At 70.4% G+C, this 45,968-nt stretch carries 43 protein-coding genes and 1 pseudogene; 24 read left to right on the top strand and 20 right to left on the bottom strand.

The window, feature by feature from the left end; all coding sequences use genetic code 11:
- From ACRDTB_RS16660 to ACRDTB_RS16645, 4 genes and pseudogenes are all read left to right on the top strand, one after another.
- Positions 1–188 (top strand): annotated as a pseudogene (locus tag ACRDTB_RS16660) (type VII secretion protein EccE); the annotation flags it as partial.
- Positions 185–853 carry a LuxR C-terminal-related transcriptional regulator gene (locus ACRDTB_RS16655; RefSeq protein ID WP_431431230.1) on the top strand — a complete coding sequence of 223 codons (669 nt, stop codon included), beginning with the start codon at positions 185–187 and terminating at the stop codon, positions 851–853. The pseudogene ACRDTB_RS16660 and the gene ACRDTB_RS16655, both read left to right, overlap by 4 nt.
- The gene (locus tag ACRDTB_RS16650; RefSeq protein ID WP_431431229.1) at positions 850–2,517 is read left to right on the top strand and encodes a right-handed parallel beta-helix repeat-containing protein; all 1,668 of its coding nucleotides are present in this window, start codon (positions 850–852) and stop codon (positions 2,515–2,517) included. Before ACRDTB_RS16655 ends, ACRDTB_RS16650 begins: the two co-directional genes overlap by 4 nt.
- Positions 2,518–2,573: 56 nt before the next feature.
- Entirely contained in the window at positions 2,574–3,230 is a 657-nt protein-coding gene (locus ACRDTB_RS16645; RefSeq protein ID WP_431431228.1) for a response regulator transcription factor, read from the top strand.
- Between the two features lie 39 nt (positions 3,231–3,269).
- Here ACRDTB_RS16645 and ACRDTB_RS16640 read toward each other — a convergent pair whose 3' ends face one another.
- Complete coding sequence (locus tag ACRDTB_RS16640; protein ID WP_431431231.1) at positions 3,270–5,279, bottom strand: PhoX family protein; 2,010 nt, start codon at positions 5,277–5,279, stop codon at positions 3,270–3,272.
- 302 nt (positions 5,280–5,581) lie between these two features.
- On the opposite strand from ACRDTB_RS16640, the gene ACRDTB_RS16635 reads away from it, so the two are divergent.
- Entirely contained in the window at positions 5,582–6,547 is a 966-nt protein-coding gene (locus ACRDTB_RS16635; protein ID WP_431431227.1) for a hypothetical protein, read from the top strand.
- A gap of 11 nt (positions 6,548–6,558) precedes the next feature.
- Here the strand turns inward: ACRDTB_RS16635 and ACRDTB_RS16630 are convergent, their stop codons facing one another.
- Complete coding sequence (locus ACRDTB_RS16630) at positions 6,559–7,023, bottom strand: RrF2 family transcriptional regulator (protein WP_431431225.1); 465 nt, start codon at positions 7,021–7,023, stop codon at positions 6,559–6,561.
- Between the two features lie 139 nt (positions 7,024–7,162).
- On the opposite strand from ACRDTB_RS16630, the gene ACRDTB_RS16625 reads away from it, so the two are divergent.
- The 3 genes from ACRDTB_RS16625 (at position 7,163) to ACRDTB_RS16615 (ending at position 11,674) form a co-directional block, all read left to right on the top strand.
- A complete protein-coding gene (locus ACRDTB_RS16625) occupies positions 7,163–9,811 on the top strand; it encodes an FAD/NAD(P)-binding protein (RefSeq protein WP_431431224.1) in 2,649 nt (882 codons plus the stop codon).
- A gap of 82 nt (positions 9,812–9,893) precedes the next feature.
- Entirely contained in the window at positions 9,894–10,877 is a 984-nt protein-coding gene (locus ACRDTB_RS16620; RefSeq protein ID WP_431431223.1) for a class 1 isoprenoid biosynthesis enzyme, read from the top strand.
- 50 nt (positions 10,878–10,927) lie between these two features.
- A complete protein-coding gene (locus tag ACRDTB_RS16615) occupies positions 10,928–11,674 on the top strand; it encodes a hypothetical protein (protein WP_431431222.1) in 747 nt (248 codons plus the stop codon).
- Here the strand turns inward: ACRDTB_RS16615 and ACRDTB_RS16610 are convergent.
- On the bottom strand, positions 11,559–13,448 hold the full coding sequence (locus tag ACRDTB_RS16610) for an NACHT domain-containing protein (RefSeq protein WP_431431221.1): 1,890 nt from the start codon (positions 13,446–13,448) through the stop codon (positions 11,559–11,561). The two genes, ACRDTB_RS16615 and ACRDTB_RS16610, sit on opposite strands and share 116 nt — an antisense overlap.
- A 542-nt stretch (positions 13,449–13,990) precedes the next feature.
- Complete coding sequence (locus tag ACRDTB_RS16605) at positions 13,991–14,860, bottom strand: alpha/beta fold hydrolase (RefSeq protein ID WP_431431219.1); 870 nt, start codon at positions 14,858–14,860, stop codon at positions 13,991–13,993.
- Between the two features lie 72 nt (positions 14,861–14,932).
- Here ACRDTB_RS16605 and ACRDTB_RS16600 point away from each other — a divergent pair, with 72 nt between their 5' ends.
- From ACRDTB_RS16600 to ACRDTB_RS16590, 3 genes are all read left to right on the top strand, one after another.
- Complete coding sequence (locus ACRDTB_RS16600) at positions 14,933–16,150, top strand: alkyl sulfatase dimerization domain-containing protein (RefSeq protein WP_431431218.1); 1,218 nt, start codon at positions 14,933–14,935, stop codon at positions 16,148–16,150.
- A gap of 150 nt (positions 16,151–16,300) precedes the next feature.
- Positions 16,301–17,311 carry a S1 family peptidase gene (locus ACRDTB_RS16595; protein WP_431431217.1) on the top strand — a complete coding sequence of 337 codons (1,011 nt, stop codon included), beginning with the start codon at positions 16,301–16,303 and terminating at the stop codon, positions 17,309–17,311.
- Between the two features lie 20 nt (positions 17,312–17,331).
- Complete coding sequence (locus ACRDTB_RS16590; RefSeq protein ID WP_431431216.1) at positions 17,332–18,282, top strand: hypothetical protein; 951 nt, start codon at positions 17,332–17,334, stop codon at positions 18,280–18,282.
- Positions 18,283–18,436: 154 nt separating this feature from the next.
- Here the strand turns inward: ACRDTB_RS16590 and ACRDTB_RS16585 are convergent, their stop codons facing one another.
- Positions 18,437–19,123, bottom strand: coding sequence for a class I SAM-dependent methyltransferase (locus tag ACRDTB_RS16585; RefSeq protein ID WP_431431215.1), 687 nt, complete (start codon positions 19,121–19,123; stop codon positions 18,437–18,439).
- Between the two features lie 79 nt (positions 19,124–19,202).
- Between ACRDTB_RS16585 and ACRDTB_RS16580 the strand changes: the two genes are divergently transcribed.
- From ACRDTB_RS16580 to ACRDTB_RS16565, 4 genes are all read left to right on the top strand, one after another.
- Positions 19,203–20,114, top strand: coding sequence for an AraC family transcriptional regulator (locus ACRDTB_RS16580; RefSeq protein WP_431431214.1), 912 nt, complete (start codon positions 19,203–19,205; stop codon positions 20,112–20,114).
- A 101-nt stretch (positions 20,115–20,215) separates the two neighbouring features.
- Entirely contained in the window at positions 20,216–21,400 is a 1,185-nt protein-coding gene (locus ACRDTB_RS16575) for a PQQ-dependent sugar dehydrogenase (protein ID WP_431431213.1), read from the top strand.
- Positions 21,401–21,435: 35 nt separating this feature from the next.
- The gene (locus ACRDTB_RS16570; protein ID WP_431431212.1) at positions 21,436–23,034 is read left to right on the top strand and encodes a radical SAM protein; all 1,599 of its coding nucleotides are present in this window, start codon (positions 21,436–21,438) and stop codon (positions 23,032–23,034) included.
- Positions 23,031–23,819 carry a class I SAM-dependent methyltransferase gene (locus ACRDTB_RS16565; RefSeq protein ID WP_431431211.1) on the top strand — a complete coding sequence of 263 codons (789 nt, stop codon included), beginning with the start codon at positions 23,031–23,033 and terminating at the stop codon, positions 23,817–23,819. The genes ACRDTB_RS16570 and ACRDTB_RS16565 overlap by 4 nt, the downstream gene beginning before the upstream one ends.
- Before the next feature lie 36 nt (positions 23,820–23,855).
- Here ACRDTB_RS16565 and ACRDTB_RS16560 read toward each other — a convergent pair whose 3' ends face one another.
- On the bottom strand, positions 23,856–24,437 hold the full coding sequence (locus tag ACRDTB_RS16560) for a hypothetical protein (RefSeq protein WP_431431209.1): 582 nt from the start codon (positions 24,435–24,437) through the stop codon (positions 23,856–23,858).
- A 29-nt stretch (positions 24,438–24,466) separates the two neighbouring features.
- Positions 24,467–24,874, bottom strand: coding sequence for a hypothetical protein (locus tag ACRDTB_RS16555; RefSeq protein ID WP_431431207.1), 408 nt, complete (start codon positions 24,872–24,874; stop codon positions 24,467–24,469).
- Positions 24,875–24,990: 116 nt separating this feature from the next.
- On the opposite strand from ACRDTB_RS16555, the gene ACRDTB_RS16550 reads away from it, so the two are divergent.
- Together ACRDTB_RS16550 and ACRDTB_RS16545 are read left to right on the top strand one after the other, a co-directional pair.
- On the top strand, positions 24,991–25,689 hold the full coding sequence (locus ACRDTB_RS16550; RefSeq protein WP_431431206.1) for a TetR/AcrR family transcriptional regulator C-terminal domain-containing protein: 699 nt from the start codon (positions 24,991–24,993) through the stop codon (positions 25,687–25,689).
- Positions 25,690–25,781: 92 nt separating this feature from the next.
- Complete coding sequence (locus ACRDTB_RS16545) at positions 25,782–26,237, top strand: hypothetical protein (RefSeq protein WP_431431205.1); 456 nt, start codon at positions 25,782–25,784, stop codon at positions 26,235–26,237.
- Here ACRDTB_RS16545 and ACRDTB_RS16540 read toward each other — a convergent pair.
- The 3 genes from ACRDTB_RS16540 to ACRDTB_RS16530 all read right to left on the bottom strand — a co-directional run bounded on the left by ACRDTB_RS16540 (position 26,156) and on the right by ACRDTB_RS16530 (position 28,598).
- The gene (locus tag ACRDTB_RS16540; protein WP_431431204.1) at positions 26,156–27,592 is read right to left on the bottom strand and encodes a serine/threonine-protein kinase; all 1,437 of its coding nucleotides are present in this window, start codon (positions 27,590–27,592) and stop codon (positions 26,156–26,158) included. The genes ACRDTB_RS16545 and ACRDTB_RS16540 overlap by 82 nt on opposite strands.
- Positions 27,593–27,694: 102 nt before the next feature.
- Positions 27,695–28,105 (bottom strand): hypothetical protein, encoded by a 411-nt coding sequence (locus ACRDTB_RS16535; RefSeq protein ID WP_431431203.1) that lies wholly within the window; start codon positions 28,103–28,105, stop codon positions 27,695–27,697.
- On the bottom strand, positions 28,086–28,598 hold the full coding sequence (locus ACRDTB_RS16530) for a hypothetical protein (protein WP_431431201.1): 513 nt from the start codon (positions 28,596–28,598) through the stop codon (positions 28,086–28,088). Before ACRDTB_RS16530 ends, ACRDTB_RS16535 begins: the two co-directional genes overlap by 20 nt.
- 140 nt (positions 28,599–28,738) lie before the next feature.
- Here ACRDTB_RS16530 and ACRDTB_RS16525 point away from each other — a divergent pair, with 140 nt between their 5' ends.
- Together ACRDTB_RS16525 and ACRDTB_RS16520 are read left to right on the top strand one after the other, a co-directional pair.
- Positions 28,739–29,122, top strand: coding sequence for a DoxX family protein (locus tag ACRDTB_RS16525; RefSeq protein ID WP_431431200.1), 384 nt, complete (start codon positions 28,739–28,741; stop codon positions 29,120–29,122).
- Positions 29,123–29,188: 66 nt separating this feature from the next.
- Positions 29,189–29,917 (top strand): lysophospholipid acyltransferase family protein, encoded by a 729-nt coding sequence (locus ACRDTB_RS16520; protein ID WP_431431199.1) that lies wholly within the window; start codon positions 29,189–29,191, stop codon positions 29,915–29,917.
- A 69-nt stretch (positions 29,918–29,986) separates the two neighbouring features.
- On the opposite strand, the gene ACRDTB_RS16515 is transcribed toward ACRDTB_RS16520, so the two are convergent.
- From ACRDTB_RS16515 to ACRDTB_RS16495, 5 genes are all read right to left on the bottom strand, one after another.
- Complete coding sequence (locus ACRDTB_RS16515) at positions 29,987–31,789, bottom strand: serine/threonine-protein kinase (RefSeq protein ID WP_431431197.1); 1,803 nt, start codon at positions 31,787–31,789, stop codon at positions 29,987–29,989.
- A gap of 90 nt (positions 31,790–31,879) precedes the next feature.
- On the bottom strand, positions 31,880–32,077 hold the full coding sequence (locus ACRDTB_RS16510; protein ID WP_431431196.1) for a hypothetical protein: 198 nt from the start codon (positions 32,075–32,077) through the stop codon (positions 31,880–31,882).
- Positions 32,078–32,186: 109 nt separating this feature from the next.
- Positions 32,187–32,702 (bottom strand): hypothetical protein, encoded by a 516-nt coding sequence (locus tag ACRDTB_RS16505; RefSeq protein WP_431431195.1) that lies wholly within the window; start codon positions 32,700–32,702, stop codon positions 32,187–32,189.
- Between the two features lie 93 nt (positions 32,703–32,795).
- Positions 32,796–33,767 (bottom strand): NAD(P)-dependent alcohol dehydrogenase, encoded by a 972-nt coding sequence (locus ACRDTB_RS16500; RefSeq protein WP_431431193.1) that lies wholly within the window; start codon positions 33,765–33,767, stop codon positions 32,796–32,798.
- A 42-nt stretch (positions 33,768–33,809) separates the two neighbouring features.
- Positions 33,810–35,090 carry a condensation domain-containing protein gene (locus ACRDTB_RS16495; RefSeq protein WP_431431192.1) on the bottom strand — a complete coding sequence of 427 codons (1,281 nt, stop codon included), beginning with the start codon at positions 35,088–35,090 and terminating at the stop codon, positions 33,810–33,812.
- A 234-nt stretch (positions 35,091–35,324) separates the two neighbouring features.
- Here ACRDTB_RS16495 and ACRDTB_RS16490 point away from each other — a divergent pair, with 234 nt between their 5' ends.
- Positions 35,325–35,597: a phosphopantetheine-binding protein gene (locus ACRDTB_RS16490; protein WP_431431191.1), complete on the top strand. Its 273-nt coding sequence runs from the start codon at positions 35,325–35,327 to the stop codon at positions 35,595–35,597.
- Here the strand turns inward: ACRDTB_RS16490 and ACRDTB_RS16485 are convergent, their stop codons facing one another.
- Genes ACRDTB_RS16485 through ACRDTB_RS16475 form a run of 3 tightly spaced genes read right to left on the bottom strand, consistent with a single transcriptional unit; the run spans position 35,598 to position 37,838 of the window.
- Positions 35,598–36,485 (bottom strand): hypothetical protein, encoded by an 888-nt coding sequence (locus tag ACRDTB_RS16485; RefSeq protein WP_431431190.1) that lies wholly within the window; start codon positions 36,483–36,485, stop codon positions 35,598–35,600.
- Between the two features lie 6 nt (positions 36,486–36,491).
- Positions 36,492–37,196 carry a sulfotransferase domain-containing protein gene (locus tag ACRDTB_RS16480; protein ID WP_431431189.1) on the bottom strand — a complete coding sequence of 235 codons (705 nt, stop codon included), beginning with the start codon at positions 37,194–37,196 and terminating at the stop codon, positions 36,492–36,494.
- Positions 37,197–37,244: 48 nt separating this feature from the next.
- A complete protein-coding gene (locus ACRDTB_RS16475) occupies positions 37,245–37,838 on the bottom strand; it encodes a TIGR03086 family metal-binding protein (protein WP_431431188.1) in 594 nt (197 codons plus the stop codon).
- Between the two features lie 219 nt (positions 37,839–38,057).
- On the opposite strand from ACRDTB_RS16475, the gene ACRDTB_RS16470 reads away from it, so the two are divergent.
- From ACRDTB_RS16470 to ACRDTB_RS16460, 3 genes are all read left to right on the top strand, one after another.
- Positions 38,058–39,665, top strand: coding sequence for a class I adenylate-forming enzyme family protein (locus ACRDTB_RS16470; protein ID WP_431431187.1), 1,608 nt, complete (start codon positions 38,058–38,060; stop codon positions 39,663–39,665).
- A gap of 190 nt (positions 39,666–39,855) precedes the next feature.
- Positions 39,856–41,442: a class I adenylate-forming enzyme family protein gene (locus ACRDTB_RS16465; protein WP_431431186.1), complete on the top strand. Its 1,587-nt coding sequence runs from the start codon at positions 39,856–39,858 to the stop codon at positions 41,440–41,442.
- A gap of 26 nt (positions 41,443–41,468) precedes the next feature.
- Positions 41,469–42,716: an MFS transporter gene (locus tag ACRDTB_RS16460; protein WP_431431185.1), complete on the top strand. Its 1,248-nt coding sequence runs from the start codon at positions 41,469–41,471 to the stop codon at positions 42,714–42,716.
- Here the strand turns inward: ACRDTB_RS16460 and ACRDTB_RS16455 are convergent.
- Complete coding sequence (locus tag ACRDTB_RS16455) at positions 42,688–43,119, bottom strand: PaaI family thioesterase (protein WP_431431184.1); 432 nt, start codon at positions 43,117–43,119, stop codon at positions 42,688–42,690. The two genes, ACRDTB_RS16460 and ACRDTB_RS16455, sit on opposite strands and share 29 nt — an antisense overlap.
- Before the next feature lie 379 nt (positions 43,120–43,498).
- Here ACRDTB_RS16455 and ACRDTB_RS16450 point away from each other — a divergent pair, with 379 nt between their 5' ends.
- Positions 43,499–44,206, top strand: a complete 708-nt coding sequence (locus tag ACRDTB_RS16450) for a 3-oxoacyl-[acyl-carrier-protein] synthase III C-terminal domain-containing protein (RefSeq protein WP_431431183.1) — start codon at positions 43,499–43,501, stop codon at positions 44,204–44,206.
- Positions 44,207–44,522: 316 nt separating this feature from the next.
- Here the strand turns inward: ACRDTB_RS16450 and ACRDTB_RS16445 are convergent, their stop codons facing one another.
- On the bottom strand, positions 44,523–45,848 hold the full coding sequence (locus ACRDTB_RS16445) for an MFS transporter (protein WP_431431181.1): 1,326 nt from the start codon (positions 45,846–45,848) through the stop codon (positions 44,523–44,525).
- Positions 45,849–45,968 lie beyond the last annotated feature (120 nt).

Genomic DNA, 45,968 nt, shown 5'->3' with positions numbered 1-45,968 from the left:
GGTCCGGCCGGACCGGGACCCGGGTGGCCGCGGTGCTGCGCCTGGCCGCCACCACCGAGGCCGCGGTCGAGGCCGCCCGCGCCGCGGTGATCGCCCGCGCCGTCCCGCCCGGCGTCCGGCTCGCCCGACTCGACGGCACGCACTCCTCCGGCGTCGCCGCGTCGCTTCCGATCGGAGTCTTCCTATGAGTGTCACGACAATGCACACGTTGCGGCACGCCGTCCCGGCCAGCGCCGGCGTCGAGGAGCTGCTCGCCTCCGCCACCGCTGAGGTGCGGGTGATGAGCGGTCTGGCGGGCCCGCGGCCGATCGGCGCGCCCCGCCGGATCGACCGCGAGAACGTGCGGCGCGGGGTCCGCTACCGGATCGTCGTGCCCGACTCCGCCCGTACCGAGCCGGCGTTCGCGCCGCGGCTCGGCGAGCTCTCGCTGGCCGGCGCCGACGTGCGCACGGTCGCCGAGGTGCCCACCGACGCGCTGGTGATCGACGGCTCGGTGGTGGTGCTCCCGGTGGTCCGCACCGCGAGCGGCCCGTCCACCGGCACCGCCGTGTTCCGCCTGCCCAGCGTGGTGACCACGACGACCGAGCTGTTCGACCGCGTGTGGCTGGGCGGCGTCCCGCTGGTGCCCGGCGACCTGCCCGAGTCCGCCGAGCGTCAGGCACGGGAGCGGGCGCTGATGGCGCTGCTCCTGGCCGGCTACACGGACGAGTCGGCGGCGGCCCAGCTCAAGATCTCGGTACGGACGGTGCGCCGCACCGTCGCCGACATGATGAACCGGCTCGGTGCCCGCAGCAGGTTCCAGCTCGGGGCCAAGGCCGCGGACAGCGGCATGCTCATGGAGCTGGCGGGATGACGAGGACGACCCCACCGACCACGCCACCGGTGGCCCGCACGCTCCTGGTGGCGCCCGGCCAGCATGGCGCGTACGAGACGGTCGGCGAGGCGCTGCGGAACGCGCCGGACGGCGGCGTCGTCACGGTCGCCGAAGGCACGTACGCGGAGACCTTCGAGCTGGCCGACCGCACGCTCACGATCCGCGCGGCGGACGGCGCGGCGGTCGTGCTGGACGGCACCGGCGGCGACCGTCCGGCGCTCGCCGTGCGCGGCGGATCGCTGACCCTGCACGGCATCGAGGTCCGCGCGACCGCGGCCGCCCTGCACGCGGCGAACGTGGACCTCACGGTCGAGCGCTGCACGTTCGGCGCCACGCTCGGCCCGGCCGTCGGGGTGCGCGACTGCCACCGGTTCACGATCACCCGGTGCACGATCGCGGGCGCCGCGCAGGGCATCGTCGTGGAGAGCTCGTCCGGGCGGGTGGCCGACACGACGGTCACCGACATCGCCGGCGACGGCGTCGTGGTCGGCCTCGGCGCCGACCCGGAGCTGCGCAACCTCACGGTCGCCGGCTGCGGCCAGCGGGGCGTGTACGTCTACCGGTACGCCCGCCCGGCCATCGAGTCCTGCGACGTCTCCCGCACGTCCGGCGCGGGCGTCGAGGTCGCGCAGCAGAGCCGGCCGGCGGTGCGGCGCACGCGGGTGCACGACACGCAGGGCGTCGGCATCGTGTTCGGTCCCGGCTGCGCGGGCGAGGTCGAGGAGTGCCACCTGACCAACACCGCCGAGCCGGCCGTCTCACTCGCCGAGGGCGCGACGCCGACCGTCGTCGAGCCGACCCGGCGGGCCGCCCCCACCGGCGAGGCGGGTCTGGACGACCTGCTCGCCGACCTCGACGCGATGGTCGGGCTGCCCGCGGTGAAGGCTGAGGTGCACGCTCTGGTCGACGAGATCCAGGTCGACGAGTGGCGGCGCAGGGCCGGGCTCTCGGTCGGCACGGTCAGCCACCACCTGATCTTCGCCGGCGCCCCCGGCACGGGGAAGACGACCGTCGCGCGCACCTACGGCAAGCTCCTCGAGGCGCTCGGCGTGCTCGCCCGGGGCCAGTTCCGCGAGGTGGCCCGGCGCGACCTCGTCGGCCAGTACATCGGCCACACCGCGGAGAAGACCTCGCTCGTGTTCGAGGAGGCGAAGGGCGGCGTGCTGTTCATCGACGAGGCCTACACGCTGTCCCGCCAGGCGGGCTCTGGCGGCGACTTCGGCCAGGAGGCGATCGACACCCTCGTGAAGCTGATGGAGGACCACCGGGACGAGGTCGCGGTGATCGTCGCCGGGTACACCGCCGAGATGACCGACTTCCTCGCGGCCAACCCCGGCCTCGCGTCCCGGTTCTCCAAGACCATCGAGTTCGAGAACTACACGCCGGCCGACCTGCTCGCGATCATCGGCCGGATGGTGGAGAGCAGCGACTACGTGGTGGCCGACGAGGCCGGCCAGGTGCTGCTCGAGCACTTCGACCGGATCGTCGCCGACCCCAACTTCGGCAACGCCCGCGACGCCAGAAGGCTCTTCGAAGGCGCGCGCAGGGCGCAGTCCCAGCGGCTGCGCACGCTCGGCCGGATGCCCGACGTCACCGAGCTGCGGACGCTGACCGCCGAGGACGTGCTCGCCGCGAGCCGGTGAGCCGGTGGCCCGGTGGCCCGGGAGGGGTCCCCGGCATCGCTCGCTACGGTGTTTTCGTGCGAGTACTGGTGATCGAGGACGACGACAACCTCCGGGTGGCGATCACCACCTCGCTGCGTTCGGCGGGGTTCGCCGTGGACGCGGCGGCCGACCTGCCGGCCGCGGACGAGGCACTCTCGGTCAACGCCTACGACTGCGCGGTGTTCGACCGCATGCTGCCCAGCGGCGACGCCCTGCACTACGTGCGGCACCGGCGGGCGGCGCTGTCGGTGCCGGTGTTGTTCCTCACCGCGCGGGACGCCGTGGCCGACCGGATCGCGGGCCTGGAGTACGGCGACGACTACCTCGTCAAGCCCTTCGCGGTGGACGAGCTCGTGGCGCGGACACGGAGCCTGTGCCGGCGGGTGAACGCCGGCCGGCCGCCGGTGCTGCGCTGCGGCGACCTGGAGATCGACAGCGGCCGGCACGAGGTGCGCCGGGCGGGCGTGCTGATCACGTTGACCGCCAAGGAGTTCACCGTCCTGGAGCACCTCGTCGCGCGGCAGGGCGCGCCGGCCACCCGCACCGAGCTGATCGGACAGGCGTGGGACCGCATGGCCGACCCGGCCTCGAACGTCCTCGACGTCCTGATCGCGCAGCTGCGCCGAAAGCTCCGGCAGCCGCCGATGATCCACACCGTGCGCGGGGTGGGTTACCGGATCCTGCCGGCCTGACCCGGCCCACTGGAAGGTGTGCCGGCGCGACTCCCAGCGCTACATGCCGATCCGACCACCGCCGATCTTGCGCACGCTCACCACGGACGGACGAACGATCCGCCCCGGACCGTCGGGCCACGTGGACGCCGGGTCCTCCACCGTCGCCCCGTCGACCTCGCCCGGATGCTGCACGGCCACCAGCGCGAAGCGTTCCTCGACGATCGGACCGCAGGTCTCCGCGCCGATCGGCACCGTGAGGAACTGCTTGACCGACCCGCGGTACGGCCCGTCGACGGCGACGCCGAAGAGGCCGTCGTGGGTGCCCAGCGCGTTGCCGTCGGTCGCGATCCACAGGTTGCCGTGCGGGTCGAAGGCGACGTTGTCCGGGCACGAGATCGGGCTGACCTGGTCCTTCGGGAATCCGGCGAAGTAGGTGCTCGGATCGGCGGGGTCGCCGCACACCAGGAACAGCCGCCACCGGAAGGTCCGTGCGGCCGCGTCGTCGCGGGTCTCGGTCACCTCCACGATCTGACCGTGCCGGTTGCCGTTGCGCGGGTTGGCCTCGTCCGGTCCGGCCTTGCCGGCCGCTCCCCGGTCGTTGTTGTTCGTCAGCGCGAGATACACCGTGCCGTTGCGCGGGTGGGGCTGAACGTCCTCGGGGCGGTCCAGCTTGGTCGCCCCGACCTTGTCCGCGGCGAGTCGCGTGTAGACGTACACCTCGTCGGCGGACATTTCGTCCACAAAGGATCGGTTGGCACTGGCCAGCGGAACCCATTCGCCACGGCCGTCGAACTGGCCATCCGAGGGCAGCGTCCCCGAGCCGTCGATCTCGGCGGCCGGACTGTCGCCGGTGAACCTGGCGACGTACAGCGTTCCCTCGTCGAGCAGCGAACGGTTGTGCCGCCGCGCCGCCCGGCTGTCACCACGCTTGAACCTGTTCTTCGAGACGTACTTGTAGAAGTAGTCGAACCGTTCGTCGTCGCCCATGTAGACGACCACCCGACCGTCGCGGGCCAGCCTGGGTTCGGCCGCCTCGTGCTTGAACCGGCCCAGAGCGGTGCGCTTGCGTGGGGTGGAGTCGGGATCGAAGGGATCGAGCTCGACGATCCAGCCGTGCCGGTTGACCTCGTTGGGCTCCTTGCTCACGTCGAACCGATCGTCGAACCGCTCCCACTTGCGCTGGCTGGCGAGACCGGACAGGCCGTAGCGGGCCAGCCGGGCCTTGGCCACGGGGTCGGTCACGGTGTCGGCGTTGGCGAAGTACTGGTTGAAGTTCTCCTCGGCGGTCAGCACCGTGCCCCACGGCGTCGTCCCGCCGCCACAGTTGTTCAGCGTGCCCAGCGCGGTGGTGCCCGCCGGGTCGGCCGAGGTCCGGAGCGCGGCGCTGCCGGCGGCGGGGCCGCACAGCGCGATGGGCGTCGTCGCGGTGATCCGCCGGTTCAACCGATGACGAGTCGGCGTGAGCCGGCCCCCGCCTTCCTCGACCACCACGACCGACAGCCCGTGCGCCGCCCATGCGATCTCCACCTGCTCGCGCGTCGGGTTCTCCTCGTCGTAGCCGGCGAACATGAGCACTTCGTCGGTGTACTCGTGGTTCGCCACCAGCACCCGGCTCCGGTGCTCGCGCGGCAGGTCGAGCAGGGCGAGGTAGTCGCAGTTGTAGCCGAACTGGCCGGCCTGCCGCGCCGCGGTCTGCCGGTCGGCGTCGAACGCCGGCGCGCCCCGCAGGATCGGGTCACCCCATCGGATCACGACATCCGGCTCGTACCCGTCGGCCACGGTCACCGCGTCGTGTCTGTTCGGAGCGACCGGCTCGAACCGCAGGCCGTGCGGCTCCCGTCCGTGACGGTTGCCGCTGCCGTGACCCTTCCGGCCCGCCGCCGCGGCGGCGGGCCCCGCGACGGCACCCGTCGCGGTCGCCGCACCCGCCACGGAAACCACCGCACCCGCCCGCAGCAGCGACCGGCGCGAGACGGCACGGGCGATGACATCACCGAGATAGGGATTGTCCGACGTGTTCGGCGCCGGGTGAGCACACGCATCACCACAGCGGTAACGGCAGGTCATCGCCGATCGCCCGGCACGGTGGGCGGGCAGCAGAGGTAACTCGACGATCGGCCGATCGTCGGCGGAGCGGTGGCGCACGGCACCTCCGAGACAGTCCATTCGGGAACGAGACGACCGGCCGCAGTCGGCACGTCTCGATCCAGGACGCTATGTGGAGATCCGGCCCACCCCGCCAACCTCAGGTGAACAGCCGAAGAACGCTACCGCTCCAAGAGCCCCCTGCGGCTGGCCTTCGAGGAGAGTTGCTCACATACTCTAGAGAGAGTTCGTAAGTTCATGACAAGGTCGAGGCGGGAGGCGGCATGCGAAGGACCAGGGCCGGCATGGCCGGCATCGTCAGCGCGGTCCTCCTGCTGCTCGGGGTGCTCACGATCCCGGCCACGGGTGCGGTCCCGGCCGCGCCGGGCGGGATGTCCCGGTTCACGGTCGCGATCGGCGGCCTGTCGGTGAGCTCGCATGCGAACTGGGTCCGCCTGGCCGACTACTCGTTCACCGCGAGCGGCGAGGTCACCGAGTCGCACTTCCACTGGTCCCAACGTGATCGCGTGTCCCGGACGTCCACCGGCGTGGGCGCGGCCGACTGCGTCGCGCGGGACTGCGTGGTGTGGACCGCCAACGGGTTCCAGGCGACCAGCCGGCCCGAGCACCTCTCGGGCACCTACACGGTGACCGGTTCGACGCTGCGGATCGAGTGGGCCGGCAACGGGTGGGAGCAGTGGCGAATCAGCGAGCCGATCGCCGGGAAGCTGGCCAAGCTCACCTACCAGGGCAGCTCGTTCGGCGCCACCCACGGGTACGGCTACGGCAGCAACGCGGCATGGTCCACCCGCGCCTCGATGACCCAGGTCGCCGACCTCGACCACACGAAACTCAAGCACAACTACCACCTGTGGAAGACCGACAACGGCACCCCGTACCTGGACGAGGGATCGGGCAACCCGTTCTGGGTCGCGGACTGGGATCCGTGCACGAGCGGCCGCTGCCTCGGCGCCACGACCGCCGGCACCCAGTACTACCTCGCCACCGCCAACACCACCGCCACCGACCGGCGGGACACCATCTGGCACTGGCGCACCTCGCTCGCCGACGACCGCGGCGAGTACTGCTACACCGGCAACTCACACGTCAAGCCGATGCTGCAGATCATCGACAACGACGGCGGGTTCCACGGCTGGGTGGCCGTCGAGGCATCGCTCAACCAGACGGTTCCCGACCAGGGCACCAGCGCCGACGACATCGGCGTGTTCGAGATCTCCGAGTTCGGCTGAGCGCCCGCCGGTCAGGGGTGGTGGCGCCAGTCGGCGTGGTACTGGTCGGCCGGCGCGGTCGCGTCCGGTGGTAGCTCGCCGGTGACGAGGTCGGCGATGCTGATCTTCTCGAGGACCTGACGCAGGCTCGCGCGCGCGGCGAGCCACACCTCGCGCAGTGTCTCGGCCGGCCCGGCGTACTCGAGTTCGGACAACGCCATGTTCCGCACGGTCACCAGTGGGCCGTCGACCGCGCGGAAGACGTCCGCGACGGAGATCTCGGTGGCCGGGCGCCACAGCTCGTAGCCGCCCTCCGGGCCGCGGGTGCTGCGCACCAGCCGCGCGCGTTTGAGATCGGCGAGGACGCCGTGCAGGAACTTCAGCGGGATATTCTGCTGTACGGCCAGCCGGTTGGCCGACACCGGCTGACCCGGCGACTCGGCGGCCAACTGCGCCATGGCCCGCAGCGCGTAGTCGACCTTGGCCGTAACTCTCATCCGCCGCTCCCCCTTCTGGAAGGAACCCTATCGCCTGCGCTACAAACTCCTTCTCGTGACTGACGAGACACAACCGTGTTAGTGTCATATTCACTAAATTCTACGAACTTAGTAGAGATAGTCACCAGGGAGGCACAGGATGGGGACTGGGGAGTCTGTCGTGGTGGTCGGGGCCGGTGCGGCGGGGGTGCTCACCGCGATTCGCCTCCTCGACCTCGCCGAGCGCCGGGCCCGGCGCCTCGAGGTCGTGCTCGTCGACACCGCGGACGAGAGCGGCCGCGGTGTCGCTTATGCGACGCGCGAACCCGAGCACCTGCTGAACGTTCCCGCCGGCTGGCTCAGTGCCGACGCCGACGATCCCGACGATTTCGCGAGCTGGGCCGGTGACCGGCTCGGCCGCGTGGTCGAGCCGGACGAGTTCCTGGCACGGCACCTGTTCGGCGGCTACCTCGGCGACCGGCTCGGGGCGGCCGCTGGACGATGTCGTCGCGCGCGGCTGCGCCGGGTGCACGACCGCGTGACCGGCGTACGGCCGGCCGGCGACGGCGTCACGCTGGGGCTCGCGTCCGGCGGGTCCCTCTCCGCGTCCGCCGCGGTGCTCGCCGTCGGGCTCGCCCCGCCGGCGTGCGGCTGGGCGCCCGACGCCCTGCGCGACTCGTCCGCGTTCGTGGCGGATCCGTGGGCTCCCGGGGTCGAGCTCGCCGAGGAGGGCGACGTGCTGTTCGTCGGCTCGGGGCTGACCATGGTCGACTTCGCCATCCAGCTCGACCGTCCACATCGGAGGATGCACGCGGTGTCCCGCACCGGCCTGCTGCCGCGCCGGCATGTCCCGGGCCGGACGCCGCCCCGGCTCGACGTCGACGTGCTGCGCGGTTCGGACGGGCTGGACGCGGTGTGGCGCGCGGTGTCGGCGGGCCGCGACTGGCGGGACGCCGTCGACGGGCTCCGGCCGGCCACGTCCCGAATCTGGGCCGAGCTCACCGACGCCGAGCAGGCGCGGTTCATCGCCGAGAAGTCCCGCTACTGGAACTGCTACCGCCACCGGATGGCGCCCGCGGCCGCCGACCGGCTACGGGCGACCCGCGAGGCCGGCCGGCTGCGGTTGCACACCGGCGAGGTCGTCGCGGCTCGCCCGGACGGCGACGGGCTGGCGGTCGAGCTGTCCGGTGGAGAGGTGCTTCGCGTGGGCTCGGTCGTCAACTGCACCGGACCCGACCTCGACCCGCGTGCTTCGGCGAACCCTCTGGTGGTCGCCCTGCTCGAAGGTGGGCTCGCCGAGCCGGGGCCGCACGGGCTGGGCCTCGACACCGCCGCCGACGGCCGGCTGCGTTCCGGCGGGAACGCTGAGGCTCCCTTGTGGACGCTCGGCGCGACCAGGGTCGGCACGCTGTGGGAGTCCATGGCGATACCGGAGATCCACGAGCAGGCGACGACCGTCGCCACCTCGGTGCTGTCCTTCGTGGACGGACGGGTGCCGGCCGGGCGGCGGCCGCGCGACCGCTACGGCCTGGCGCTGAGCACGACCCGCGAGGCCGCCGAGGCGTTCACCGAGGGCATGGACCGGGTGCTGCGCGGCCAGCACGACGCGCTCGCGCACCTCGTGGCCGCCACCGACGCCGATCCCGGGTTCGCGCTCGGCCACGCGGTGGTCGGCCTGCTCGGCCTGGAGTGCGGCGCGCCGGTGGACGTAGGGGCGCGGGTGCGGGACGCGCAGGCGTCCGTGGCGGCGGGCGATGACCGGGAGCGGAGCTTCGTGGCGGCCGTGGCGGCGCGTGCGACGGACCTGCACGCCGGCGGCCGTGCGTTGCTGCGGCACATCGAGACCTTCCCGCGCGACGCGCTCGCGGTGAGCGTGGCGGTGCCGACGATCTCCTTCGGCGGCATCACGAGCGACCGGGAGACGTGGGCGCTCGTGGAGAGCCTCCGGAAGGACTACGGCGACGACTGGTGGTACCTGAGCCAGCTGGCCTTCGTCCGCCAGGACCAGGAACGCTGGGACGAGGCCGAGGCGCTGGCCAGCCGCGCGCTGGCCGCCGAGCCCGCATCCGGCCATGCCGTGCACGCCCGCACGCACGTGTTCTACGAGACCTCGGAACACCGGGCCGGACTCGCCTGGCTCGACGACTGGATCGGCGACTGGGGCGACGCGAGCGACGGTCGTGCGCACTTCACCTGGCACGCCGCGCTGCACGAACTGATGCTGGGCGACGACGCCGCGGTCCGGCGCCGCTACGACCGTGACCTCGCCCCACCCGTCGTGGCCGGCCCGCGCGCGCTGGTCGACTCCGCGTCGTTGCTCTGGCGCTGCGAGATCACCCGGAACTGGCACGACCGACGCGCGGCCACGGCCGTGCTGGAGGCCAGTCCCCGGGACATGCTGTCCACCCCGCCCACCTCGTTCGCCGCCATGCACGCGGCGATCGCGATGGCCGCGGCCAAGGACTCCGACCGGCTGGGCGCGCTCGAGGCCTACGCCACCGGCCACGACTCGCCGGTGTACCGCCAGGTCGTGGCGCCCCTGTGCGGCGCTCTCGCGAACGTCGTCGCCGGGCGGTGGACCGCCGCGGTGACCGAGCTCGAGGCGGTGCGCCCGCACGTGGAGCGGCTCGGCGGCAGTGCCGCCCAGCGCGAGGTCATCGAGGACACGTTCATCCACGCCCTGGCTTCGGCCGGACGCCACGACGACGCGGCCGAGGTCCTGTCCGCCCGACTCGACCGACGCCCACCCGCACCGCTGGAACGCGACAGGCTCGCCGACCTCCGCAAGGCCGGATCCGGTTCCTCCTGAACCACGTCGCTCCGCGCTCCGGTCGCTCGGTCAATACCTTCGTGGTCTCGACATCAGCGGACCCACCCGCTCGAATCGAAGGATGGGCAGCGGACTGTGGCGAGATCTCGCCGAACTGGTCCGCTCCGCCGGTCTCGCCGGACGCCTGCCGCCCGTGCGCGGGCGCGTCGCCGAGTACGTCGCCGAGTTCGACCGGGTAGTCGCGCCGATCATGGCCAGGTTCGGTGCCCATGCCTATCTCGACGACGCGACGTACGAGGTGTGCGCGAAGCTGAGCTTCCTGCTGGCCGCCTACGCCACGACGGCCGGCGTGCCGTTCCGGACGGACATCGCGGTGCTCGGCGGCGCGGTCGCGCGCGTCTACGACGACCTGATCGACAGCGCGGACATCCCGGACGACACAACGGACGACACAACGGACGACAGCACGGATGACAGCACGGACGCTCGGGTGGCGGGCCTGTTCAGCGGCGAGGCGGTGACACCGCGCACCACCCGGGAACGCGTGCTGCACGCGCTGTACCGGGAGCTGGAACGGCAACTCGCCCGGGACCGCGACGATCCCGTCTACGCCGCGCTGCTTGCCTTGCACGACAACCAGATCCGCTCCCGGACGCAGCGGGACCCGGCCATCAGCCCGGCGACGCTGACCGAGATCACCAGGGCGAAGGGCGGCCACGCGATGGTCGTGTTCGTCGGGCTGCTGCATCCCGGGATGACCGAGCGGCAGGTCGCGGTCGCGCGCGAGCTCGGCGCCGTGTTGCAGTTGCTCGACGACTACGTGGACGTAGCGGCGGACCGTCGCTCCGGGATCACCACGTCGGCGACCCGTCACGACCTCACGCTGGCGCACATCTGCCGGCAGCTCCGGTCGTTGCGTCCGGCGCTGCGCGCCTGCCTCGGACGCGACCAGCCCCTCAGCGCGGTGCTGTACCTGACCTTGTGGTTCGCGCTGCTGCGGCACCGGTGCCCCGGGTGGCCGGCCCGGCACCGGCCGTTCCGCGTGCTGGTACGGGTGACACGCGAGCGTGTCCGTTCCGTCAACTCCCGTCGCGAACCGGCGTGAACGACGATATGCCTAGTGACAGACGCCGAACGACGAGGGAAAGTGGGCCAGTGGCGAGCGTCGACCCGTCCCCGCTTCGACCCGACCTGCCGGTGCCGCTTGCCCCGGCCGGGCGGCTGGCGGCGGCCGTCCGGTTCGGCCTGACGCTGCTGCGGGAGCCGGTGTTCGACCGCGCGCATCGCCGTACCCCGCGGCTGCTCGTCCTCGCGGTGCTGCTGGTCCTCGCCGGCCAGGTGCTGTCCGTCGGCTGGCTGCGGGAGCCGGTGACCACCCTCGGGGTCGCGCTGGCCGTGTACACGGCGCTGCGCGTCGCGGCGCTACGGGTGGTCGAGCACCGGCAGCGCGAGTTCGAGCCGACCTGGCTCGAGACACAGTCGGCCCACCTGCGGCACAGCCGCTTCGAGGTCGTCCGGTTCACCGTCGACGGCCACGGTTTCGATCTCACCGACCCGGACGCCGTGCGGGATCTGCTGGACCGCACGGACGGCGACGCGCCCGTCGTGATCGACTTCTGCCACGAGCCGGCCGCGCTGGAGCGGGTCTTCCGGCACCTGCGCGACGTCACGGTTCTTCCCACGTCGCGGCCGGGCTCGCCCGCACGTGTGCGGTTCGCCGCGGCCCGGTACGCCCCGCGGCCCGCCGGCCGTACCACCTACTGGCAGCTGGGCACGCCGCTGGTCGTCACCACCGCACGGCCAGCCGGTCCTGTAGCAAGGCGTGCCGGAACTGGTAGTACGGGCCGAGTTGGCGCAGCACCCCGAGCCGGTGCGCGTCCTCCAGGAACGCCATCAGCCTGAGTGGCGCGGCACCCCGCTGGGCGAGCCACACCCTGGTGGTGATGAACCGGCCCCACGCGCTGGTGGCCTGGACGACCAGGCCCAGCCCACCGGCACCGATCCCGGCGCCGACGACCCCACCGAGGAGCCCGAGCAGGAACGGGTTGTCGATGTCGATCACCAGCCCACGGGTGTCCGCGCCGACGACACCACCCATGACGGCGCCGACGACCGCGCCGACGACCGCGCCGAGCCCGGCGGCGTAGCAGACCGCGAGCCGGTCGCTGCGCAGCATGCCGATCGGTGTCGCGGCCTCGCCGGCCTCCGTCGGTTCGGTGAACCGGCGCACCAGGCCGAAGGCGAGGCCGAAGACCAGCCCGATCGCGATGCCGTAGCCCGCGCCGTAGAGCAGGCCGACCGCGACACCGCCGACGATCGCGCCGATCAACCCGAAGGCGAGCTCGCGGCCGAGCTCCCGCCTGCGCAGCAGGCGCGGCACGAACCGTCTCGGCGGGTCGGCCGGCACGAGACTCAGGGCGGCCGAGCTGCACACCCCCACCACAAAGCCGACGAGGACGCCCAGCCATGGGTTGCCGAACAACGCGAATAGCAGCCAGCCGAGCGGAGTGCAGGTCACCGCACCGACCGCGATGGAGCGGCTCACGAACCACCGCAAGGGAACCAGGTTCCGCATCCGCCACCACGCGATCTCCCGCTCGCTGTGCTTGGCGAGGAAGGCGAGCCACCGCTCGGCATCGGCCGGGTCCCATTGCCGGGCCGGGCGAGGCACGTCGGACAGTGGCGAGGGCGGCCGGGTGGCGAAGACCTGTCGGGGGAACAGGTCGAGCAGCCGTTCCTCGACCTGGCGGGCATCCGGCAGCGCGAGCAGCTCACCCGGATCGGAGTCCGGGTGAGCGTAGGCGGTCCGGGCGAGGAAGAGCATCAGCGGGGTGCGCAACACCTCGGCGACCGGCCCGTCGTCGGCCGCCAGCCGGACGAGCAACGCTTCCCACCGGTCGAGGCCGACGTCGGAAGCCGCCTCGTGCAGGTAGTCGGCCGCAGCCTCCGAGTCCACGGGCAGCAACCGCACGACCTGCGTGTCGCGCACGACCCCGGCCGCGTTCGCGCCCTCGAACTCCGCGGTGCGACAGGTCAACACGAACGGCTCGCCCGGGCGGGCGTCCCGGGTGATGGCCGCGAGCGCACCGGCCCGGCGATGCTCCGCCATCTCGTCCAGCGCGTCCAGCACCGGCAGGATCCGTTGCCGCCTGACGAGGTCCCGCACCGCGTCCCGACCGTAGCGAACCTCGTCGCCGAGGAAGGGGTACTGCTCGGTGATGCTGCGGATGAGCCAGGCGTAGAGGTTCTCGGTCGGGTCCCACGAGGAGACCTGGAGGATCACCGGCACCGTCGGCGGATCGGGCCGGCGCAGTATCTCGAGCGTCAGCAACAGACACAGGCCGGTCTTGCCCGAGCCCGGCTCACCGACTACCACGAGCCTGCGGGGCTCGTCGGCGTACGAGGTGACGATCTCGCGGAGGTCGCCGCTGTCCGCGCCGGTACGCCAGCGCACGGTCAGCTCACCGGCGTCCTGGAGCAGCCGACGGCCGGCCTCGGCCTCCCACTGCGTGCGAACCTCTCTGGCCAGCGCCTGCGCCGCCTCGGCCAGCTGCTCGTCGGTACTGGGTTCCCGGTTGCGGGACCGCCAGGTCATGACGACGTCCACCAGCGCGGCAGCGCCGGAGACGATCGTCAGCAACGTGGTGGCCACGGCCGCGCCGTAGCGCAACCACATGACCGACAGTCCCAATGCCACCGTCGCCCAGAGGGCGACCCGTCCTAACCCCGCCTGTCGAGACACCGCCTCATTCAATCGGACCTGGCAAGCACACACCAGGACTTTGATCATCACGACCCCGAAACCGGTTGCCCGGCAAGCGATACCGGCCACTCGCCCGACGCCCGCCCACGACGAGCCGCGTGGGCCGGCCGGTCAGAACGTGTCGATGCGGATCGGCGCCCCGTCGGGCAGCGCACGCGCATGCAGGTGACGGCGTCCTTGACGACGAGATTGTCCTCGTCGTAACCACCGCCCAGCACGAAGAACGTGCGCGGCACGAGCCGTTCGTCGTGGGCGAGCGGGCCGTGGGTGTCATGGGACGTGGCTGGCGCACAGTCAGCTCGGAGCTCAACGGCCTGGTCGGGCCAGCTGGGCCGGGGCGGGCTCGGGGCGGCGTTCCTGGAGGGCTACCAGCGGCCGGCAACCGAGACGGCGAGCGTTGTCGGACAGTGCTGCCAGGCGCCTGGCAGGTTCGCCGACACGGGCACCGCGCGGTGTCAGGAGTCGCCGAGAACGTCGCGCAGCTCGCGTGCGAAGGCCTCGGGTTGGCCGGCGTAGCCGAACTCGCCACCGAGGAAGCCGCCGTGGTGGCTCGGGAACACGGTCGGCTGCTGACCGAGCAGCTCCGCGGTGGCCACCGCGGTGCGTCCGGTGAAGGTGTCCAGGGACTCCTCGCCCACGGCGATCACGACGCGCGTCGGCGCCGCGGCCAGCGCGTCGACATCGGGGCGGTAGTCGCTCACGGCCCAGGACCGGTCGGACAGCAGCGGGTCGTCCCGGGAGCCGTCGTCCTCGGTCGGCATCCCGAACGCGGCGGGATCCGCCGGGGGCTGGGCGAAGTAGTCGTCGGTGAACTCGCCTCGCCACGACGTCATCGCGATGAAGGCGGCCATGCCGGCCCCGGACCCCCTTGCCTCGTAGGCGTCCCGGATGCCGGCGCGGGCGCGCTCGGCGGCCGCGGCGTCGGGCAGCACCGGGATCAGCGGCGGCTCGTGTGCCGCCAGGGTGATCACGTCGCCGGGGTGGGCCGCCACGAGCGCGAGCGCGGTCACCGCGCCGCCGCTGCTCGCGAACATCTCGACCGGGCCGACACCGAGCGCCTCGATGACGGCGTGCACGTCGCCCGCCTGGACCGTGGGCGCGTGGTCGACCCGGCCGTCCTTGCGCGTGCTGCGGCCGAGGCCGCGCGGGTCGTAGGTGACCACCGTGCGGTCGGGGAAGTACGACGCCAACGTGTCGAAGCCGCTGGCGTCCATGGGCTGGCCGATCATGAACAGCGGTGGGCGTGCGCCGGCGGCGGGACGCGGGCCGTACACGTCATAGGCGATGTCGACCTCGGCGGTCTCCAGCGTGTGCGTCGTCTTCATGGCGGTGGACACCCCTCCCCTGCGTCGAGCCGACCTCGACACGTACCGCACCTCGGAGCCATAGTGTGCGCCATGTTGACGGACTACGCGGAACGAATGTGGCGCGGCGAGATCGGCATGGACGGCCTGCTCACCGACGTGTCCCTCTGGGGTGCCGCCCACGAGCTCACCGACGCGGTCGCGGTGGTGCCGGGGTTCTCCAACGTCATCGTGTTCCGCACCGGCGAGGGCCTGCTGCTGTTCGACACCGGCCTCGAGTTCGCCGCGACGGCGACACATCAGGCGATTCGCCGGTGGTGCGCGGACCCGGTGCGTTACGCGATCTACTCACATGGCCACGTCGACCATGTCGGCGGCATGGCGCCGTTCGACGCCGAGCCGGGGCCCAGGCCGGTCGTGATCGCGCACGAGGCGCTACCCCGGCGCTTCGACCGGTACGTGCTGACGAGCGGATACAACGAGCTGATCAACCGGCGCCAGTTCGGCGTACCGGAGCTGCGGTGGCCGCGCGAGTACCGCTACCCGGACCGGACATTCCGCGATCAGTACACAATGGAGCTCGGTGGACTGACCTTCACCCTGCGCCACGCCCGCGGCGAGACCGACGACCATCTCTGGGCCCACGTTCCCGAGCTCGACATGGTGCTGCCGGGAGACCTGTTCATCTGGAACGCACCCAACTGTGGCAACCCGCAGAAGGCCCAGCGTTACCCGGCCGAGTGGGCGGCGGCACTGCGCGCCATGGACGCGGCCGGAGCCTCGTACCTGGTGCCCAGCCACGGCCCGCCCATCGCCGGCGCCGACCGGGTCCGAGAGGCGCTGACCGGCACCGCCGAGTACCTGGAGTCGCTGCTCGCCCAGACGCTGGAACTGATGAACCGCGGAGCGCGGCTCGACGAGATCATCCAGACCGTCACCGTGCCAGCGCACCTCGCCGACAAGCCCTACCTGCGACCGGCCTACGACGAGCCCGAGTTCATCGTGCGCAACATCTGGCGACTCTACGGCGGTTGGTGGGACGGCGACCCGGCGTCGTTGAAACCGGCTCCGGCGAGCCGGGAGGCGGCGGTGATCGCCGAGCTGTGCGGTGGCCCGCACGCGTTGGCCGAGCGAGCCTCGCGTGCGCTGGCCGAGGACGAGCCCCGTATCGCCGCGCGCCTGGCCGAGTTGGCGGTCCAGGCCGATCCGTCCGATGAGGACATTCGGGCCACACACGGCGCGGTCTTCACCGCCCTCGCCGATGCCGCGACGTCCACGATGGCACGTGGCATCTACCGCGCCGCCACCTGACCCACGAGCCACATCGGCCCGGAAATACTTTCGTCGGTACTTTCATCACGGCTCTTGTACCGCATCAACACGGAGCGTTATAACGTTCAAAGCTGGTCAGCCGTCTTCATGTCAATCCGCGTGCTGCGTACCCTGCGAAGGAGACGTCCCATGACCATCAGGAAATCGGCCCTGCTCGCGGGCGCGGGCATGCTGGCCATCGCCGTGGCGGTGCCGCTCGACACCTCGGCCACCGCGGCGCCGATGGACGAGCTCGACATGTCCACGACCGCACAGACCCTCGACACGAGGCTCGGCCACGACTTCGGCGGCGCCTGGATCGAGGAGGGTCGCCTCGTCGTCGCGGTGACCGACGCCGCGAAGGCGGCCGAGGTGACCGAGTCCGGCGCCGAGGCGAAGGTGGTACGCCACAGCGCCGCGGAGCTGGACGCGATGGTGGCGGACCTGAACGCCGCCGAGGCGACAGCGCCGGACTCGGTGACGGTGTGGGGTGTCGACGTGCGGCACAACACGATCAACATGACCGTCCTGCCCGGCGCCGCCGCGGACGCGCGGAACTTCGCCGCCTCCGTCGGCATCGATGACGTGCGCATCGATGAGTCGGCCGAGGTGCCGCGCCTGTTCGCGGACATCCAGGGTGGCGAGCCGTACAACATCGGCCAGTCCCGCTGCTCGGTCGGGTTCTCGGTCGACGGCGGCTTCGTCACCGCCGGCCACTGCGAGGCGCTCACCGGCGGCGGCGCGCTGACCAAGGACGGCCAGCCGCTCGGCGACTGGGGTGGCTCCCAGTTCCCCGGCGCCGACCACGCGTGGGTGCGGGCGAGCGCCGACTGGACTCCCGTCGGCCAGGTGGCCGGCGTCGGCGGCGTCTCCGGCTCGCAGGAGGCCGCGACCGGGGCGGGCGTCAGCAAGTCCGGCTCGACGACCGGCGTGACCCAGGGAACCATCGGTGAGAAGAACCAGACCGTGAACTACCCGGAGGGCACCGTCACCGGCCTCACGGCGACGAACGCGCTGTGCCAGCCGGGTGACTCCGGTGGCGCGTTCATCTCCGACGGCCAGGCGCAGGGCGTGGTGTCCGGCGGCAACAGCTTCACCTGCTTCTTTCAGCCGGTGAACCCGATCCTGCAGACCTACGGGCTCAGCCTGGTAACCGGCTGAGCCGTACGGCGGGCGGCCGGGTGGCCAAGCCGTTGCCTTCGTTCGACCCGGACGACGGAGTCGTCGTGATGGCGCCGGAGCGCGACGAGCCGGGCTACTGGGTGGGCTGCCCCGCGGTCCTGCATGAGCCGGAGAACGGCCGGTTCCTGCTGACCTACCGGCAGCGCCGCCCCCGCGGCGCCGAGGCGGAGCGGGGCTGGCGCTGTGCGGTCGCGACCAGTGTGGACGGAGTGCGCTTCACCGACGTGTGGTCCGTACACAAGGACGAGCTGGGCACCCCGTCGATGGAGCGGTTCAGCCTGCTGCCCACCGGCGACGGCCGCTACCGGCTCTATATGTCCTATGTGGACCCGACCGACAACCGCTGGCGGATCGACGTGCTCACCGCGGACGCGCCGGACCGGTTCGACGTGGCGAACGCGGAACCGGTGTTGACCGCGGAGTCCACGGGTACCGAGGGGGTCAAGGATCCCTACACGATGCGGGTCGGACCGGTGACCTATCTCTTCGCCTCCTACGCCGAGGCGCGCGCGGACCTCCCGCCGGAGGCGCACGGCTCCGCCGACATCTACAACGTCGGCGCCACCACGCATCCGACCGGCATGGCCACCAGCCTCGACGTCCGCCGGTTCGACTGGCACGGCGCGGTGCTGCGGACCGGCGACGGCTGGGACGGCTACCAGGCACGGTTGAACAGCATGGTGGCGATCCACGGCGGCTATCTCGGCTTCTACGACGGCTCCGCCGGGCACGCGGAGAACTACGAGGAGCGTTGCGGCGTAGCGGTTTCCCACGACCTTCGGCACTGGTCGTCGCTGTCCCCGGACGGCCCGTGGCTCACCTCGCGGCATGGCACCGGCTCGGTGCGCTACGTCGACGCCCTGCTCGTCGACGGCCGATGGTGGCTGTACTACGAGCGTTCCCGCGACGACGGTGCGCACGAGCTGCGCCTGGCCACCGCGCCGACCTGACCGGGACTAGTCCGCCTCCCCGGAATTAAAAGTGTTGGTTACGTCCCGGCGAACAGTGCGGATATCCGGTGGATTGTGGCTGAGTGCCGTCACGGTACCCCTGAGGTTTCGTTGGTCGGCACAAGACCTCACACGATGATCCACGAGACAAGCCCTAGTCTGGTCCGCTCGGACGGGCCACCTCGATGCCGATCTTCCCGCCGATGCGCAGCGCCGTGATGCGGGTCGGCTCCACGGTGAAGCCGGCCGCGGCGATCCGCCGGGACACGGCGTCGCCGACGTTGTCCCGCATCTGCTCGCGCATCCGGCCGCGGGCCCCGCGGTTCCGGCGCCCCCAGCCGATTCCGTGGCCGTGCTCCTCGAGCACCGCGTCGGCCAGGACCAGCAGCCCGTCGGGCCGCAGCACGCGGCGAACCTCCGCCAGCAGCGCGTCCTTCGACGGGCCGTCCAGGTGATGCAGCATCAGGCTGGAGAAGACCACGTCGAACGAGCCGTCGGGATAGGGCAGCTCCTGGGCGAACCCGCGGTCCAGCCGCATTCTGAGGCCGGCCCGCCGGGCCTTGCGCCCGGCACGGGACAGCGCCTTCGCGTCCGGGTCCAGCCCGACGAGCTCGACGTCGCGGTGCCGCTTTCCGGTCGACCGCAACAGGTTCCCGGTGCCACAGCCGACGTCCAGCACCCGGTGCCCGTCCCGCGGCGCGGACAGCGTGACCATCTCCTCGTGCACCGGCGCCAGCCCGAACACATGGTGCACCACGTCGTAGAGCGGCGTCAGGAACTGCTTGCCCAGGCCCGGGATGTAGTCCCGTTCGACCTGTGGATGAGACGTTCTTTCGGTCATACCGCCATTCTGGCCTTTCCCAGAGCAGCGGGTATGTACCGATACGTGGCTCGAATGGGATGATTCGACGGTGCGAACCATGCGAACCGCCCCGGGCCGGGACCGGCCCCCGACCTACTCGATGGTGCCGACGCCCGGCGAGCTGCCCGTGGCGACCTGGCGGCTGGAGCACGGCTGGGAGGCGGACGGCTCCTTCGAGGAGCACACGCACGACTTCCCCGGCCTGGCGTACTTCGAGACCACCGGCGGGCTGCTGCGCACCGGCCGGCGGGCCTGGCCGATCGAGGCGGGCAACCTGTTCGTGATCGCACCCGGCGACGTGATGGGCCGCATCCACGCCGCCGACCTGGCGGACTGCCAGGGCTGGGGCGTGTTCTTCACCGCCGACGCGCTCGGCCCGGACGTCCCCGGTGCGCACCTGGCCTGGCGCACCCACCCGCTGCTGTTCCCGTTCGTCCGCGGCGGGGCCATCGGCGCGCTGCGGCTGCGGGTGCCCGAGCCGGACCGGCCCGAGTGGGTCGCCCGGATCCGCGCCCTGCACGACGAGCTGGCGCAACGCCGGGACGGCTACCGGGAGGCCGTGCTGGCCCACCTGGTGTTGCTGCTGGTCGGTGTCTCCCGGCTGGCCGCCGACGTGGTGGGCGACCTGCGCGAGAACCGGGAACCACTGCTCGCCGAGGTGTTCGAGGTCATCGAGCGGCGCTACCCGCAACCGCTGTCTCTGCGCGACGTGGCCGCCGCGGTGAACATCTCCCCGGGCCACCTGACCTCGACGGTACGCCGACGAACCGGCCGCACCGTGCAGGAGTGGATCACCGAGCGGCGGATGGTGCAGGCCCGGCGGCTGCTCGTCGCGACCGAGCTGCCGATCGGCGAGGTGGGCAGGCGGGTGGGCTTCCCGGACGCCGGCTACTTCACCCGCGTCTTCGGCAAGGTGCACGGGACGAGCCCCGCGCGGTGGCGTAGTGCCGCGCCGCCTGTAGCGGGTTGACTACCCACAGCGGTCCGCAGATCATTGTCTAGACCAATGTCCGTCTGCTGCCTGCCGAGGGAGTTCACATGTCGCGACGTCAATGGCGAGGTCGCTGGTTCATGGCCATCCCAGCCGCTGTCGGCGCCCTGCTGCTGTCCATGATCGGTGCGGCCAGTGGGGCGGCCAGTGGGATGGAGGCCAGGGCGGACGTTCCGCTGGACGAGCTTCGCGTCGCGACCACCGAAGTCGCCGCGGGCTTGGCGCGGCCGACCGCGATCGCCGCGCTGAAGGACGGCAGCGGGCGCCTGCTGATCACGGAGAAGTCCGGTACCGTCCGCGGATTCCACCCCGACACCGGGCTCGAGGCCGAGCCGGTGCTCGACATCACCGACCGGGTCGACGAGTCGGAGAACGAGCGGGGGCTGCTCGGTCTGGCCGTCGCGCCCGACTTCGGGCAGAGCCAGGCCGTCTACGTCGCCTACACGGCGCTGCCGAACGGCGCGGTGACGCTGTCCCGGATCCGGCTCGACACCGGGGCGGAGGAGGTGCTGCTGGTCCAGGAGCACGCCGAGTTCGGCAACCACAACGGCGGGCACCTCATGTTCGGCTCGGACGGCCACCTGTACTTGGGCATCGGCGACGGCGGTGGCGGCGGGGACCCGCTCGAGAACGGGCAGAACCTGAACACCCTGCTCGGCAAGATCGTCCGGATCGACGTGAGCGCGACCTGCGGGGACCTGCCCTACTGCGTGCCGGCGGACAACCCGTTCGTCGGCGTGAGCGGGGCGCGGGCGGAGATCTGGTCCTACGGGCTGCGCAACCCGTGGCGGTTCTCGTTCGACGAGGCCGACGGCTCGCTGTGGATCGCGGACGTCGGGCAGGGCAGGTTCGAGGAGGTCGACCACATCGCCGGTGCCCAGGGTGGGGTGAACTTCGGCTGGTCGTGCATGGAGGGCCCGAACGTCTTCGACGAGCAGCGGTGCGAGCCCGACGTCGAGTACACCGACCCGGTGTTCCACTACGCCTCCGGTACCGAGGGCTGCGCGGTGATCGGCGGCTTCGTCTACCGCGGCGAGCGGTTCGCCGACCTGGCCGGCGGCACGTACGTGGCCACCGACTACTGCTCGGCCACCGCGTGGGCACTGCGGGCGAACGCGGACGGCACCTACACCAGCGGCACGATCGGCGCCTTCCCGGAGACGGTCACCGCGTTCGGCGCCGACGAGGCGGGCGAGCTCTACGTGGTGAACGACCAGCCGGGCAGGCTCTTCCGCGTCTCCTTCGAACACGTCCCGGCTGTGTGACCATGGGGGTCGCGACCGGAAGCGGGGTGCGGCCAGTGGTGAGAGCCAAGCGGGACCGCGACGAGGTGTTCGTCGAGTACACCAAGAGCGTCTGCCCGGTGTGCAAAGTCGTGGTGGACGCGCAGGTCAACATCCGTGAGAACAAGGTGTTCCTGCGTAAGCGCTGCCGCGAGCACGGCTGGTTCGAGGCGCTGGTCTACGGCGACGCGCGGGCGTACCTGGCCTCGGCGCGGTTCAACAAGCCGGGCACGATCCCGCTCACCTTCCAGACCGAGGTCAAGGACGGCTGCCCGTCGGACTGTGGGCTGTGCCCGGAGCACAAGCAGCACGCGTGCCTGGGGATCATCGAGGTCAACACGGCCTGCAACCTTGACTGCCCGATCTGCTTCGCCGACTCCGGCCACCAGCCTGACGGGTATGCGATCACCCTGGAGCAGTGCGAACGCATGCTGGACGTGTTCGTCGATTCGGAGGGCGAGCCCGAGGTGGTGATGTTCTCCGGCGGGGAACCGACCATCCACAAGCACATCCTCGACTTCATCGACGCCGCGCAGTCCCGGCCGATCAAGGTGGTCAACCTCAACACCAACGGCATCCGGCTCGCGACCGACAAGCGGTTCGTCGCCGCGCTGGCCGAGCGCAACCGGCCCGGTCGGCCGGTGAACGTGTACCTGCAGTTCGACGGGTTCGACGAACGCACCCACCGCGAGATCCGCGGCACGGACCTCCGCGACCGCAAACGACGGGCGCTCGACAACTGCGCCGCGGCCGGCCTGACCGTCACCCTGGTGGCCGCGGTCGAACGCGGTCTCAACGAGCACGAGGTCGGCGACGTCGTGCGGTTCGGCATCGAGCATCCGGCGGTGCGGACCGTGGCCTTCCAGCCGGTCACGCACTCCGGGCGGCACGTGGAGTTCGACCCGCTGACCCGGCTGACCAACTCCGACGTGATCGAGCTGATCGCCGACCAGTGCCCGGACTGGTTGCGCACGAACGACTTCTTCCCGGTGCCGTGCTGCTTCCCGACCTGCCGCTCGATCACCTACCTGCTGGTGGACCGCAAGCCCGACCGCACCGACGTCGTGCCGATCCCGAGGCTGATCAACCTGGACGAGTACCTGGACTACGTCACCAACCGGGTGCTGCCCGACGCGGCGGTGCGGGCCGCGCTGGAGAAGCTGTGGAGCGCCTCGGCGTTCATGGGCGCGGACACCACCGCCCGCAGCCTGGAAACCACCGCGGCGGAGCTGGAGTGCGCCGCGTGCGGGATCGACCTGCCCCAGGCCGTGAAGGAGCTCGACGAACGGGCGTTCATGATCGTGGTGCAGGACTTCCAGGACCCCTACACGCTCAACGTCAAGCAGCTGATGAAGTGCTGCGTGGAGGAGATCACCCCGGACGGGCGGATCATCCCGTTCTGCGCCTACAACTCCGTGGGCTACCGCGAACAGGTCCGGGAACAGATGTCCGGCGTTCGCGTGGCTGACGTGGTGCCCAACGCGATCGAGCTCCAGCCTCTGGTCACCGACTCGCCATACGGCTCGAAGATCGCCGGGAACGGCAACGGGACTGGCGACGGGCCGGTGGTCGCGCCCGACACCACGAACGTCGGGCGCCGGGCAGTGGAGCGATGAGCACCCCGGAGGAGATCAAAGCCTGTTGCGCCGCCGCCTACGGGCAGGACGCGGTGGCGCTGGTGCTCGGCGAGTCCTACCACCCCGGCGGGTTGGCTCTCACCCGGAGACTGGCCGACGTGCTGGGGCTGCGGAGCGGACAGCGGGTGGCCGACATCGCGTCTGGTCCCGGGGCGACCGCGTGCGCGCTGGCGAGCGAGTACGACGTCGGTGTGGACGGCGTGGACCTCGGCGAGTCCGGAGTGGAGCGTGCGCGAGCGGCGGCGGAGCAGGCCGGGCTCGCGGGGACGGTCCGGTTCCACGTGGGCGACGCCGAACGCCTTCCCTTGCCCGACAACGCGTTCGACGCGGTGGTGTGCGAGTGCGCGTTCTGCACGTTCCCGGACAAGGCAACGGCCGCGGCCGAGTTCGCCAGAGTGCTGCGCTCTGGGGGAAAGGTCGGCATCACCGACGTCACCGTGACCGAATCCGGTCTGCCGGAGGAGCTGACCACGCTGGCGGCGTGGGTGGCCTGCATCGCCGACGCTCGCCCGCTGGCCGGGTACGCGGACCTCCTGGCCAACGCCGGACTGCGCACCGTGCGCACCGAATCCCACGACGACGCCATCGCGGTGATGATCGAGGCGATCGAGGCGAGGCTGACGCTGCTGCGCATGACCGCGGCCGACCGACTGACCGAGGCCGGTGTCGACGTGGACACCGTGCTGCGCCACACCTCCCTGGCCTCCCGCGCGGCCAGGCAGGGCCTCATCGGCTACGCCCTCCTGGTCGCCGAGAAGCCCTGACACCTCCCCGTCGCACCTCGTGCCGTTCAGAGCTCGTCAGTGGCGACCGGTGCGTCGTTCGGCCTCGGTTCGCACGGCGTGGAAGGTGTCCGTGACGGCCCGCTCCCAGCGGCCGGCGACCGCCGCACCCCACCATTCGCCCACGGCCCACAGGTCGGTGCCCAGCTCACCGGTGTACTCGAGGCGGGTGCCGAAGGGCTGCTCGGTGAGCAGGAACCGCTCGACCACGTGCGGCACCGGGCCGCGCACCAGCCGGAAGTCCACGCGGTCCGGTCGGGTGAACCGGACCGTCTCCACGGTGGTGGCCACCAGCCGTCCGCGGACCGGAGTGCGGTGCGCGGCCAGCGCCATGTCGCTGCCGCGTTCCAGCACCGTCACCTTCTCCCGGATCGCGCGGGTGGCGCGCCCCAGGTAGGGCTCGGCCAGCAGATCGAACACCACCTCCCGCGGCGCCCACACGTCGACCGACAGCGGACCCAGCGGGCGCATTCGCCGCCCAACGCCCAAATCGAGCGGTATCGCGGCCGTGACCAGCCCCAGGTAGGCACCCGCCGCGAGGCCGCCGGCCGCGGTCGTCACGGCCAGCGACCCGGTCAGTATCCGAGATTTCCGGCCCACAGCGGCATCCTTCCGTGCCTTGGCTTCCGTCAGGCGAAGGTGCCCAGCCAGGTGGTCAGGCCGTACAGCGCCAGGTAGGTGGCAACCGCGACCGCGAGCACCCCGGCGATCCGGCGCCGGTGGTGCCGCAGGCCGGCGATGCCGCACTGGTCACGTCGACGCAGCGCCACCCATACCAACAGGACCAGGACGGCGAGGCCGCCGAGCCGGAACCACCAGGCGAAGTCGCCGTACAGGTTCGTGGCCCAGCTGAACGCCGTGCCCGCGGACACGATCCCCAGCAACGCCAGCACGGTCGGGCCCACGCAGCACAGGATGCCCACCAGCCCACTCGCCAGCCCCATCCGCCACACCGGCAACCGGCCGGTCGCCGTCCCCGGCCGGCCGCGCTCGTGGCCCTGCTCGTAGCTCTGGTGGCTCTGGTCGGGTTGGGTCATCGAACCGGCCTCCTCTCGCTCGACTCTGCCAGACCGGCGGGCCTCGTGCCCCGAACCCGACGAGCCTGGTCCAGACTTACGTCGTACGGTCGAGGTGCGTGGCAGGAGTGGATGTCGTGGCTACCGAAACAGGACCCGGACCTCAGGTCCCGTTGAACAGGCAGCGGGTGCTCCGCGCCGCCGTCTCCGTCGCGGACGCGCGTGGGATCGAGTCACTCACCATGCGCAGCCTCGCCGAGGCGCTCGGGGTGGAGGCGATGTCGCTGTACTACCACGTGGCCAACAAGGAGGCGATCCTGGACGGTGTCGTCGAGGTCATCATGGGCGAGATCGACGAGGCCGTGAACCGGGCCGACGTGCCAGCGGCCGAGGACGGCTGGAAGACGGCGTTGCGCGCGCGGATTCTCGCGGCACGCGGGGTACTGCTCCGCCATCCCTGGGCGCCTGGTGTCTTCGGGACACGCACCACCACGAGCCTGGCGGTGGTGCGGTACTTCGACGCGGTGGTCGGTGTGCTGCGAGCAGGCGGCTTCAGCTACGACCTGATCCATCACGCGCTGCACGCCCTGGGCAGCCGGGCGCTGGGCTTCACCCAGGAGCTGTTCGAGCCGGCCAACAACGACGGTGACGACGACGCGGCCACGGAGATGCTCGAGCAGCTGGTCGACCAGGTGCCCTATGTGGTGGAGATGATGGGCGAGGTCGCCCACGACGACCCGGACTCGACGCTGGGTTGGTGCGACGACCAGGTCGAGTTCGAGTTCGGACTCGATCTGATCCTCGACGGCCTCGAAAGGCTTCGCGCGACGGCCTGACGCCCCGCCGGGCATCGGACGATCTTCCTCATCGGATCTCGAACTCACCTCGCGCCTTGACCGCCTTACGACATACCTTACGGCGCAAGTTCATGGGTGCGTGCTCGCCGGAGTCGTTCCAGGGCGCCGTCGCCGCGGGCCTGCTGTCCATCGACACCCGCCGGGGCGCCGCGGCCAGCGACGTCGCCCAGCTGCTGCAGGAGGCGGTGGCCGAAGCGGGTGGGGCGGACGCCGAGACCATCGCCCGGTCGCTCGTCGAGCGGTGCCGCGAGGACAAGCGCCGCATCCCGGGAGTCGGCAACCCGCTGCACAAAGGTGACCGACCCACGCGCCGACGGGGTGTTCGAGGTGGCCACGACGCCTGCGTGGCGGGCATCCACGTCGACGTGCGGCGCCGGACCGCGGCACCGACCAGCGAGGCGACCGGCCGGCCGCCGGTGATCAACTACAGCGGGTCGGTCGGGGCTCACTTGGCGGAGAAGGAGTCGCCGCACGCGGGAATGCCGTTCGGCGGCGTGTCGCCCGACACCTTCGGCAAGTCCGTGTAGAGGTCGGAGACGTAGACACCCTCGGTGGTCCTGTCCCAGACCGTGGACGACCGGCCCGAGGACGGGTCGGAGACCTCTCTGCCGTCGCGCTCCTGGCATTCGATCAGGACGGACTCGCCTTCGCCATAACCGTTACCGGCTCGCTCGGGGCCGAACGGGCTCCGGTAGCTGTAGGTACCCAGGTAGGCGTTCTTGGACTTGGACCAGGTGTTGGTGACCTTGGCGGGCCAGGTCTTCGGCGGTGGCGTGGCGGCCTGCCGCTGCTCGTCCCCGCCGGACGTGAAGGCACCGAGTGCCGCCGCCACGACCGCGACGACGCCGATGGCGACGATCCCCACCGCGATCAGTGCGGCGGTGCGGTGTTGCCGGAGCCTCTGCCGCCAACTCGGTCCCGGAGGGGCCGGGGGCGGGCCGCTCGGTTGCGAAGCGTCGAGCCATGGCGGTCGGCCGTCCGGTGGCGCGTGGGGCACCGTCGCGCCCTCGTCGGGATAGGCGACCGGCACGGGCACGCCGTTCGCCCGGCCCACGGCCAGGGCACCGGTCGGCGCGCCCGCCGAGGTACCGGCCGGCGTGTTGGTGAGGGTGTTGGTGATCGCGTCCGCGAGTGCGTCGGCGTAGGCGCCGGCGTGTGGCCAGCGGTGGTCGCGATCGGGCTCCAGGGCCCGGGCCAGGACCTGCGCGAGCCGGGTGGGCAGGGTGAGCACCTGCAGCGCGCCGGCGTGGTACTTGATGCCGGCGAGCAGGTGGAAGGTGAACGCGCCGAGCCCGTAGACGTCGGCGCGGGCGTCGATGTCCTGCCGCTGCTCCTCCTGCTCGGGCGACATGTAGCCGGGCGTGCCCGCGGCGACGGTGAACCCGGAGGCCTGCGCGACATGCTTGGCGACGCCGAGGTCGCCGATCAGTACCCGCTCGCCACCGTCGATCGTGCTCTGCAGCAGGACGTTCGACGGCTTGATGTCGCGGTGGACCACCCCGAGCCGATGCAGCACCGCCACCGCGCGGGCGGTCTCCACGGCGATGTGCGTCGCGTCCGGCACCGGCAGCGCCACACCGTTCAACCGGTCGGCCACGGTGCCGCGATCGGCGTAGGACATCACGAAGTACGGCCGGCCGTCGGGCAGCTCGCCGACGTCGTACATACGCACCACGCGGTCGGAGTCCGCCTGGCGCAGCAGCCGCGCTTCCCGCAGGAACCGCTGGTGCACGTCGCGCACGTTCGCCCAGTTCTCGGCCAGCACCTTGATCGCCACCGGCTCACCGAGGGCATGGTCGGTGCCCAGCCACACCGACGCGAAGCCACCGCTACCGAGAAACCGCGACACTCGGTAGCGGCCGATCCACTCAGGGCCAGGCACGGTGACATCCTGCCGGATTCGGCCCGCGCTGTGGCCGGAAACACCCAACAGCCCGCGTCGAACCGACCGTGGCAGGCGTCCGGTGGTTCCCCTGGTGCAGGTTCACAGTTCGCCGAGCCTGCTCAGGACGCGTCCGGCGGCGGCCCGCAGGGTGGCGTCGTCCACGTACCGGCCCGAGGACAGGTAGAGCACGCGCTGGTCGGGGCGCGGCCGGTCGATGGGCGGGCTGTCGAGCAGCACCATGACCTGGGTGGCGACGACCCAGGCCGGCTTGCCGGCGAGCGTGAACGTGACCTGCCCCTTGGCGGCGGGCGAACTGACGGGCGAACTGACGTCGACGACCGCCGCGAAGCCGTGCAGCGGGTGCCGGGCACCGGCCGGGTGGGTGTGTACGGCACGCGGCCGCGCGCGTCCGGTGCGGGTACCGCGGGCAGCGCGCCAAGCAGCCGCCGCAGGATGGCGCCGAGGTCCTGGCCTCCGGACGACTCGATGGTCACGTGGGGGACCGGCCACGTCTCCGACGCGTCCTGCGCAAACCAGTCCCGCTCCCCCGCCGGCAGTAGCGCGGTCGCGGCGGCCACGAACCACGCCCCCGCGTCGCCGATGCGGACCTCGTGACCGGCGATGGTCTCCGAGCCGGGGCCCGATGTCCTCGATGTCCTTGCGCCATGGCCAGGCGCACGCTCAACGCACCACTGGCGACCACGCACGTGGCGTCGTCGACCTGGTTCTCGACCGTCCGGCCGACGGGTCCGCCGTGGAGCTCCCACCACCGCTGCGCGGGGATCGCCTGGCAGATCGCCTGTGCGGCCGTCTCCGGGCGCACGTAGCCGATCCCGTCCCCGAACGGCATCGTCACGGGCCGCGGGCCCTTGTCCGGCGGCGTGGGCGGCGGCGGGGCCGCGGTGGTGGCCTCGGATGTCCGCGACGGATCGGTCGCCGGCTCGGCGGTGCACCCGGCCACCAGCACGGCGACGCCCACGCCGGCGGAGAGCAGCCACCGCATCACCCGATACCCCCGACCGCAACGAATCCCGAGCACCCAGGATCGGCATTGCCCCCGGACCGAACATGGTGCGCTGTCACAGGGATCGGGTCGGCGGTGTCTTGAGGACGAGAGTCGCCGACTACCTCCAGGAGAACCTCATGAACCTCGCTCTGTGGATCGTCGCCGGACTGCTTGCCGTCGCCTATTTCGTCGGCGGCAGCCTCAAGCTGATCATTCCGAAGGAGAAGATAGCCACCGTCCGCGGCGGGGGATGGGTCGAAGACTTCAGTGCTGGCAGCGTCAAGTCCATCGGAGCCCTGGAGGTCCTGGGTGCGGTGGGTCTGATCCTGCCCGCCGCGCTCGACATCGTGCCGGTCCTGGTGCCGGTGGCCGCCCTGGGGCTGGCGACGATCATGGTTGGTGCGGTGATCACCCGCATCCGGCGTCGCGAGGCCACATTCATGGTGGGGGACCTGGTCTATCTCGTCCTGGCCGGCTTCGTGGCGTGGGGCCGCTTCGGCCCGGAGTCCTTCACCGGTTGAGCGTCGGCCCGGGATGCGAAGATGTGGCGGACCGATCGGCGCAAGCGCTCGTTGAAATGAGGCACAGTGGAGCTCGTCTACCCGCCGGTGATCCTGAGCTGCAAGGCCCTGTTCCGCGTGCTCGACCTGAAGCTGGACCTGAAGGGCACCGAACACATCCCGGCGGCCGGCGGGGCGGTGCTCGCCTGCACCCATGTCAGCTACCTGGACTTCATCTTCTGCGGGCTCGCGGGGCTGCCCGCGCGACGCAAGACCCGGTTCATGGCCAAGCAGGAAATCTTCGCCAACCGGATCGCCGGTCCGCTGATGCGGGGCATGCGGCACATCTCGGTCGATCGCTCGGCCGGCCAAGGCTCCTATCGCGAGGCGGTGGCCGCGCTGCGGACCGGTGAGGTGGTCGGCGTGTTTCCCGAAGCCACCATCAGCCGATCCTTCACCGTGAAGGCGATCAAGACCGGCGCGGTACGGATGGCCATCGAGGCCGACGTGCCGATCATCCCGATGACGGTGTGGGGCAGCCAGCGACTCTGGACCAAAGGCCGGCCACGCAACCTCACCCAGCGCCACGTGCCGATCCTGATCCGGGCGGGCGAGCCGCTCTACCCGACCCCCGGCGACGACCAGGACGCGCTCACCAGTGACCTGCGAGCGAGGATGTCCGCGCTCCTCGACCAGGCGCAGCGCGACTACCCCGCCGCCGCCGAGCACGGCGAGCAGGCGTGGTGGCTGCCCACCCACCTCGGCGGCACCGCACCCACCCCGGAGGCGGCCGCCGCCCTCGACGCCAACCGCTGACCCACGCGGTGAAGCCGCCAACTGCCAAACGAGAAGGCGCCCCGATGACCGGTGCGCCGGGGTTTGGGCCTACCGCGGCGCACGGCCGGTGCGGCGCACGGCGTCCTTGACGAAGTCGTAGGTCGACCGGCCTGCCTCGATCAGGTTCAGTTCTCGGTTGAAGCTCCAGGCGAAGAGGCCGGCCGCGGTGAGGTCGGCGACCGACTCGTCGGTGAGCAGCGTGCGTACGTCCTGGTCGACGACGTCGGGCGGGACGTCCTTGTTGCCGTAGCCGGCCACCATGACCTGGCCGTACTCGCCGAGGATGTCGACGCTGCGCCGGATCTGCTCGACGTTGCCGTGCGGTTGCTTGCTCACGACCGACTGGAAGTCCGAAGCCTCCAGCACGTCGGCGAAGTGCTCGAACATGGACGGGCCGGCACCCGTCTCGGGGTCGTCGTCGAGGGTGGCCTGCCACGACTGCCATCCCAGCGACACCCGCGCGTTGGGCGCCTCGGTGTGGAAGACGTCCCGGACCTCCAGGTAGCGGTCCTTCAGCGCCTCGAAGTACGCGGTCGCGGCGGGGGTGTGGGCGTAGTACCCGTCATAGCCGCAGGCCATCGCGCTGACCTCGTGAAACACGGTGACGTACAGCGGGGGGCCGTCGGCTCGACCGGCGAAGGTCCGCGCGAGCGTACGCATGTGCTTGAGGAAGTCGTCGGACAGGGGCTCACGCCGGCCACAGGCCGGGCCGTACTCGGTGTCGAACGGGACCTCGGGGCTGTCCTCCACCCAGTTCGCCACGACCAGGTGCAGCGCGTACCCGTTCGCGTAGGCGTCGGGCACCAGGCTGTCGCGCCAGCTCGTCAACGTCGGTAGGTCGCTCGGCTTGTGGTACGTGGTGGAGAGCAGCCAGGTCGGGGTGTCCCGCACCAGCTCGCTCGCCCGCGCCGCGTCGGCCCCGCCACCAAGGCCGTACAGCAGCTCGGCGTCGCCGTCGGCGGGCGCACCGGGCACCTCGCGGCGAGGCGACGGCGCGGGCTCCTCGCCCGTGGTGGCCGAGTCCGACTCGGCCCCCGGCACGAGGAGGACACCGGCGACGAGCACGCCGACCACGCCGAGGCCGGCGGCGGTCGCGAGCACACCGCGGTTGACCCGGCGCCAGGGCCGCCCGGTGGTGGCGATCGCCCTGAGGCGCTGGACGGACTCGCCGGCGGTCGGCCGGCGAGCCGGGGCTGGATCGGTCAGCGCGGTCAGCAGGTTGGCGAGCGCGGAGCCCGGTCTGGTCGGCTCGTTGCCCTCGACGGCGGCCGACAGCGTCACGCCGAGCGCGTACAGGTCGGCCGCCGGCGTGACGGCGGTCCCCATGGCCACCTCCGGAGCCACGTACCCGGGCGTGCCCGGGCTGTGCGCCGTCCCGGTCAGGGTGACCTGGGCCCACACCGCGATGCCGAGATCGGCCAGCTTCACCGTCGCGTCCTCGGCGATGAGGATGTTGCCCGGGGTGATGTCCCGATGCACCATCCCCCTGGCGTGCATGGCGGACAGCGCGGCGGCGACCTGCTCACCGACGTGCGCCGCGCGGCAGGGCGACAGCGGTCCGTCGGTCCGCAGGATCTCCGCCAGACTGCGCGCCGGCAGGTACTCCATGACCAGGTACCGCTCGCCGTCCTCGACCACCACGTCGAACACGGCGATCACGTTGGGATGCTGCAGCCCCGCCCCGATCCGGGCCTCCCGGCGGATGTCCTCGCCGTCACCGGTGTCGGCCCGCTTGATCGCGACCACCCGGCGCAGCTCGAGATCCGTGGCGCGCCACACGACCCCCATGCCGCCCGTGCCCACGGCGTCCTCGAGCCGATACCTGCCGACGATGACGTCCCCGCTACGCACCGTCTCATGCTAATGACACTCAGCTGCCCTGGCGAGACACCCCCGGGCGCGGAGCCGACAGTCCCGAGTGGACAGATAGCTGTGCGGCGCTCACACCTGTTTGCGTAGCCCGCGCGCGCCCAGGGTGACGATCGCCAGGCCGGCCACCGCGAGGACCAGCCCGATCACCAGCCACGTCGACGAGCTCGACATGAAGCTGCCGCCGATCACCCCGAGCCCCTGCAGGAACCAGACACCGCCGACCACCACGCACACCACACCGACCGTCACCAGCGTCCAGCCCTTCATCCGGCCAGTCTCGCGCGTTCCGCTCGCGCGCGCCAGAGGTTCCCGGCAGGGCGGCGACGCGCGTCGGCCGGCCCCATCCGGGACCGGCCGACGCCGTACGGGTTGTCGGTCAGCTGGTCGACTCAGCCTGCCACGACGTGAAATGGCCGACGGAATCGCCGACCGTGTCGTAACCGCGGTAGTACGCGGTCGTGTTCTCGTCGGCCTCGGAGAAGCTGCAGTACACCCAGATGCCACTGGCGTGGCTGTTCGGGTTGAGGCAGTACCCGTAGTACCGCGAGCCCGCGTCGTAGAAGTCGAGCTGGCCCACCGCCGAGCGGCCGTTCGACTCGTCGTCGCGTACCCAGATCTTGTCCCCGTTACGCACGAAGCAGACGTGGACATAGCTGTTGTTCGACGCCTCGTTGCCGCTGCAGCCGTGGCTGTCAGCCTGCACCGCGAGGTCGAGCTGGGCCGCCTCGGCGGCGCTCGCCGACTGGGCGATCTTGACGACGCTGCGGACGCCCACCTCGTCGCTCTGCGGTGCCGCGGGCGACGCGGCGGCTACCTGCGGGACGAACGCCAGACCGGTCGCGGCCAGCATCGGCAACGCGATCCCGGCCATGATCTTCCTTCGAACACTCACGAAACTTCCCCCATGGTTCGTGGCACGCGAATTTCACGGCCACTGAACAGGAGTCGGCGGGGCGGGAGCAGATACCCCGGTCGGTCCGCTCGGTCAGTCCGTCGGCGCGACGGTGATCACGACGTTGCCGATCTTCTGTCCGGTCTCCACGTACCGGTAGGCATCGACGATCTGGTCCAGCGGGTACCGCCGGTCGATGACCGGCTCGAACTTCCCGGACGCGATCAGCTCGCGCAGGTGGCGGACGATCTCCTGGTTGTCCCGCGGGACCGGGAACCTCACCCGCCGGCCGCGAAGCAGCGGGGTGACGAGCGCCAGGACCGGGTTCTGGGCCCAGGGACCCAGCTCCGAGGACACGTACACCGCGCCGGGCTTCAGCAGTCGCTTGCAGTGGCCGAACGTGCTCTTGCCCACCGCGTCGAACACCGCGTCGTAGGTCTGCTCGTCCTCGGTGAAGTCCCCCGCCGTGTAGTCGACGACCCGGTCGGCGCCCAAACCCCGCACCAGCTCCAGGTTCGCCGTGTCGCACACCGCGGTCACGGTGACGTCGAGGCTCTTGAGCAGTTGCACGGCCGCCGATCCGATCCCGCCGGTCGCGCCGTACACGAGGACGTCCTGCCCGGCCCTGGTCCCCGCGTGCCTGACGAACGCGAGGGCGTAGTGCGCGCCCTCGGTACCGGGAGCGACCTGCTCGAAGGCCATGCCCTCCGGGATGGTCGCGATCGAACCGTCCTCCGGAACCGACAGGTACTCGGCGTGCGTCCCGAACGCGCCTTCGTTGTAACCGAACACCCGGTCGCCGACCGCGAAGGTCGTGACTCCGCGGCCGGCGGCCTCGATCTCTCCGGCGAACTCGGTCCCCAGGATCGTCCGTCGCGGCCGGGCGAGGCCGGTGAGGAGTCGTATGAAGAAGGGCCTGGCCGCCCGGTAGGCGCAGTCCGTCCGGTTCACCGTCGCCGTGTGCACCCGGACGAGCACGTCCCGGTCCCCGACCGCCGGCTTGTCCACGTCCTGAATCCGAACGACCTCCGGTGGGCCGTACCTGGTGTGAACCGCGGCCTTCACGCAGAGACCCTAACCCACCGGCGAGCAACCGGGGGCGGACCGCTACCCGGCGTGCCCGGCCATGGCCGCGTCTCGCAACTGCTCGGCCATGGTGATCACGAAGCACCGCATCGGCTCGAAGTCGTCGGCCGAGGACGTCTCCTGCAGGGAGAGCATGAGCTCCTCGCCGGCATGCGCACGCAAATAGAACGGGCTCTGATTATTGCGTTCCGACGACGAGGTCTCGACACTCCAGTCATTTTCCGCGGCGCGGCCGGCGGTCGCCGGCGGAATGGCCACCTGCGCCATGTTGCGGAAATTGTAGAAATAGCGGAACCCGCCGCCGACACCATTCTTTCCGTATTCGCTCACCGCGTCGGTGACCTCGTCCACGTCGAAGATTCCGTGCCGCAGCGACCGCAACGACTCCCAATGCAGGCGGCGCGCACCGGTCGGCAGATCCTCCCCGTCGACGCGGCGGGCGACCATCGGCGCCAGCTGGTTCATCGAGGTGACCAGGCTGCGCCATTTGGGCTCAAGACGGTTGCCGGCGAACAGGGCGACGAGGTGGGCGTCGCGAACCGTCCGCGTGCGCAGCGCCGCCGCGTACGCGGCGAACACCACGCTGGGCAGCGGGATCCCGACCTGCTCGGCGAGCAGCTGAGCGTCGCGCAGCGAGGACACCGACCGTAGCGTCGCCCATCGGGTGCGCGCGTCCGCGGACAGCTCGTCCGGCGGTTCCGGCGCCTCGGCCACCACACGCCGCCAGTACTCGACGGCGGCCGTCCTGCGGTCCGCCCAGGCGTCGGAGTGCTGCTCCTCGGCAAGCTCCCGGCACGTCGGCGCGGACTCGCCGAGATCCTTTCCAGCGAGGAGATCGAGGAACTCCGTGCCCAGTTGCTGCATCGACCAGCCGTCCGCGGTGATGTGATGTACCGACACCACAAGGCATGCCGGCCGGCCGGCCGAGGTGATCAGCCTCGCCCGCCACGGCTTGTCCACGGCCAGATCGAACAGCTCGTCGCCGAGCTCCGCACTCACCTGCCTGGCGAACGCCGTGGCGTCCGCACCACCTTCCCGCACATCGAGCACGACCGGCTCCGGCGCCCAGACCAGCTGTGCGAGATCGCGGCCGAGGTCGAGCCGGTAGCGCGTACGAATCGCCTCGTGGCGCTCCTCCAGCGCCTCGAGCACACCCCGCACGTCGGCGGCCGTGACCCCGTCCGGCAGCGGCCAGACCTGTCGCAGGTTGACCCCGCGCATTTGCTCCGGCGAGAAACGTTCAATCGAGCGCCACAAGGACAGCTGGCCGAAAGTCAGCATGGATCTGTCGATTACCGTCATCGGTCCTCCTCGCCAGGACGGCTCACCGTAGCAGCGGCCCGATCACGTTCGGACGATTTTGCCAGCGCTTGACCACGCACCCATGAATATGACACGGAGCAATCGATCACGTGCTGTACGCATTCGTCGGCGGGACCCGCTATTTGGACCATTGACTGTGATCCACGCCACACCGATACCGGTGTTGTCAGGTTTGTCGTTGACGGCCACAGTCAATGTGGAGAACCTGGCACGATGAGTGACTGGGATGACCGGTATCCGGCCCTGCTGCGCGAGAACCTGCCGGAGTTCCCGGACGGGGCCACCCTCGAACCGGATACCGACCTCGCGGCGGCCGGGCTCGACTCGGTTCAGTTGATCAGCTTGGTCATGGCGCTGGAGGCGGAGTACGGCGTGACCTTCGCCGACGAGTATTTCTCCAGTGACACCTTCGCCACCGCCGGCGCGGTGTGGCGGGCCGTGCAAGAGCTGCGGAGCGAGAAGACGGAGTTGCCACAGTCCGGGTGACTATCCGCCGCAACGAACGGTGGCGGAGAACAGGTATCCCAGCGTCGGGTCGTACTCCGCGAGCAACACCTGCGCTCCGCTGTCCTGCCAGCCGAACAGGCCGCGCGAAAGCTCGAGCCAGACACCGGTGAACGGCTGGTTCTCCCGGCACACCCGCACGTCGCCGCCGACGCTCCGATCCGCTACCACCTCAGCCAGACGTGCTCCGAGAAGCACCGTCGGCTCCGGCCGGTCGCCGGAAAGCCGGGCCACCTCGGCGGCCAGCACCTCGGCCACATGATGCTCCGCCAGCTTCGTGTGCCGCCGGATCGACAGCGCACCCCGCCGCCCGCCCGGTTCCAGCACCACTCCCACCGCCGCGGCGCGATCCGGAACCGGTGTGGGCACGGGAAGTTCGTGGTACAAGGTCGGTTGCTCGGCGACCAGCAGCACCGCTCGCCGGCAACCGCCGGTGCGTGCGTAACCGTCGATCAGATGCAGCGCGGTGAACGCGGCCAGCAGCCCCTGATCGCAGACCGCGAACGCCAGCGGAGCACCCGCGCACTGCCAGCTCAGGTACGTCGCGGTGGCCCGGCCGAGGCGAGCGTCGGGGATTTCGGTAGCGAGCACGAGCAGGTCGGCCGGACGCTCCTCGGACACCAGCTCGGCCAGCAGCGGCAGGCACATCTCCCCGTAGGAGTGCCCGACGCCCCGCTCGATCAGATCCTCGCGCACCGCGATCCCGTACGGTGCGGTCAGGTCGGCGACGTAGCCACGCAGCGCCGGGTTGAGCACCTGGCCGGTCAGCTCATCGAAGGTCCGGCTCGCCGCACTGTGCACTCGCACCCGATTGCCGTCGCCGTTCACCTCACCCGCGGTCAGCGGGCCGGTGACGAACATGCCACGCATCCCGCGCTACCAGTCGTAACCCAGGCGCTCCACGAGGTCGCCGTAGCGCTTGCGGAAGAGCTTGAGGTGGTCGTCGGTGAGATGGTTGCGCCAATCGCCGGGGACGCCCTTACGGTAGTGGCTGGTCTCGTCCTCCTCGCCGATCTTCCTTGTCCCACCGGCCATCTGATCGAAGCTGTGAGTCCGCAACAACTCGTCGAGATGGCCGTCGGGTAGCAGGTCGAGCACCTGCCAGTGCGCGAGCATGCGCCGCCACTGCGCGGCCGAGTCGCTGACCAGGTCCTCCATCCGAACGGGCAGGACGTTCGGGGCGTCGTAATGCCACGAGAGCAGGTGATCGAGGAAGTACCCACTGAACTCGACCTCGGCCGCCATTCCGGCGTCCTTGTCCAGCTTGAGCAGATTGATTCGATGCCGGATCAGCTCCGTCCACTTCACTCCGTCCACTTCGATCGGATGAGAGTTGCGGTGGCTGAAGTAGGCGGACACCACCATGTCCCGCGGGTCTCGGAACAGGTGCACACCACGCGATTCCGGCAACGTGTCGACATCCGGCTGCCTGGCATTGGTCAACATCAGGAAGTCCGGCCGCAACGCCGCCACCGCGTCGCCAAGCGAGCCGTGCTCCGCCCACTGGTGATGGACGAAGTAGATCTGGAACCGCATGCGCAGCGTCGCCGCGACGTCCCGCACGATCGCCTTGGACCACATCGACGCCGCTCGATGCCTTGCATAAAACGCACGAAGCACGTGCCCCTCCTACAGGTCCTGGTCAGGCCAGCTCGGCGATCGCCCCAGAAAGCCCAGCATCCGGTGCGCCACCGGCGCGTCCTCGGCGACCGAAAACCGGTGTCCCCACGGCGCACCGGGACCACCCCACACCCGCGGGATGTCCGGCCAACCCTGCCCCATCGTCAGTACGGTACGACAGGACTCCTCGTCCAGTGCCGGGTCCTGACCAATTGCCCGCGCCACGTCCCAGCCGTGCACCAGGTAGTCGATGAAGTGCATGCCGATGGCACCGGATCCCGGCATCGTCCCGTAGTCGAGCACCTCGACGGTCCGGTCGAGCACCGCGTCGTCGGCGAACGCCGCCGCCACCCGCCGTGCTGACTCCTGGTACGCGGCCCGCCAGTCCTCGCCGAGCGGCAGTCCCACCCATACGTCCGGATCCGCCGGCTCGCCTTCGGCGGCGTCGGCGAAGCCGTGGTTGTTCGCGGTCATGTGCCGCAGCAACACGGCGAGATCCCATTCCACGCACGGCGTCGGTCGCCGCAACTGGTCGTCCGACACGCTCTCCACGATGCGGCAGGTGGCCTCTGACGCCCGCCGATCGAGCTCTCGCAGATCCATGCGGCAGACAGTACAGCCGGCGGCGTGCACGAAACCCGCGAAACCGCTCGCGCGAATCGACGAACGAGTTACCCCGTTCGGCCTACGTCATCGTGGTGCTGTGTGGTTGTTCGCCAAACCCAACCGTCGTCGGGGCCACGGAGGTAAAGTCCACCGTCGCCGCAACGATTCGGCGAACGAAACCTGGTGACTCGCGTAGCGAAGCGTGTGGAGAACGAGATGGCAGCCGAGCCGGACATGCGGCCGAACTACGTGCGCAAGGCGCTGGATCTGTTCGCCGGATACGCCGACCGAGTGGCACTGGTCGCCGGCGACCGGCGGCTCACCTTCGCCGAGCTGCGCGCCGGTGTGTTGGACATCGCCGCGAACTTCGCCGCGCACGGTCTGCGTCCCGGCACGACGGTCGCGGTACTGGTCGGCCATCCGGTCGAGGCGCCGATGCTGCAGTTGGCGTTGCACCTGCTCGGTTGCCGGACGGCGTGGATCTCGGGCAGCGGCACCCCCGTCGAGCAGGACGCCTACCTCGCCAAGGTGCGACCGGAGGCATTCGTCTATGACGCACGGACCCACGGCCAGCGGGGGCGCAAGCACACGGAAAGCCTTGGCGTGCCGGCGTTCTGCCTCGGCCCGAACGGCGCGGGGCCGGACGTGCTCGCCGCTCGCCCCGCCGGCTCCGCACCGTTCGATGTGGACAGTGTGACCGGCCCTGCGACCGGCACGCCGGAGTCGGTGTTCCAGACCAGCGGCACCACCGGAATCCCGAAACCACTGCTCCACACCGCAAACCTCTACGAGCAGATCCTCACCCTCGCCGAACAGATCGTCGCCGCCGGCGAACCACGCTACCGGCACCTCACCGTCACTCCACTGTGGATCGTTTCCGGGCAGACCTCGGCGTTTCTGTACCTGTTCACCGGATCCACACTCGTGACCATGCGTTTCCTTGGCGCACGGGAGTTTCTCGGCATCATCGAGCGGGAACGGATCAATTCCGCGTATGTCTCCCCGTTGATGTTCTCCGACCTGTTGGACCATCCGGACTCGAAGAGGTACGACTGCTCGAGCCTGCACACGCTGAGCATCGGCAGTGCGGCGATCACCCCCGCCCGGCTGCGACAGGGCATCGAGCGGTTCGGACCGGTCGTCCGCATCACCTACGGGCTGTCGGAATCCCCCTTCATCTCCGCGTTTCCCAACATCGACGAGGATCCCGAGCGGCCGGGCCGGCTGCGGTCGTGCGGCACCACCTACGGCGACGTGCGGCTGCAGATCCGCGGCGAGGACGGCACGGTCCTGCCACCGGGCGAGACCGGCGAGCTGTGGGTGGCCACCAAGCTCAACTTCGCCGGCTATGTGGGGATGCCGGAGCTGACCACGGAGACCTTGGTGGACGGCTGGCTGCGCACCCGGGACCTCGGCCACGTCGACGAGGCGGGCTACGTCTACCTCACGGGCCGGGCCAGCGACATGATCATCACCGGCTCCGGCAGCATCCACATCTTCCCCCGGCCGATCGAGGACGTCCTGGCGACGCACCCCGACGTACGGGAGGCCGCGGTGATCGGCGTGCCGGACGCCGACCGCGGCGAGGCCGCACACTCCTACGTCGTGCTGGCCGAGGGCGCGACGGTCACCGAGAAGGAGCTCGGCGATCTGGTCGCCGGCAAGCTCAGCCGAACCTGGACGCCCCGCACGTTCGAGTTCATCGACGCGCTGCCGCGAACCGGTAGCGGCAAGACGGACCTCAAGCAGTTGCGGGCGAGGTACACCGCCGAGCACGCGGACGGTTCACGTGAGGCGGATGAGCGGCCGACCGTCAGGATTTAGTGTCCTGGTGCCGGCGGGTTCCCATACGGACCAGTATCGCTGACCCGTTCAGCCGAACGCCGCGCGCACCGTGACGGGAATTCATGTCCTCCGGCGTGTCGCGACGCCTTCCCAGGTAGGGTTCACCCGCTCGCATCCGTTGGCGCGCAACGCCTCGTGACTCGCGGCCGAAGAATAACTGGAGTATGTGATGGATTCCCTGCCGGGCACCGGACCGGACTATGTGTTGCGTGCACTGGAGCTTTTCGCGAAGTACGGCGACCGGGAAGCACTGGTGGTCGGCGAGACTCGGTTCACCTATACGGAACTCCGCGCCGCGGTCCTCGACATCGCGGCGAACCTGGTCGACTCGGGTCTGCGGCCCGGCGCCACGGTGGCGATAATGCTCGGCTTTCCGCCGCAGGCACCGATGATCCAGCTCGCACTGCACCTGCTCGGTTGCCGCACGGCGTGGGTGTCCAATGCCAGCTCCGTGATGGAGCTGGCTGCCTATCTCGACCAGGTGCGGCCCGAGGCGCTGCTGTACGAAGTGGCCGTGCACGAGCAACGCGGTCGCGACATCGTTGACCGGCTGAGGATTCCGACCTTCTGCGTCGGTCCGGGCGGCGCCGGCCCGGACGTGCTCGCACCGCGCCCCACCGGCTCCGCACCGTTCGATGTGGACAGTGTGACCGGCCCTGCGACCGGCACGCCGGAGTCGGTGTTCCAGACCAGCGGCACCACCGGGATCCCGAAACCACTGCTCCACACCGCAAACCTCTACGAGCAGATCCTCACCCTCGCCGAACAGATCGTCGCCGCCGGCGAACCACGCTACCGGCACCTCTCCGTGACGCCGATGTGGTTCGTCGCCGGGCAGACCTCGGCGTTTCTGTACCTGTTCACCGGCGGCACGCTGCTGGTCATGCGGTTCTTCCGCGCCGCGGAGTTTCTCGAGCTGCTGGAGTCCGAACAGGTCAACTCTACGTTCATCACCCCGCTGATGCTCTACGAGCTGCTGGACCATCCCGAGATCGACAAGCACGATCTGTCCGCGATGGTCGTGCTGAGCGTGGGCACCGCGGCCACCAACCCGGTACGGCTGCGACAGGCCGTCGACCGGTTCGGACCGGTCATCCGCATCACCTACGGCCTGTCGGAATCTCCGTTCATCTCCGCGTTTCCCGGCGTCGCCTCCGACCCGCACCGGCAGGAGCGGGTCGGCTCCTGCGGGCCGGCGTACGGCGACGTGCGGCTGCAGATCCGCGGCGAGGACGGCACGGTGCTGCCGGCGGGCGGTACCGGCGAGCTGTGGGTGGCCAGCAGGCTCAACTTCGCCGGCTATGTCAGCCGGCCGGAGCAGACCGCGGAGACGCTCGTCGACGGCTGGGTGCGCACCGGCGATCTCGGCTACGTCGACGACGAGGGCTACATCTACCTCACCGGCCGGGTCAGCGACGTCATCATCACGACGTCCGGCAGCTACCACATCTTTCCGCGTGCGATCGAGGACGCGCTGACCACCCACCCGCAGGTCCGCGCGGCCGCGGTGATCGGCGTGCCACACCCGCGCCTCGGTGAGGCCGCCCATGCCTACGTGGTGCTCGCCGACGGCGCCACGGTGACCGAGCAGGAGCTCATCGACCTGGTGACCGAGAAACTCACGTGGGCGTGGGCGCCGCGGTCGTTCGACTTCGTCGACGATCTGCCCAGGACCGGCAGCGGCAAGACGAACACCCGGCGGCTGCGCGAGGAGTACGCGGCGCTGCACGTGTTGGTGGAAAGCACAACGGATTGAGCGCGGTCAGCGAGACAGGCGAGTCGGTGGGCGCGAGCAGCACCGCCAGTCGGGTCGGGCTCGTCGCGCTGCTGGCGGCACACATCGTGTCCATGCTCGGCAGCATCGTGACGACGGTGGCCGTGCCGTGGTTGGTGCTGGTCAGCACCGGCAGCCCGGCGAAGATGGGCCTGATCTCCGCGGCCACCGTGGTTCCCTCGCTGCTGGCCGGGGTGTTCGGCACCCCGCTGGCCGACCGGCTCGGCATCCGGCGCACGCTGATCGTCGCCGAGGGCGCGGCCGCACTCGCCATGGTCGCCGTCGCGGCCACGCCGGACATCGGGTTCCTCCCACTGGCGGCGCTGGTCGCGGTCAAGGGTGCGCTCACCGGTGTCGGCGGCCGTGCCCAGCACGTCCTGCTCCGTCCGGTCAGCGACGCCGCCGGCATGCAGATCATTCGGACCACCGCCATCTACGACGGGACCGGCAACCTGGCAATGGTGACCGGTGCGCCGCTGGGCGGCCTGCTGATCTTCTGGCTCGGACCACAGGGCGCGATCTGGTTCGACGTGGCGAGCTTCGCGTTGTCCGCGTTGCTCGTCGCGCTGCTGGTGCGTCCACCGGCCGGGACCATGCCGGACCGAGCGGCGGCGGCGAACGAGCCGTACTTCGCCGCACTGCGGCGCGGTGCCGGCCACCTGTGGCGGGATCGGCTGCTGGTCGGGATGCTCGTGATGACCTCGGTGATCAACCTGTTCACCGTGGCCAACTATGCGGTGTTCGTGCCGCTGTGGGTGGACGAGCGGTTCGGCGCCGCGCCCGCGGTCGGCCTCATTCTCAGCGCGTTCGCCGGCGGCGCGATTCTCGGCAACATCGCCTTCACCATATTCGGCCCGAGGCTGCCGCAATACCTGACCTTCACCGTCAGCCTGGTGTTGTGCGTCGCTCCCCGGCAACTGACTCTCGGGCTGACCGACAGCTTGATCGTGGTGCTCGTCGTCTCGGTGCTGTGTGGCGTCACCCAGGCGACGATCCGACCGATTCTCGGCGCGATGCTCTACTCCCGCGTTCCGGTCGAGCTGCAGAATCGCGTGTTCGGCATGGTGAACGCGGTCACCGGCAGCAGCCTCGCGTTCGGCGGAACAGTCGCCGGGCTCGCGGTGGCCGGCCTCGGGCTACAGCCCGCGATTCTCGTCTCCGGCTCCCTGTGCTTGCTGGTGACCATGATTCCGCTGCTGCGTTACCGGCCCAGCGTGCACGGCCGGCTCAACCAGCCCGCAGAATCCGAGCGGTAGCCGACCCCACGGCAACCACCTGACCGGACGCGTCCAGCAACTCGCCGGAAAGAAAGGCGATGGAGCTACCGCGGTGCACGACCCGTCCGCGACCCACCAGCCGCCCCGGTTCGGCCGGCCGCAGGAAGCTCACCTTGAGCTCTAGGGTCGCTCCGTACATTCCTGGGTCCAGTATGGCCGCCAGCGCGGGCCCCATGGTGTCGTCGAGCATGGCCGTGAGGAAGCCTCCCTGCACCGTCCCCGCCGGGTTGAGGAAGTCCTCGGTCGCCTCGAAGGAAACCTCGATCTCGGCTCGCTCCGGGTCCGCCTGGATCAGCGACCAGCCCAGGGTTTTCGCCGCCGTCGGCATCGGAGCACGGCCGTCCACGGCGTCCCAGAAACCGTTCCTGCGTTCGCCCGTCATAAGCCGACATTACCGCCTCCCCGGAATTCAATGCGTTGGTTGCGTCCCAGCGGACGGTGCGGATGGCCGGTTGATTGTGGCTGGGTGCCATCACGGTCCCCTGAGGTTACGTTGGTCAGCGCGAGACCCGGCACGATGTATTCTCGCTCGCATGACCGCCCTACGAGAGGTCGCAGGCTACCTTCCGGATCGCCGGGTACCACTCGAGGAGCTCCTCAGCGACTGGCGGATACCAGCCTCCACAGTCGACGCTCTCCGGCGGTCGTACGGCTACTCGGAAGTCCGCCGCCAGAAGCCGAGTGAGACGCTTCTCGACCTCCTCGCACATGCCGCCCGGGGCCTGTCAGCGCTACCTGTCAACGAAAGTAAGGTCCGATACGTGCTCTACGCGCGCACCGTGCCGGTGTCACTGCCCCATCCGCTGACCCCGTTGCCAGAACTGTGCGAACTGCTCAACCTCCACGCGGCAACCGCGTTCGCGGTCAGCCACCACGGTTGTGCTTCCGGCCTGCTCGCGGTGGACATCGCCGGGCGGCTGCTGGCAATGGACGGTGAGCCGGACGCACTTGCGCTGATCGTTGCCGGCGAGCAGGTCTTCACCCTTGACGAGATGCTGCGGCCGGAGGCCCAGATCTTCGGTGAGGCATCGGCGGCCTGCCTGGTGTCCGCGGACGGCCCGCGCGATCGGGTACTGAGCTACGCCACACTGCAGCGCGGCGATCTCGACCACTGGGCTACCGACGGCTTGGACTACGCGGAGCGCTTCGCCAAGCAGTACACGGGGCTGGTGGGCGAGGTGATCAGCACGGCCGCCGAGCGGGCCGGGCTGCGCGTCGAGGAGCTTCGGCTGATCCTGCCGCACAATGTGAACGTGCGCTCTTGGCGGAAGGTGTGCCAGCGGCTCGGCCTGCCGCCCACGGTGGTGTTGCTGGACAACGTCCCCCTGCTCGGCCACACGTTCGCCGCGGACTCGTTCCTGAACTACCGCACCGCCGTGGACAACGGGCGGCTGTCCGCGGGCGACCGCTATCTCATCGTCTCGGCCGGATACGGCGCGATCTTCTCGGCGATGGTTCTCGAACACTAGCGCTCTCCGCGTTTGCTATACGGGCTTACTGCCAATGGTTGCACGCCATTTGGCGCAATCTGTTTGAGCGAATGCAGCTTGCGGCGGAGAACCGGACTTTAGATACTCTTGTTCGTATTGTTCCCGTACCAAAGGAGGTTCAAAATGGTGGTGAGCTTTGGCGGAGCCGAGGTTGCCGCTTTCGGTGGTGGCGAGGTTGCCGCTTTCGGTGGTGGCGAGGCCGACGTCTCCCGCTAGTCAACGCGAAACCAGTGGGCCCGTGCCGCGGAAACGCGGTGCGGCCCACTGCCGTTGAGAGAACCTTTCAGGGTGCTGGTCAGTGCTTCTCGGTAGCCGGCTCGTCACTGCGAGCAGGCTCGTCGTCCTTGGCAGGCTTGGCATCGTCGGCGAGCAGCCGGCCGTGCACGCTGTGCCGGTAACGCAGTAACGGAACAACAGTCACCAAGAAACACACGATGCCGGAAATGAGTATCGCCTCGCGCAAGCCGAGTCCGGCGACCAGCCATCCGGCCATAACCCCGCCGACGGCAAGTCCGGCCCGGCACACCGCGGCAACAAGTCCGAATACCCGGTTCTGCAACTCAACCGGAACTCGTGCGTAGAGCATTGCGCCGAGTATTGGGCGGATGGCAGCCGCCGCCACTCCCGACACGAATGTCAGGACAATCACGTATACCAGTTCGTTGGTAAGCCCCAGGATGAGCTGCCGGGGTGCGCAGCACAACACGATGCTGACGATGAAGGTCAGGTACTGCGGCAACTTGGTCGCCAGTACGGTGAGGATGGCGTTGCCGAGCACCACGCCCACGGAATACGTCCCGAGAATGATCCCGATGGCAGGTGCCGCGCCGTAGACGTCGGACACCCACAATGGCACGAATACCGCGGAGTTCGCGACGCTGAACAGGTTGGCCAACGTGACCATGAGCAGCATTCCGAACAGAAGCTGGTCGGCCCACAGGTGCCGGAAGCCCCGTAGCAACGCGGCCACATACCGCTCGTTCGCGGCGGCCCCGCTGTCTGGCAAGGAGCCTTTTGGCGGCCGGACCAGGGTGGCCACGATCAGCCCGCATGCCGCCATCGCCAACGCGTCCACCCAGATGGCGCCTTGCGCACCGATCCAGTAGATGAGCAAGCCACCCAGCGGGGCGCCGGTCAGCATGGCGACGTTGTTCAGCCCGTCGTAGATGGCGGTCACCCGGATCATGGGCATGCCGGCCGCTTCACCCATCGGGCGCAGCAGAACATGCTGCGCGCGGCCACCAACGCCGTTCAACCCGCCACTCACTGCCACCATGGCCAGCAGCACACCGAAGTTGATGTCCGGAACGATGGCGACCACCGCCATGGACAGCGCGCCGCCCATACTGGTGACGACGACCGTGGCTTGCATGCCGAGCCGGTCGGCAGCCGGTGTGGCGAACACACTGGTGAACAGGAACGGCACTGTCGTGGCGGCGGCGACCACGCCCATCTTGGTCGCACTGCCGGTGTTGGTGAGCACCAGCCAGGGAACGGCGACGATGGTCACCATCGAGCCCAGGGTGAACAGGGCGTAGGCGACGAGCAGCATGGCGAGCCCGGCTCTGCCGCCCGGCTGCCTCTGCTCGCCGAGATTCGTCGGCTCGCGGACCTCGGTCATGTCAGGGTGGCCGGGAGGGTGTCGTAGCCGCGCAGCATGAGGGTGTGGCGTTGGCCGGGTGGGGTGGTGAGGGTGAGGTGGGGGAATCGGTGCAGGAGCATGGGGAGGGCGAGTTGGCCT

The organism is Actinophytocola sp., assembly GCF_050699935.1.
Classification (GTDB): Bacteria; Actinomycetota; Actinomycetes; order Mycobacteriales; family Pseudonocardiaceae; genus Actinophytocola.
The sequence above is the reverse complement of the archived record's forward strand: the minus strand, read 5'-3'. Positions and strand labels throughout refer to the sequence as shown.

Coding starts and splice junctions, on each gene's coding strand:
- ACRDTB_RS16655 (WP_431431230.1), top strand. CDS start 185: ATGAGTGTCACGACAATGCACACGTTGCGGCACGCCGTCCCGGCCAGC.
- ACRDTB_RS16650 (WP_431431229.1), top strand. CDS start 850: ATGACGAGGACGACCCCACCGACCACGCCACCGGTGGCCCGCACGCTC.
- ACRDTB_RS16640 (WP_431431231.1), bottom strand. CDS start 5,279: ATGACCTGCCGTTACCGCTGTGGTGATGCGTGTGCTCACCCGGCGCCG.
- ACRDTB_RS16635 (WP_431431227.1), top strand. CDS start 5,582: ATGCGAAGGACCAGGGCCGGCATGGCCGGCATCGTCAGCGCGGTCCTC.
- ACRDTB_RS16630 (WP_431431225.1), bottom strand. CDS start 7,023: ATGAGAGTTACGGCCAAGGTCGACTACGCGCTGCGGGCCATGGCGCAG.
- ACRDTB_RS16625 (WP_431431224.1), top strand. CDS start 7,163: ATGGGGACTGGGGAGTCTGTCGTGGTGGTCGGGGCCGGTGCGGCGGGG.
- ACRDTB_RS16620 (WP_431431223.1), top strand. CDS start 9,894: ATGGGCAGCGGACTGTGGCGAGATCTCGCCGAACTGGTCCGCTCCGCC.
- ACRDTB_RS16610 (WP_431431221.1), bottom strand. CDS start 13,448: ATGTGGTTGCGCTACGGCGCGGCCGTGGCCACCACGTTGCTGACGATC.
- ACRDTB_RS16605 (WP_431431219.1), bottom strand. CDS start 14,860: ATGAAGACGACGCACACGCTGGAGACCGCCGAGGTCGACATCGCCTAT.
- ACRDTB_RS16600 (WP_431431218.1), top strand. CDS start 14,933: ATGTTGACGGACTACGCGGAACGAATGTGGCGCGGCGAGATCGGCATG.
- ACRDTB_RS16595 (WP_431431217.1), top strand. CDS start 16,301: ATGACCATCAGGAAATCGGCCCTGCTCGCGGGCGCGGGCATGCTGGCC.
- ACRDTB_RS16585 (WP_431431215.1), bottom strand. CDS start 19,123: ATGACCGAAAGAACGTCTCATCCACAGGTCGAACGGGACTACATCCCG.
- ACRDTB_RS16580 (WP_431431214.1), top strand. CDS start 19,203: ATGCGAACCGCCCCGGGCCGGGACCGGCCCCCGACCTACTCGATGGTG.
- ACRDTB_RS16575 (WP_431431213.1), top strand. CDS start 20,216: ATGGCCATCCCAGCCGCTGTCGGCGCCCTGCTGCTGTCCATGATCGGT.
- ACRDTB_RS16565 (WP_431431211.1), top strand. CDS start 23,031: ATGAGCACCCCGGAGGAGATCAAAGCCTGTTGCGCCGCCGCCTACGGG.
- ACRDTB_RS16555 (WP_431431207.1), bottom strand. CDS start 24,874: ATGACCCAACCCGACCAGAGCCACCAGAGCTACGAGCAGGGCCACGAG.
- ACRDTB_RS16545 (WP_431431205.1), top strand. CDS start 25,782: ATGGGTGCGTGCTCGCCGGAGTCGTTCCAGGGCGCCGTCGCCGCGGGC.
- ACRDTB_RS16530 (WP_431431201.1), bottom strand. CDS start 28,598: ATGCGGTGGCTGCTCTCCGCCGGCGTGGGCGTCGCCGTGCTGGTGGCC.
- ACRDTB_RS16525 (WP_431431200.1), top strand. CDS start 28,739: ATGAACCTCGCTCTGTGGATCGTCGCCGGACTGCTTGCCGTCGCCTAT.
- ACRDTB_RS16510 (WP_431431196.1), bottom strand. CDS start 32,077: ATGAAGGGCTGGACGCTGGTGACGGTCGGTGTGGTGTGCGTGGTGGTC.
- ACRDTB_RS16495 (WP_431431192.1), bottom strand. CDS start 35,090: ATGACGGTAATCGACAGATCCATGCTGACTTTCGGCCAGCTGTCCTTG.
- ACRDTB_RS16490 (WP_431431191.1), top strand. CDS start 35,325: ATGAGTGACTGGGATGACCGGTATCCGGCCCTGCTGCGCGAGAACCTG.
- ACRDTB_RS16485 (WP_431431190.1), bottom strand. CDS start 36,485: ATGCGTGGCATGTTCGTCACCGGCCCGCTGACCGCGGGTGAGGTGAAC.
- ACRDTB_RS16480 (WP_431431189.1), bottom strand. CDS start 37,196: ATGTGGTCCAAGGCGATCGTGCGGGACGTCGCGGCGACGCTGCGCATG.
- ACRDTB_RS16475 (WP_431431188.1), bottom strand. CDS start 37,838: ATGGATCTGCGAGAGCTCGATCGGCGGGCGTCAGAGGCCACCTGCCGC.
- ACRDTB_RS16470 (WP_431431187.1), top strand. CDS start 38,058: ATGGCAGCCGAGCCGGACATGCGGCCGAACTACGTGCGCAAGGCGCTG.
- ACRDTB_RS16465 (WP_431431186.1), top strand. CDS start 39,856: ATGGATTCCCTGCCGGGCACCGGACCGGACTATGTGTTGCGTGCACTG.
- ACRDTB_RS16455 (WP_431431184.1), bottom strand. CDS start 43,119: ATGACGGGCGAACGCAGGAACGGTTTCTGGGACGCCGTGGACGGCCGT.
- ACRDTB_RS16445 (WP_431431181.1), bottom strand. CDS start 45,848: ATGACCGAGGTCCGCGAGCCGACGAATCTCGGCGAGCAGAGGCAGCCG.